Source organism: Lewinella sp., assembly GCF_050633125.1.
In the GTDB taxonomy this organism is placed as follows: Bacteria; Bacteroidota; Bacteroidia; order Chitinophagales; family Saprospiraceae; genus Lewinella.
On the sequence record NZ_JBOEFX010000001.1, the window covers coordinates 57,672 to 110,287 of the forward strand.

Sequence of the window (52,616 nt, forward strand, 5' to 3'; positions counted from 1 at the left end):
CGTAAAAGTGTTGGTGAAACCAAACGTAAAATCAGGATTTGGGTCTCCTATAATCTGTCGGTCATTGTCATTTATTACGCCATCAAGGTTACCCTCTTCATCTGCTACGTCAGCGAACAAAGGTTCTCCTGGTATCGGGTTTCCATTTCCATCAAGAGATGCATCTTGCACAGCTGTACCTGCGGGAAGAGCACCACCTTGATATACACCTTGGTAATCTAATCCCCAAAAAAGACCAAGCGCCTCACCTTCTCGTAAGATATATGTATTACCACCAGCGAAATAACCTGGAGCTCCACTACCTAAAATCTCGTTTCCTCCAGATAGCTCGATTATTTCATTCCTGTTCCTTGCAATGTTGAAATTCGATGTCCATCTAAAATCTTTTTTATTAATGTTGGTTGACGTCAAAGAAAACTCAACTCCACGATTATTAATAGAACCAACATTTCTGAGAACGTCTAAATCAGATGTTCCTAAGTAAAAATTTGAAGCTCTATCGACAGCTAAAAGGTCTTCTGTATCGATGTTGTAATAGTCTGCGCTAATCGTGATTCTGTTTTCAAATAAACCAATATCCACACCTACGTTTGTCTGATAGGAAGTTTCCCACTTCAAATCTGGGTTTGCTTCACGAGCTAGGTCTACACCAAAAGATCCACCAACCACTGTAGGTGGCTGAACACGATACGTAGAGAGTGATTCATAAGGGCCAATGGCTTGATTACCCGTTAGACCATAACTAGCTCTTAACTTGAGGAGAGATAGTGTTGGGTTGTCGAGTAAAAAGTTTTCTCTTGAAACCTTCCATCCAATTGCGACAGAAGGGAAAATTGCATATTTGTTATTTGCTGCAAAGTTGGATGCTCCATCTCTACGAACTGTAGTAGTCAGCAAATATTTGCCTGCCCATTCAAAATTGACACGCCCAAAAACGGACTCGATTTCCGATTCAGAGAAACGAGAGTCAACGGTGCGCTGATCTATAAGTCCAGCTTCTAGGTTATACCATGAAAATGCATCCGTCAATAATCCTCGGGCACCTGCTTCGAAGCCTTCGGTAGTGTTTTTTTGGTAGGAATGCCCAGCTGTTGCGGTTAAATTACCTTGCCCAATTGCTGAAGTATACGTTAGGTAGTTTTCATTAAGAAACCTTGTTCTTTTTACGGATTCTAAAAACGCTCCACCAGCAGACAGTACAAACGTTTGCGGTTTAAAATAACCTTCCGTACTATTTTGCGTTCTGTAGCCTAAAGTAGTTTTGAAACTCAGACCTTTCAATATCTCAAAGTCTGCATAAACGTTCGTTCTTGAATTATCCGTTTTGGTTTCATTTGTTATCTGTGTTGCCACGGCCCACGGATTTTCTATGTCATCTCCCACCGTATTTTGAGAGAAATTCCCTGCGTCATCAAACCTGCCAACATCGGGAGCAAACCTGAATGCCAAAGCGACTACATCATCTCCTCCTCCGTTTACAGAACCAATAGCATCACTTCCTGTCGATTGAGTTGAAACACCATTTTGCTCGCTTCGACTAGCAATACTGTTAATTCCAACTTTTAATCTACTCCCGACTTTTGCATCTACATTTGCTAGAAACTGAATTTTGTCGAAGTCAGAATTAACAATGATTCCTTGTTGATCAAAATAAGTACCAGAAAAATAATAGTTTACATTGTCACCACCTCCAGAAACTGACAGTTGGTGGTTTTGTGTATTTCCAGCTCTGTAAATTTCGTCTTGCCAGTCTGTTTTAGCTGTTCCTTGAGCATAAGGAGCATCTCCTGCATTGCTACGGATCATGTTTTGATATTGAGCAAATCCATTTGCATCCAGCAAGTCCAACCTATTGGTCGTCTCCTGGGAAGAATAAGTGGAATTAAGCTCTACGACCGCTTTTCCAGCTTTACCTTTCTTAGTAGTTACCAGGATAACCCCTCCTGATCCTCTTGATCCATAAATTGCAGTAGCAGAGGCATCTTTCAATATCTCGATGGATTCAATGTCATTTTGTTGCGGAAAAGCAGCACCGACAAAACCATCAACCACTACAAGTGGGTCACTGCTTGCATTGAGTGACGAACTACCTCGAACTCGAATAGAAATACCCGCACCAGGCTCACCACCATTCTGTGTTTGAACAGCTACTCCTGCCGCACGACCTTGAAGTGCTTGAGCTGCATTTAATACTGGGAAAGCTTGTATGTCTTCAGCCTTTACAGAAGATACACTACCAGTAACATCACTCTTTTTAACACTTCCATAGCCAATTACTACAACTTCGTCCAATAGCTCTGCATTTGTAGCTAAGGTTACATTGATGTTGGTTTGTCCATTAACAGGGATTGTTTTCGGTTCATATCCTGTGTATGAAATCACCAGTACAGCGTCAGAGGCAGCTTCTAAGCTAAATGTACCATCAAAATCAGTTATAGTACCGCCACTAGTTCCCTGCACAATAATAGTGGCTCCAATTAAAGCTTCACCACTGTCATCGGTGACCTTGCCGCTAATGGTCTCTTGAGCATTGGCACTCATGGAACAAAAGGAGATGAATAGAACAGAGAGCCACATCACTCTCTTGGGCTGTTCTATGAATTTTTGTAAAAAATGATTCATATGGAAATTAATTTAATAAGTTCGGATTTTAACTGCCTACATAATCGCCAAAACACCTGGGTAAATCGGGTATAGTTCTTCGAGACAATTAGATTCTTCCTTTGGTTAGATAGCTTTTACTTAATGAAGGCTAAAGTTACGAAACTGTTTAGGTAAAACACCAATTATTGGTCAACCAATTTTTGGTTAGCCAAATATTTTTTTGTTAATTTCCGTTTATTGGTATTTTGTACTTAAAGAACTTGGAATCCCTTGGGAAAATTTTGATATGTATTATGGAGAGAATTGAAGCCTTGGAACAAACAACTTATCAGCTACCGGATTTGGGTTACCCTTCATTTTACAACTATTCTTTACTGAATTAGCAACTTGCTTTTGAAGCGTATCTCTTCTATCTCTCTAATCTCAAGTATATAAATTCCATTAGCTATGTTTTTACAGATGTGCTGATGCTCCATTCCTTCAAACATGAAATGATCTACCTTCCGACCGTACAAATCAAAAATGCTGACGGTATAGGATCCCACCTCTTTCATTTCAATAGTTAGTTCCTTGTTTTGTGTTGGGTTGGGGTAAACTCGTATTTGTGAGTGCTCATTTTCTTCTTCCTCCTCATTAGGCGGTGGTGGATCTCCTCCTATGATAGCTATTCTGGTAAAATTTGTATTCCCGTCATTGTCCGTAACAATAGCTTGTAGGTAATGAACTTCATGAGAAAGGTCCTGAATCGTAGTAGTTAAATTAGTGAATATGTAGGGCGCTTCATTATCCGTCCCGACTGGTTCTCCATTGATTAGCAATTTCACATTTTGAATTGTTCCATCACTATCCGACGCATTAACTTCAATATCACCCCCCTCCCAAGTGGACACATCAATAGCACTCATTGGATTTATAAAACCCACATTGGGTAGCTCCCCATGAAATCCTCTATCAGAAAAATTTCCATATCCACCCCAAGTAGCTAGCAAATCATATATTTCTCCTGATTGCTGCTCAGGTATTAAAACATTATCAAGAGCACTCACGCCTAATCGGTCTTCTAATTGCTGGATATAAAGACTTCTGGGATGCACGTTAGTACCCCAACTTTCCCAATATCCGTCGCCTGTCTGATTTGTGCCAATACAGCCAATGCCCCAATTCATTGAGCCCTGTGGACTGTCTACGCGAAACTCTCCATTGTAGGAGTCCATATTCCAAAACATAGTTTGTGCACCTGACCATCCATGTCCACTACCCGAGCTACCCCGGTTCCAAACCCTGGTAGAACCTCCTCGAATGTTGTCAAAAAGGGTCCCAGTAGCCCATCTATGGTGAGGGCCAATGTCTGAGTTAGCGCTCTCTGCGAGCCCGTCCAAAAAAACATTGGGTCCGGTGACTCTGGATCCTGTCACAAAATCGTGTCGTCCATTAATTGAGTAGCATCGTTGAAATAGATTTCCTAATCCCTCTTGGATAGCAAAAGGATATCTTCTGCCTCCAGAAACTTGAGATTTTGGATCAATGTATGCGCAATCCTGAACCGTTGTAAAATGAGCACTTTCAATATTTACGGTACTATAAGCAAGATACTGACCGGTTACTTGTTTTACCCAACAGTTTTCTGAATCTTTTAGTCTAACCGCAGTCCAGGCATGAGATTCATCCAGATTACCATCGTAAAAAGATTGGATTCTCATGTTTTCAACACCGCAATGACTGATGCGCCTTGATGATTGGATTTTCGAAATCGACCCGCCTCCATACATCTCTTCCATAACATCAACGATGGGAATATTGATGGAAATAGTATTGCCAGATATGGCAGTGATCATTCGTTCATGATCAATAGTATAGTCATCAGGTGTCCAGCCATTACAATCACTGTTTCCAGCACAGAGTGTTTCCTGATCCATGCCTAATGCATCGATCCAGACTTGGTTTGGTGTTCTAGTAACCACAATTTTTTCTCCAACCTCAAAATCCGATGCATCCTCAACCTCAAAGGAATAGGCTCCCACCGGTACATAATCGGTTGTAATAGCTTGTTCCGATTGTTCATCTTTAATGATAATGGTACCACTTGGCCCCAGAATATTGATAACACTATGATCAACTCGCGGATTTGAATGGAGCACAGTTCCGTTTAATCCTTGCCCTTCCCCTCTTAAAACAACTCCAGACGCTCTGACTGCCAAAATGTTTTCTAAACTATAATGCCCTGCTTTAATTAATACGACACCTCGAAATCCATTTTGATCAGGTTCGAGTGCTGCGACTAGATCAATTGCAGCCTGAATTCTTCGAGCATCCTCTCCTTCTTCTGGAGTAACTGTAACCTTAATCTCAATATCAGTAGGAAGTGAAACACCTCCCCCCATGTATCCAGCGTAAGAAAAATCCGGAATGGTGTTGACTTCATTTGATTGCCCCGTCATAGAGAAAGGAACATAAGTTAATTCACCTTGATCTAAATAGACCAATTGAGAAGAGTTTTGCCCATGAGCTAAATAAGCCCCAATAAGGTTAAAAATCAGAAATAATAATCGTTGAGCATTCATAATCTAAATGGAAATATATCTGAGCAGAAGGTAAGTAGTAAAATTGATACATTGAGACATTTTTCTCCTTTAGAGCTTGATAATAAGGTGTCTAGTTGGATGAGATAAAAACTTAATATATTACCAAAACAAAAAGAGGAGCACCTGAATAGGCACTCCTCTTTTCTGATGAAGGAAACTCATGTTTCACTTCTACTAACATCTCATTGAGACATTAACAGTTTATTCATCTTCCCCTACAGTAGCGTCTGCACTGTTCACATGATAAGGAGAATCAAGGTTAATATCAGGGTTTAAATTATCGCCTGCTACTCTTCCTTGGAAGTTATCTTCGAAAGCCACTACTTCAGTTCCTGAATCTGAAGAATATATTACTATATCATCAACATGAAACATCCCATCAGAAATAGCTGAATTTCCAGCATATTTCCACTGGAAATTAGCAGCGCCATCTTTGACAGCAGCTAAATGCGGAGCTTCGTCATCAACACCACCGTTAGTAGTACTAACCGCATCAGTGATTACAGTCTGGCCATCAATTATAACGGTATACGTTGGATAATTGGTGCCATCAGCAGACCAACTTATCTCTACAGGAATCCAAACATCAGCCATTCCCTCTGGAAAATTAGCAGCTGCAATAGTCGCATCGGAAGCTCCTTCACGGAACTCATGCGGTGCATTGTCTTTCAACCTCACTTCGACCATTGCAAAATCACCAGTTGTGGAATTACCTGAAACGTTGATAAAGCCATCCTGAATATCCATATCTACAGGACCTTCAGCTACTCGGTACATAAAAGTAATTCTTCCGTTTCGAATAGAATCCATCGGTGCATATCTAAGCTCACCAGTATCGCTATCCGTCATGTCAGTAATAATAGCATACCTGTTCTTAGGTGCTGTAACTTCTACTGTTTCAGTTGTTGTAGCAACTACTCCATCGGAAGCGGTTACAGTCAATGTTACGGTATAAGTACCCTCACCAGAAAAGGTATGGGTAGGGTTCTCGTCAGTTGAAGTCCCGTCGCCACCAAAGTCCCATGATGAATCGAAACTAGTATCCGTGATTCCATTTACCACGGAGTTGTTTGTGAAATCATAGGTCAAAGAATTGTCGGCATCAACCTGTGCGGTGAAACTGGCAACAACGGTTGATAGATCTGGTACTATCATTTCGTCATCGTCTCCACAAGAGGTGATTAAAGTAAACGCCAAAAATAAGGACATCATTAGCATGATGTTTTTATTTATTTTAGCAAAGAAACTTTCCATTTCAGTTACGTTTTTTATTAAAAAAAAGTTTGATAAATTATTAAAGTTGTATTTTTTAGTACTGGTTACATTTTTTGAAACCTGTACTGTTCGTTTAGCATACTGTAGTAACGTGTCCACTGAAGCGCTCCTCAATCCACTGTTTCAGAATTTTCATTTCTGATGTGATGAAGCAGTACCTGGTGGTCTTACGATGCAAATGTTGCTTGACCTTTTTCTTTACTTTTCAATTAGATACCTGGATCCTAAACAGCAGAAAATTTGGCTAACCAACAATTGGTCGACCAATTTAGAGTGAAGATTTTGAACTACCAAATTTTTTAACGATTTTCTAATATTCATAAAGTGCTGGTCGCGGAGCAAATACATTCCAAACGAGCCTCTGTATCCAAACACACAAATAGGTAAGCACTCCCAATTACATGCAGGGTTGAATGTAATTGGGAGTGCTTAATTTCAGAAACAGTGAATATAATTTATCCTAGAATGTTCTTTGACTTGCTGAAATCTGTAACATCTTGAAGGTGGATTCGCATAGCTTCGGCGGCGGCCTCGCTATCTTTATTGATGATGTGTTCCAGAATCTGCTCGTGTTGGTGGTAGGCCTTCAATTCTGATTGATCATCGCATACCTTATATTGGATAAAGTTATTGACGATATCGGGGGTAATGATCAGCATTAGTGATTTTAAAACCGCATTTTTACTGGCTTCTGCAATTTTTAAATGAAAGAGTAAGTCCTCTTCTACCGCTAGTGCACCAGAACGAATGGTCTCCTCGTAGGCTACCAATGCTTTCTTCAGGTCAGTGATATCTTTGGGGGTTCTGCGCTCCGCTGCAATTTTCGCAGCGCTTACCTCCAGAATAACCCTGGTTTCAACCAAGGATGCGAAATCACTTTTTTCTAGTTTCAGAACATCTGTGATAAGCCCTTCTAGTGCTGTAATTCCCATGCCAGCTACTACAGTACCACTTTGGGGTAGCGTTTTGAGAATACCGTAGAACTCAAGTTTTTGGATGGCATCGCGAACGTTTGATCGACTTACACCTAGTTTCTCTGCAAGCTTTCGCTCTGCGGGTAAACGATCCCCAGAGGCAAGTTGTCCTGATGTGATTAATGCACGAATTTGCTTGATAATCTTATCAACAGGGGTTTCAACACGAATTTCACTGAAATTTTCAAGCATAAGAGATTGTAGTTTCTAAACCGGGAAGATTGGTTAACCAATAAGCCGGTTAACCAAAATTACAATAATATTCCTTGCCCGGAAATATTTTTTGGTAAAAAACGGTAAAAATAGATATAAATATGGGTATAAGGTCAAGAGGATGGGGTAAAATACGGTTCTCAGAAACGGTAATACTCTTTTGTGTTCGCGTTGTTCACAGTGGGTGCTCACTTCGTTCGGACTCACGGTTGTGAGATATTAACGATAGGTGTAAAAAAATGCGAACGTAGCGAGCACACTCCGTGATTCTGATTTATCGGAAGAGCCACTATTACAGAGAGTGAAACGAGCCTCCCGTGAACGTATCGAACACTACCATGAGATAAAGCCGAGTACCTAGTACTTCGCTGCTTCTCCCTTTGGCATACTGTCCAAGATAAAAGTCCGAAGGTGTTCATTTGCTGCTTGCAAATCCTCTAGGCGGAGATACATCATGTGACCACTGCGATACCCCTGGAAGCTTAAACGATCTTGTAATTTGCCGCTGGGGTCTAATTGCCACATCATGTATTTTGCTTTGAAATAGGTAGTGGCCCCATCGTAGTACCCCGATTGAAACATGACGTTGAGGTAAGGATTCTCGGCCATTGCTTTGCGCAAATCATCGCGCACATTATTTTTCTGGAAATCCCAGGGACGTACAGGGCCAAACATATTGTACTTCAAATCGGTCTTGAAACCCAACTCTTCACGTAGGTAGTAATTAATGGCCGGGGTGAAAGAGTGTAACCACGAGGTTAGTTCTGCACTATAATCAGGTCTTTCTCCTGCTTCCCTGCGATCTAAGCCCAGGTAGCGTGAATCCAGGCGACCGATAGTGTGACCACTGTCGTCACGTAATAGTTCTTTCCAGAAGTATTGGGTGGGAACGTCCAGGTTGTGTTGCAAAATTACTTTGGCAGAAATGCCTGAATATTCCGCCATTTTGGTGGCAATAACTTCCTTTTCCTCCTGGGGTAAAAAACCACCTCTTGCGAGTGCTGGCATCAGGGTGTTGATGGCAAAATCTTCTGAAGCAGGGAGGATGTCCAATAGGTCTTGCTGTTGCAACTGAGGAGACAATTGTTTGTGGTACCAAGCTGCTGCTGTGAAGTAAGGAAAATTAACGGCCGATGATACCGGGCTGTCCGAAGCTGACGCTTGGTAATCTGCGGGGGAAACCATTATTACACCATTAAGGTACATCCACTGTTTTTCCTGAAGGGCTAAGGCCAAGCCAGCTACCCGGGTGCCACCATAGCTTTCTCCAATAATGTACTTAGGTGAGCGCCAACGTTCTTTACGCGTCACAAAAGTGGTTAGCCATTCTGACAAGTAGTTGATGTCTGCGTTTACACCGAAAAATTGCTCGCGCTTAATTTCTTTACCACTCATGGGGATAGTCCGAGAGTAGCCCGTATTGACGGGGTTTACATAAACAATATCTGCTATATCCAATACAGAATATGGGTTCTCGTGGGTGCCGTAGGGTTGTACCGGGTAACCTTCTTCGTCTATATTCAAGACCTGTGGGCCGGTATAAGCAACATGCATCCACACCGATCCTGACCCGGGGCCACCGTTGAAAGAGATAAGTAGGGGGCGTTGTCCACGGTCTGTTACACCATTTCGCGTATAATAAGTATAATGCAAAGTGGCAATGGGGTCTCCCATTTCATCCCAAACGGGTTGCATGCCGATGGTCGCCGTGTAGTCAACTTTTTGGCCCCGAATAGTTGTGCTATGTTGAGTGACAACCATGGTGTCGATAGAAAGGTGGCGATGTTGTCCAAAAGCAACACCTTCAACTAGGAATAATCCTAGAACGAGTAAAAATGCATTTTTCATAACTAGTTTTGTATTGTGGTTAATTTACAATAGCATATTAGCTTGACTTTAGATAGCTATCATTAATAGATGGAAGATAATGAGAGGAATTTGGAATAAGCAGTTTAAGGAAAAGGAAAATAATGAATGAGGTATTTAATGATTTAGGATTACTAACGTAAAGCGCTTATTTTGGACTATAAATACGAAATAATAATATGAAATTAGATCATGCCTATTTTATGAGGCAAGCAATCCAGCTGGCTGAGAGGGGAATGAATAGCAATGCAGGTGGACCATTTGGAGCTGTTGTTGTCAAAAATAATGAGATCATTGCGCAAGGGCATAACAAAGTTACGTCTACCAATGACCCCACTGCGCATGCAGAAATGGTTGCCATCAGAGAAGCTTGTAAAAAGCTCAATACCTTTCAGCTAGCTGATTGTGATATTTATACTTCTTGCGAACCTTGCCCAATGTGCTTAGGTGCTATTTACTGGGCTAGGCCACGAGCCGTTTATTATGCCTGCACAAAAGAAGATGCCGCCCGCATTGAGTTTGATGACCAATTTATTTATGATGAATTGGACCTGAAGATCGAAGACAGAAAAATAAAATTTATTCCGCTTTTGAATGAAGAAGGCGTAAAGGTTTTTGAACAATGGGACAGCAAAACAGATAAAACTGAATATTAGCTGGACTTTCGGCAAAAGATTCCGCCTAATCTTTCTCCACAGGCCCATGCTGCTGCAAAAAGGCTAAAACATCGGTAGGCTCATCGGTAAGATGCAGTAAGTCGTAGTACGTTTTACCATAAGCAAGTTGCCGCAGGAGGGGGTAAATCATCGTGTCAATTTCATATCGTTCTCTGCCCAGGAAAACCATTGGACTGTAGTAATTGAAGGTCGCATAATGGTTTTGTGCAGCATCCATGAATATTTCCTGGGTAGTGCCAGCACTGCCAGGGGCGTAAACAATACCGTAGAGCGCTACTGCCAGCAGGGTGTCCTCCCTAATGCTGTTAGAAAAGTATTTGGCAATATGACTTGCAAAGAGGTTACTGGGTTCATGGCCATAAAACCAAGTGGGTATGGCGAGGTTTTCTTGTCCATTTGGATAAGCTTCTAACACGGCCACTGCGGTTTCGTGATACCCTTCATCGGAATAAAGCGGAGCTTCCTTGAGTAAATCAACGGCCTTGTCAATTGCATTGGCAGGTTGCCCAGCAAGATAAGCGCCAAGGTTAGCAGCTTCCATAATGCCAGGCCCTCCTCCGGAAGCGATAAAGTAGCCGTGTTCGCCAAGTAACTTTGCAGTAGCTACTGTTTTACGATAGTAGGGGGCTGTACGAGGTACGCCATGGCCTCCCATAAAAGCGACACACCGCCGATTGGTCATGCCCTGTTTGTCAAACTCCAACAGCTGCCGCAGTGAATTATCCATCGCATGGTCGTGGATTCTCTGCCAGAGGGCTTCATTAATGGTAGGATTATAACGACGAGTACTGAAGTGATTGTAAACCTCCAAGTCGTGACTTTGCCCATTGGTGGTCTTACAAAGTTCTTTCCAGGTGTACAGTTGAGTACGGAAAGGGTCGTAAGGCAAATCTTCGGGGGCATGGTAGATGTTGGCACCCTTTCGGCGGAGTTGCATTTCCTCCTCCAAACTCATCTGACAGCCTAAAAAGAGGGTGTTGTCGATTTTGAAATTTTCCCAATCCAGCTTTAGTGCCCTAAAATCAAGGGCTTGCACGGTACAGTTGACTAAAGAATGACCATTTTTCAGGAGTTCCTTGAAGGTACTGATCTGGTTAATGATCTGTTCTTGTGGGGCAATAAACTTAGGGCGATCAGCACTCATTCCTTGGACTTGCTTAGTTGTTGATGAATTTGATATACTTGTCGAATCAGCGAATGCCGACCATCATTGTGGATGACGAAGTCAGCGAGGCCTACTTTCTTCTCTTCTGGCCATTGTTTATCGATGCGAGCCTTCACTTGCTCGGCGCTGAGGCCATCACGTTCGATCACACGTTGGATGCGTAAATTCTCAGGAGCGGTTACGGTGATGACCTGGTCGAGGAGTTGGTCTATCCCACTTTCATAAAGAAGAGCTGCCTCTCGGAGGGTGTATGGGGTAGCTTGATGCTGTTCATCCCATCGGATACCATCTTCTCTCACGGCAGGATGAACGAGGCCATTGAGGATATTTAATTGTTCCTTGTTGTTGAAAACAATCTCAGCGAGGTAGGAGCGATTCAGTAATCCTTGGTCATCATAGGTATTTTCGCCAAAAGCATCTTTGAGAGCTGCTACGAGTTTTGGGTCGTTCTGCATCAGCCATTTGGCGCGGTCATCAGCATAGTAAACAGGAATACCTAAGGCTGCAAAAATGCGGCAAGCTGTTGTTTTTCCACTTCCAATTCCTCCGGTAATACCAATCCGTTTTGTCATACAAGACGCTTCTTTGGTTGCAATTTACCACATATTAGCCCGTAACCAGGTTATTTTGTAACGCAAAAACCAATAATTCTGAAGAAGAGCGCAAGTTGAGTTTTTTGAGAATATTTTTCCGGTGGGTATAGACGGTATGTGTACTCAGATGTAGTTCTGCGGCAATCTCTTTGGCTACCAATCCTTTTGCAATTAAGCTGACGATCTCTATTTCTCGGGGACTCAGAATAGTAATGTCTGGACTAGCTTGTGAGGCAGATCTTTCAAGGAGGTAATCAAGTACTTTTGCACAGAAGAATTTTTCTTTACGAACCGCTGCTAGTATGGCATCTTCTACTTCTTCTTCGTTGCAGGCCTTGGTGATGAAAGTTTTTACACCACTTTCCAGAAGCCGTAAAATCTGATGCCTACGATCATCATCAGTGATGATCAAAAGCTGAATATCTGGATAGTTCTTAATAACGGTGTGTACTGTATTTGCACTGAAATGAGGCGAATGGTCGTAATCAATTACGAGAATATTGGGTTGTTGCACTTTCAGTTGACTAAACAGTTCTTCTTCACGGGTAGATTCAAACAATAGCACTAAGCCTTCGTTCTGGCTGAGAAGGTGCTTGATACCAGCCCTGGAGAGGAGCTGCGGATCGGCGATGGCTATAGTTGTATTTGCTTCCATAGAATGAGGCTGCTGCGCGAAGATAAGCGGGGAGCATTGCTTAGCAAAATTTATTTAGACTTAATTCAAATAAGGAAGTGGTAAACTTCTTTTCTCCTGTTATTACCTTCGGTGATTTTAGTAATGTTGTCTAAAACCAAAGGAGTATTAGTTACAACTATCTAATGTTTCTTTAGTTCAATAAAAAGCTCATTCCCTAGGCGGGGAGCGATAGAGTAGGGGGTGATTTCCAACGACATTATCTCGAAAGACGGGGCGAATAATTTTCGATAATCCTCGGCAACGCCACCGAAGGGAGGGCCAGGAAAAGAAAACTCCTTGGCAAATAAAACACCGGCCAATCGGCCCTGATCACCAAGCAGGTTAGCAGCTTGTGTTACATACTGTGGTCGTAGAGCAGGATCTATCGCGCAGAAGAAGGTTTGTTCAAGGAGAAGATCAAAAGGAACTTCGGTTTCGAGTTCAAAAAAATTGCCAACCAGAAGATGTTCTTCAGGGAAATCAGGGGCTATCTGCCGGAGGTGATCAAAGGCGCTTGGGGCCCAATCACAGACAAATACATTCTGATATCCTTGTTGGTGAAGATAGATGGCCTCATAGGCTCGGCCAGCTCCGGGAATTAAAATGCGGGATTGCTGATAATTGTTCTCGTTGAGATAGTGTGTCAGCGGGGGAGAAGCCTGGCCTATATCCCAACCTGTTTGTTGGTCTATCCATCGCTTCTCCCAATATTCCGCGTCCAATTCTTTCATGTGAGTTGAGCTAAAAATAGTGCTTTCCAGAGCTTACCATTTGTAGGTAATTCCCAGACTAGGCAGGATAGGCAATTGATTTACCCGTCTGTTAGTAAGTCTGTCAACATAAAATACATTGGCGCGATCATATGCGTTGGTTACACTCAGGATGGCTTCTAGCCCGCCGTAGCGACCAAATTTCCAGTTGCGTTTCAAAGAAAAGTCTAAGCGATGGAAATAAGAAAGCCGTCCGCCGTTAAGGTCTTCATCCAGTAAAATGTCAAGGTTGTAATTCCCTGTTAGGAAGTTGACAAGCACCGGATTCTGAGAGGTAGCATTTTCGTAAAAACCTTGTGTTTCTGTGAAAGGGAAGCCAGAACCAAGGTTCCAACGTACGCCGAATTCCCAGTTTCTTTTTTCGCCCAAAAGATAGCTGGCTAAGAAGTTGGCATTATGACGGCGGTCGAAATTGGTAGGGTATTCCTGGAGTCCATCATCACGTCGTACGTGACCATAGCTATAGGTACTCCATAAGTACAGACGATCTCTTTCATACTTCAGCGATAAGTCTATTCCGTAGGCATAACCTGTTTCTGTAGTGAAATCGGGGTCTGTAGCACGGAGTTTGTTACGATTAATCGTAATAAGCTGGGTGAAGCCCTTGTAATATCCTTCGATATTGGTAGTAATATAATCACCGAAGTCTAGCTCAAATCCTGCTACACCATGAAAGGCTGTTTGCAAGCGATTATCGGTAGGTGTCTGAGAATTGGGTTTGTATATGGTTTCTTCTGGTCCGGCAAGGAACCCTACAAAGAAATTGACAATATCCAGATCGTTGACGGTACTGATTAGGTTTTGAGAATACAAGCCGGCAGCTCCTTTGAAACGTAAGAAATCCGTAGCGTTCCACTTTAAGCCCAGGCGTGGTTCAGGAGAGGCCGTATTCTGAGAGGCATAGTACTGAATCCGGAAACCAGGTTCCAAAATCAAATTGCCTATTTTCTGCTTGTACTTCATGTAAGCGGACAACTCGGTGGTGAAATCGAGTTGTTTAAAGCGCACGCCGATGAGGTTGGTAAACTCAAAATTGGTGTTAAAACCATTGAATTCAATACCATAATTCAATTGGCTGTTGCGGCCGAAATACGCAAAATTCAAGAGTGCATTGTAGGTGGTAATACCACTACTACGTGGTGCCCCGTCTGATTCTTGAAGGCCAATATTGTAATCAGAATAGCTCAAGGTACCATTCATGATGATGTTACTATTGAGCGGAATCAAGATGAAGTTGGCGCCGCCACCACTGTTGTCCCAGTTGAGGTCAGCTACATTGGGAACCTTGAAGCCATCGGTGAAATTGAAGCCAAAAAGATCCAGTTTACTACCATTGCCTCCATTGATAGAGAGCTTGCCATAAACATCGGTGTAATTAAAAGGTAAGCCGATGTCTTCCGGACGTAAATTCAGGGTGTCACCAGCATAAGCATAGTAATTCGTATCTACAGCGTATGCATACAATTGCTTAGAGGTCTGGTCGAGGTAAGAGTGTTTTGCCGTCAGCATGAAGCTGATGCTATTACCTGTTTCAGGGTCAAGTTTTTTGATGGGCCCCTCAATCAGTGCTTTCGCCTGAAAAGGACTGGCGGAAACCAAACCACTCAAGTTGCGCTGATTGCCTGTTCGTGTCTTAATATCTACGACGGCAGATACACGGCCACCATATTCCGCATTAAAGCCTCCAGTGAGAACGTCTACACTACGTACTGTTTCTGTTTCAAAAACAGAGAAAAATCCAATTGAGTGAAAAGGATTGTAGATGGTTACCCCATCTAGCAAGATCTTGTTTTGCACCGGAGAACCACCACGAATATATACTTGTCCGCCTTGGTCACCAGAAGAAACAATACCGGGAATAACCGTAAGGTACTGCGCAATATCTGCCTCGCCACCTGTGGAAGGTAAAGCCCTGATGTCGTTTGCGGAAACGGTAATTTTAGATACCTGAGTGTCCGAACGTGCTTGCTCCCGGTCAGCAGAAACATTGACGGTAGAAAGGTTGACAGCTTCAGTCGAGAGGTAAATTCTTACATATTCAATACCGCTTTTAACTTCTACCTCTACCTCTTTGGTACCAAAGCCGGTATAAGAAACCAGCAACTTGTAGGTGCCAGGCTCCAGGTTAGAAAAGGTAAAGAAACCATCAAGGTCGGTGGTTGTTCCACGGTCGGTGCCATCCATCATTACGGTGCCGTAAATGATAGTTTCACCACTTTCTTCATCAAAAACATTGCCACGGATAATACCAGTTTGGGCAAAAGCCAGAAAGGAGAAAGCACAAAATAACAGGAGGGTAAATAACTTCTTCAAGATGTCGTCTATTTCAATAAGTCAATCGGGGCAGTTTTCCATTTCAATAAGGATCACTGATTCAACGGCGCAAAGATAAAATGATTTCCCGCAATATGGTTGCTTGCTTCGTCGGGTGTCGGTCATTTTGTAAAATGCTTTTGGGGTTTGCAATAGATCACCTTGGATTTGCAATGAAATAAATGAACAGCGTATTATTTATAACTCTCCAAATACCCAATCCCTTCTCTTCCCAGGCTGCCAAAAAACAAATGGCCGTTCCATTCCTGGACACTGCTGATCTGGGAAAACTTGCCATCGGGGTCTTGTATGTTATAGACCACTTCGCCTTGGCTATTGATGCCTAATACACCAGCATGAGTAGCAGGAGCTGGTTGTAGCCAATCAGGTAAACGTGCGATGACCTTACGTAAGAAAGGCCACTCCGATAAATCATCAATGAGCGGATTACGGGGGCTGATCATAGCCAGCCAGAAAATGCCATCGCTCCCACGGCTAATTCCATCGGGAAAGGCAGGCAGTGCTTGTATGAAAGTATCTACTGTTCCTGTTTTTTCTCCCTTTAAATAATAACGCAAGGTGCGGTAACTGCTAGTTTCATTGACGAGCACAAAGGAAGTGTCTGCCGCCAGTGCTATGCCATTTGCAAAATAGAGCTTATCCAGTAGCAGGTCTACTTCTTTGGTGGCGGGATCGTATACGTATAGTTTCCCCACAGGAAGGTGTTCAAGTATATCTAATTTGTAAGACTCAATGGCCCAACGATCAGAGGCATCTGAAAAATATACTTTTCCATCAGGGCCTACTTCCAAGTCATCGGTAAAACCAAATGGTTTTCCATCATAACTGTTGACTAACTCCTCGAGTTGCCCGTCTGTTGAATAACGAAGCAGCCCCTTACGGGCATCAGCAATATAGAGGTTGCCAGCTTGGTCAAAGTCTAAGCCCAGTGGCCGGCCACCAGTATTAACCAACTCCACCGGGTCGGCTTTGGGGCTATCGTACATCAATAGCCTGCCATCGACTGCTGCACCGTATACCCTGCCGCTGGAATCAATAGCGATGTCTTCACATTCCGGGCAACTCAAGTGGCGCACTTCTACCGCTTGGAGTAATGTATTAGCGGCAAAGTCTCCAGTGTAACCCGGGTTGGGTGGAGTTGTCCATATTTCTGGTTCAAGAGATGTAGGCCAGAAAAGGAGATAAAGGAACAACGCTATAGAGATACTTGAGATGGTTTTTCTTAATAGTCTCATTATTAAAATGTTGTGTTTTGTCCGCTGGTGGGTTTTTTGTAAGGTAGAATGATAGGGATTAAGATACAACCAATAAGTTAACCACTCATCGAGGAAGAAAGATAGATTCCTTTATCTTTATGGCTTCCTTAAATTTCACTCCTTTATGCAGTATCTTAAATGGTTCTTGATAGTTGTTGTCATCCTTTTAGTAGGTGGATATTGGTATGCTCACCCTTTACTAAAGGTAGGCGCGGGTTATGCGGCTAAGATGGCCTGTTCTTGTCATTACATACAAGGCCGAGATTTGGAAAACATCAAGGCTGAAGATCTGAATTATTCTGCATTACCGTTGGTGAAATTGTCTCATAATCAAGAAAAGAAAACCATTAAGGCTTCTTTCTTTGGCTTGATTTCTCAGCGAGCACAGTTTATTGAAGGAAGAGGGTGTGTATTGATCGTTGACGAAAATCAGCCGATGCCAACGGAGGTCTCTGCTTCTCCAATGGCTGCTATCGTGACGCCTTTGCCTACTTACGATACACTGCCCAAAGGACTAAATAAGGAAGCCTTGGAACAAGCCGTACAGAATGCTTTTCTGTCCCTACCTGGTGGAGGTACTCGTGGCCTGGTCATACTACACGATGGACATCTGATTCACGAAAAGTACGCTCCGGGTTTTACCAAAGATACACGCCTGTTGGGTTGGTCCATGACGAAAAGTATTACCAATGCACTGGTGGGGGTGTTAGTGAAAAATGGACAGTTGAGTTTGCAGCAGGATCACCTTTTTCCTGAATGGGAAGAAGATGAGCGTGCCAACATTACCTTGGCAGATTTATTACATATGAACAGTGGTTTGGAATGGAATGAAGCTTACGGCGGTGTATCTGATGCTACAAAAATGTTGTATACTCAGCCTGATATGGCTGCATATAGCCGTGCCAAGCCAGCCGCATTTACACCAAATACCAACTGGGTATATTCGTCTGGTACGACCAACTTGCTGAGTGATCTTATTCGTCAAACATTGGGAAATGATCAAGCCTATCACAATTTGGTGCAGGACAGCCTTTTTAATACGATAGGCATGCATTCTGCGCAAATGGAAAGCGACCAATCTGGTACTTTCGTTGGCTCTAGCTATGGCTGGGCTACGGCTCGTGATTGGGCACGTTTTGGGCAACTGTATTTACAAGACGGCCAATGGGATGGCTATCCTGTACTGCCAGCGGGTTGGGTAGACTTTTCACGAGAAGTCGCTGCTGGTTCTGAGGGCGTTTATGGCGCTCAAATATGGTTGCCAGATCCCGAAGAGCTGAGTGATGTGCCCAGCGATCTTTTTATGTTTCGAGGATACCAGGATCAACGGATTGTTATCATTCCTTCCCGCAAGGTTGTAATGGTACGTTTGGGAATGAACGAGGACAAAACTTTTCCCTTAGGTAAGTTTATTGACGAGGTTTTGGCAGCGCTGCCTCCTAACTAAAAGGCTGGAATTTTCACACCTTCTACTTCGGTCAACGCCCGGAAATGAGCGGATATTTTTTCCAGTAGCTGTTCTCCTGAACGGTTAATGATGTTCCGGCCATCAATACTTTCTACGCGGGTTAATTCCCCCATTGTACCGGTGGTGAACACTTCGTCGGCGGTATAAAACTCAGTAAGGGAAAGCCGTTTTTCAGCATGTGGAATATTATTCTCTTTGCAGAGCCTAAGGATGGTTCTTCGAGTAATACCAGGAAGACAATAGTCTGCATGAGGGGTATAGACTACTCCGCGGTGTATGCAAAAAACATTCACACCATTGGCTTCAGCTATGTAGCCATCAGTATCCAGCATTAGGCCAGCATCAGCGCCGGCATAGTTGGCCTCTATTTTGGCCAGAATGTTATTCAATAGGTTATTGTGGTGAATTTTACTGTCGAGATGCATGGGAGAATTCCGCCGCGTCGAGCTAGTCGCCAACTTAATAGATGGAGGATATACAGGTGGCTTAAATTCTGCCAGAACAATCAGAGTGCAACCATATTGATTGAGACGAGGGTCCATCCCAGAGGTGATCTTCCGGCCTCGGGTGAGCGTAAGCCGGATATGCACGCCATCACGCATCTGATTGGCCTTTAGGGTCTGGAAAATTGCATCCGTAATAAAATCATTATCGGGAATAGCCTTGAAGTCCAAGGCATGAGCCGAAAGTTGTAGTCGCTCAAGATGCTGCTCTAAGTGGAAAATTCTGCCATCATAAACCCTTATGCCTTCCCATACGGCATCACCTCCCTGAACAACACTATCGAAAACACTTACTTTGGCATCATCACGGTGTACCAAAGTTCCGTCTACATAGACGATAAGATTTTCGTTCTTTGGATTGAGTTGTTGAAGCATTTTTTATTACTTGTTACAGTGGATTCTTAAAATTAATGGATATGGTAACTATCCCCGCATTTAAAGCTGGAAGTGGGAGTGTTTTCGCACCCCGCACAAAAAAACGCACCCCGCACCCTCCCTAAAACCTCCCTTCCTGATTGTACAATTCTTCTTCTAGAAGGAGCGCTTCTTCGCCGATGTTTTTCCAGTCAATATAACGCTCTAATTCGTAGTTGTCTAGCCGGTTGTGGTAGAAGTAGAGAACCTTAAAACTGGCACTAACGATACGTTCTTTCTTGTCGTAATAAAGAGGGTTGGAAACATGGAAATTTCCCAAGTGTTTGATACCATCCTGCAAAATGAAATCTACTGCTTCGTGAATATCTGGCGAAAGTTTCACTTCTTCGAGTCGTTCCATTACCAGTAAACGGTTGCGTAACTGATTAATGACATCTCCGAGAGCTGCTTTGGGGAATACAAACTCTTCCGCAGGTAAGCGCAGTATGCCGTAAAGGTCTAGTTGCGGGTTTTGGTGCTCTAGCAATCGGAAGGCAGCAAAAGCAACGAGATGGCTGGTCAATACGATATTATCCTTGTGATAACGGTCAACAATGCGATCACCTAGCAAACTAGTATACTCTGCTTCACGTTGTAAGTCTTCATTGACTTCTCCCTTGGCATTCAGGAAATATTCTGAGACATCCACTTTGCGACCGTGCTGGTCATAGCTATTGCCTTGTTCATCAACTGGGTTGCCCAAAACATCCATCGGCTGCCCAAAAGACAAGGTAATATTGTTTCCTTTGGAGAATACTTTCCAGGCAAACTGGAGTACCCGAAACGGGCTGTAAGAGTTGTCTTTGGTTTTGAGGTATTGTTCTTTACCAATCTGGCGGAGGTGTTGCTCGATAAGGAACTCTGCCTCCAGGACAAAATGGTAACCCAAAACCAATGGGACAATAAAGACTTTTTCATCTCGGCCTTCCTGGAAAATAGCCCTTTGCGCTTCCACAGTAGTCCCCAGTAGCCCTAGTTTTAGTTTGTCTTCCAGTTTGCCTGATCGGGAACGAGTGCCACCAGGGAAGAACAAACTATTGATTCCTCGTTTGATTGATAGCATACTCATCGCCTTGAGGGTCTCCAGGTAGATGCCATTTTTTTTGCGGCGATCTACCCGGTAAGCACCGAGGCGATTCATGAAATAAGCTGTATAACCAGTATTGTATAGATTGAGACCAGCGCCGTAACTGAACGAAGGCAAACCCATGTAGGTGTCCATGGCATACCCGATCAGAATGGAGTCGAGGTTACTAAAGTGGGTAGGTACAACAACAACAGTACCTTGCTTAAAAAGCTTGCGTACTTTTTCTACTTCACCCTCTACGGCGAGTTTTTCGGTGAGCCGGTGTTTCCGACCCCACAATCCCCGCACAGAACGCAATGCTGCGGTATTGAGCAGACGCGTAAAAAAGAAGGTTAAAAAGCGGCGGGCAAAAAGGAACGTTTTAATCCTGAAAGTTCCCACAATTTCTTCGGCATAGCGAAGAATAATCTGATGCAGGTGTTCACGATTGATTTGATCAACTTCCTCAGGTTTGTGGTCCATTGCCAAGCGGACATGCCGGTGACTTAGCCGCCGCCAAAATTGCTTTTCTTTTGGAGGGTCAACTTTCCACGGCTCTTCTTTGATCCGGATGCGCTCCGTATAAATAGTTTTTGAGATGAGGTCCCTGGTCTTGGAAGGGGATTGGCCCATTAGCCTTTCAAGGGTATATTTCTCAATTTCTTGAACAAAGGCACGGCGATCTTCACTGAGTCGGTAGATCGGCCAGTCTTCAATGTCATCGATGACGGGAGGTAGGATGGTGTTACTACGCTTTCTCATGGCTCAATGCGATCTAGCGTTTCTTCAATGATTTTTAGAATTTCTTCCCGACCTACTCGTGTATTAGCACTTGAAGGAATCCCCGGAGGGAGCTCTTCCCAGAATTCTAACAAGGCAGCAGTGATAGCCTCGATATTCGCCTCCAGTTCGTGGGGCTTGGTACGGTCAGTTTTGGTATAAACAATGATAAAAGGTACGCCAATTTCCCCAAGCCAGTTGATGAAGTCAATGTCTACTTTTTGGGGCCCAATATTACCATCCAATAAGACAAAAACACATTGTACGCTCAACCTTTTCTTAAAATAAAAATCCATCATTAGGCGCCACTGCTTACGCAGCTTCTTGGACACCCTGGCGTAGCCGTAACCGGGTAAGTCCACCAGGTACCAACTATCATTGATGAGGTAATAATTCAGATGCTGTGTTTTTCCGGGGACATTGGAAATTCGCGCCAAATCTTTACGCTCAGTAAGCATATTGATAAGTGATGATTTTCCTACGTTTGACCGTCCTATGAAAGCAAACTCAGGCTTCCCATCTTGTGGTGCTTGGCGTTGCTCCGGAAAACTTCCCTTAAATTCTATTTCGTGAATGACCATTTTTTCTTTTATGCTAAAGACAAACATAAGCAATTTCCCCGCAAGTGTAAAGCGTCGATTAAAGGCACATAGGAATTCCATGTTATAAACAAAAAAACAATAACACTGTTGGTTGACAAATGAGATAAGGCGAAACGCTTAACTTTAGCAGATTTTTCAAATACATATAAATACAGAAATAGGATGAAACCATTTTTACCAAATTTTGCGTGGTCGATTTTTAGCCCACAATCGATCAGGTTTTTATTTATACCACTACTCGTTTTGGGTGCAATAAGCTTTGCCAATGCCCAAGCTTACCCTGGTTGTGATGATATTCGCTATCGCACAGATGTCTTTACCGAAGTACAATCCACCTTAGGCTTGTCGTACGGTTCTGGTACGACCATTGCAGGGAATACCCAGGAGCTTTTTCTGGATGTTTACGAGCCTGTTGGTGACGAGCAGGCGATTCGCCCGGTAATTATCCTTGCCTTTGGCGGGAGCTTTATCTCCGGCGAGCGAGAAGACTTGGCCGGACTTTGTGAGTCTTATGCCCGACGGGGCTTTGTAGCCGTGAGTATTGATTACCGTTTGTACGATCTTCCATTGATTCCATTCCCTACTTCTGATGAAATGCGGGATGTAGTGGTACGATCAATCTCTGATTTCAAAGCTGCGATCCGCTATATGCGGGAAGATGCCGCTACGAGCAACACCTTTCGGGTTGATCCTGATATGGTATTTATAGGTGGTGTGTCTGCTGGTGGTATTGCTGCGGCACATACTGCTGTATTGGACGAAACAGACGATATTGATGCAGATCTACTGGCACTTATCGAAGCCAATGGTGGATTCACAGGGAACTCTAGTGATAATACAGAGTACTCGAATGAAGTGCAGGGCTATATCAGCTTATCTGGTGCATTGAACGACGCTTCCTGGATGGATGAAAATGATCCTCCTTTTGCGAGCGTTCATGACGATATGGATATCGTTGTTCCTTACAACACTGGTTTTGCGAGTTTGTTAGGAGTGCAAATCGTGTATTTAGAGGGAAGCCTTCAACTTCAGCTAAAGGGAGATAGCCTTGATATCCCCAACCGTCTATTGACCATCGAGAATAGCTTTGATCACGTTAGCTATTTTGGTACTCCTGAAGAATACACGGCTACGATAGATTTTACAACAGAATTTTTGCAGGACATTATGTGTGAGCAACTTGTTGGTACCAATGACCAGCCGGAAGTATTAGGTGGTATCCGTAATTTCCCAAATCCTGCTACTGATCGTATCCAGGTGACTAACCCAGAAGGACTGCTACTCAATTTGAGCCTTTTCAATAGCATGGGCCAAAGGGTGACACAACGCCAGAATACCACCGAATTAATGGTGGGGCAGTTACCCGCTGGTATCTATTGGCTTCATGTAGAGGACTATGCTACCCGAGCCAGTACGATACAGAAGGTGATCATTAAGTAGCGCGACCAAATGTGTAAATGCATAAATGTATTTATACAAACGATGTCCTTTACCCGCAGCGGCCTTGGCAAAGCAAGGCCACTGCGGGTATCAATTGGACGGTAGATCAACAGCCACATCTAGCCCTTGTTTGGAGTCGACAATTTTAGTTTTTTTTTAAAAAAAACTATGTGTCTATATGGTGAGAATTCCATGTTTGACAGAGAACTACCAAACCCCCTCCAAAGGATAAACGTCCAACCGCTGCACCGCTACGCCTTCGTCAGTGAAAAAACGAATGGTCGTGAAATCTTCCGTCGGAAAAAAGATATCCGTGATAGCCGTCAGCCCATCATCGGCAATGAGCTCGGCCGAACTTACGTCTAAAACGAGGTGCATCGTAATCAAGACACCCTCCAGTTGCTTAGGCGCGTAGTGTATTTCTTGGGCAAATTTTTCTGAAAAATCATGATTACCTGCTTTGGTACGATCACTGAAATAGGCTTGCATATCAGCGTTGTAACCTATTCGATAAACTTCCCCTTTGGTGTTGAGTAACTCAAATCCAAAACTACCAGTAGCGTCGGTAGCTACCTCAAGGATAATTTCCAGTTTCTGTGGATCAACTCCTAGATCGTGTGTTGTTCCGGGACTTGTATTGATCGTGATTTCCTTTTTTTCTCCTCGAATGCTTTGTAGCTCCTGTGGGAAAAATTGTGCTAAACGCGGCCCCATCGCTGTCGCTTTAACTTGAAATTGGCGAGGCAAGGTCATTGCACTTCGCCATAGCTGTGTGGGCACTACTTGTGCGTAGTCCCAATTACTCATCCAACCCATGAATATCCGACGGCCATCTTCTTGTGGAATATCTGACCATGTTACTCCAGCATAGTTGTCGCGACCGTAATCTACCCAACAAGCGGCAACACGACTGGTGTCTTTTCGAGCCTGGCGCGCCATTTCAGCACCAAACTCTTGATCTAAACGGAAACGTTGCCCATCAAATTCACCAATGAAATATTGAGTAGCAGATCCACCATTGGGCCCACCAGGGTTGATACTAACGAGTAAAACCCATTTCCTACCCCCCGTTTCACTAATGGTAACGGGGAACAAATCTGGGCATTCCCACACGCCACCATGAGCACCACGGTTTTTACCGAATTGACTGAGGTAGTTCCACTTTTTTAAATCTTTTGAAGCATAAAACATGACTTGATCCTGTGCAGCGAGTACCATTATCCATTGGCGATTATCTGCATCCCAGATGACCTTGGGGTCACGAAAATCCCGAATCCCAGGGTTAGGAACCACGGGGTTGTTTTCGTACTTCGTCCAGGTGCGCCCTCGGTCGTTGCTGTAGGCAATGGCCTGACTCTGGAAGTCGATAGCACCACTCTTCTCTCCCTCGGGGTCATGATAGGTGAAAATGGCTACGAGTGGTGGTTCTCCATCGTCACTAAAACCACTGGTATTGTCCCAATCGACAACCGCACTGCCCGAGAAAATGTAGCCTTTCTCGTCAGGGGCTATTCCTATAGGCAAATGTTCCCAGTGAGCAAGGTCTTTACTTACGGCATGCCCCCAATGCATGGGCCCCCATACTGTACTGTCTGGATAATATTGATAGAACAAATGGTACTCATTGTCAAAAAAGACCATTCCGTTTGGGTCATTCATCCAATGAGTAGGAGGGGAGAAGTGGAGTTGTGGCCGGTGTTGTTCCAGGTAAGTTGGGCCAGTTTTAGCATCTTCTATTTTCTCCCTTTTACAGGTTGTAAAAAACGTAACGGCGATGAGTAAGATTAATAGTTTTTTGGCGTACATAGTAATTAGCGATTGTTGTTTTTGTTTTCTCTTTTGTGCTCGCTGCGCTTGCGGTTGGTGTTTATTCCGATTTTCGGGTAAGCACCAACCGCGAATGCGAGTGAGCACTACCGTGAGCACCAGCGAACACCCCGCACTTCGCACAAAGCACCTCCGCACCATTAATCCTTGTGATCCGTCAGCTGCTTCTGCAATTCTTCCAGCGACACCCCTTTCGTTTCCGGCATCATGAAATGGACAAAAAGAAGTTGTAATACCATACAAAAGGCAAAGAAGCCAAATACGGTAGCTGCCGAAAAGGCATTTAGAACCGGTAGTGTAATCATCGTAATAGTTGCGGCAAATACCCAGTGGGTACCTGAGCCCCAAGCCATGCCGAAATCGCGTACCTGGTTGGGGAATATCTCAGAAATAAACACCCAGATCACTGCTCCTTGCCCTACGGCATGGGCTGCTATGAAACCACAGACCATTACAACTACCCAGCCTCCTGTGGCACCCGTAGCAAAGGCATAAGCGACCAGTGAGAGGAAAACGATATAGCCAATAGAGCCTATATACATCAGTGATTTACGCCCCATACGGTCGATGAGGTAAAGCCCTACGAAGGTAAAGAGGAAGTTGATAAGCCCTAGCCAAATGCCAGAGGCGCGAGCAGTTTCAGCTGTCATGCCTGCTTCTTGCATTATGCGGGTAGCATAATAAAACACAAAATTGATACCCGAAAGCTGATTGAACATAGCGAGTAAAAACGCTAAAAATATCGGCCAGCGATGCCGAGCAGAAAAGAAAGATACACCAGCAGCTTTACGCTCCGCAGTCTCTCGTGAGTCTTCGATGATTTGTAATTGTTCTTCTACTTCTTTTTCTGAAGAGAAAATGTTAGCAAGCACCGCCTTTGCACCTTGTCGGTCGCCTTTAGTCAGTAATAGCCAACGAGGACTTTCTGCAATGGTCAATACGACTAAACTGTAGAGCAGTGCCGGTAAGGCTTCTACCCCCAGCATCCATCGCCAGGAAACAGCCGGAATCATGTATTTCCCAATGAGCCAATTCGATAGAAAAGCAATCATAATACCCAACACGATATTAAATTGGTAAAGGGCTACCAGTTTGCCTCTGTTTTCGCGCGGAGCAATTTCAGAAATGTAAATAGGAGCTGCTACCGAAGAAGCACCTACGCCCAAGCCACCAAGAAAACGGAAGAAGGAAAATAGATAAGGGTCTGTTGCCATCGATGAACCTAAGGCAGAAACGAGATAGAAGATACCAATCCAAAATAGGGTTTTCTTGCGGCCAAAGCGTTTGGTCGGAAACCCGCCAAACAGCGCTCCAATCACAGTGCCCCACAGCGCCATCGACATGATAAAGGTACTGTGAAACCAGTCACTAGTTTGCCATAAATCCTGAATAGGCTTGTCTGCACCATTGATAACGATGGTATCAAAACCAAATAAAAATCCTGCCAGGGCCACGGTGATGGACCACAAAATAACTTTGTTGTTCTTCATTATGTTTTGTTAGTAGACGGGGGAAATAGATCAATTCATTTCCGTCAAATACTTGTAGCTTGCTTCTTTGGGGACAGGAGCTCTTTTTACGATAAATCGTGACCAGAACTTGGAATAATTTTAACTAAGATACAACCGTTTCAAGAATGTGCAAGTCTTTAGCCCATAACCACGATGAGTTTTACACCCGGGTGTTTTTTTTCTCTAAATATACTCGCTCATGACTACGGCCGCCATGACGGAATCAGAACTGATAGACGCTTGCCTTGATAATGATCGCCTGGCTCAGAAAGAGCTATATGATCGTTATTCGCGAGCAATGTATACTGCTGCTTACCGAATTACTTCCGACTTTGAACTCGCTAACGATGTGTTGCAGGAAGCTTTTGTGAAGATTTTCCGCCACTTGGCAGGGTTTCGCAGAGAGTCAACCCTTGGAGCATGGATCAAAACCATTGTTGTTCGAACAGCCCTTTCCCGGATGCGACGGGAAATCAGGATGGAAACACTGGAAGATTATCACCATAAAGACCAAGTTGTAGACTGGGGGCATCATCTCGATGCGGACTATCTGGAAAAAGCTATTCAGGCTTTGCCAGCAGGCTACCGCTCTGTATTTGTGATGATTGAAGTAGAGGGGTATGCGCACAAAGAAGTTGCAGAAATGCTAGGGATTTCGGTAGGAACGTCGAAGTCGCAGCTTTTTTACGCCAAGAAAAAATTACGTAAATCGCTGGAGAAATACCGGTAGAGATAAGAGCAAGTCCCAAACGAGCTCTAAGAATCAGGTCTTTGTATTTTTATACCAATTATTTTGAACCATGTCTGAATTCGAAAAGAATAGAGATAGCCTCAAAAAAGCACTGGATCAAATGCCTTCCTTCGATCCCCCCGCAGGACTGTGGGATCAAATCCAGTCGGAGTTAGCCACACCTCATGCGCCTGTGGAAGAGGCGCTCCATGATGCGGTACAGCATTTGCCCGCTTATGCTCCCCCGGTTACCGTGTGGAACAAATTGGCTCGCCAATTGGATACCGATCATCAAACCCGGCAATTGCGTGTAGTGCGCCGCCGGCAAGTATTGCAGTGGGCAGCAGCGGTGGCACTGCTGTTAATGGCGGGCTACGGCATCATGCGAGAACCCGGCCCGAAAGTAAAGCTGCAATACGCACAAGAAACGGTTCAGCAATTCCAGGTAGAGCTTGATTGGAATTCCGATGAAAATGTTTTTGCACAACTGGAGCAAGAACTCGTGCAGGTCAATGATCCTGCTATCAACAAGTTGCGTTTTGAATACGAAGAACTAAGTTCGGCACACGAAGATGTAACTGCGATGCTAAAGTCCTATGGTCGCGATCCTCAACTGATCCGGCAAATGGCCGATATTGAACGCGAAAGAAGCGATATTTACCGTCAAATCATTGAAGCAATTTAATTGATGCAAAGATTATTCCTGTTTTCCCTGGCGAGCTTATTAACCATCTCTGTTGCCGCGCAAGAAGTCGTGCAAGTGGTTACTAAAGTTATTGAGAAAACCTTCAACTACCAGGATGGCTACGAAGTCAATGTCGAAGGTCAGAAAGCTGAGATCTTCGTCGAAACTTGGGATAAACGTCAAGTAGGCCTCCGCCTCGAAATTTCAGCGAAGCATCCAGAGAAAGCCACCGCCGAAGCCGATCTGGAAACCGTCAATTTTGTTGCAGAACGCATCAAAAACAAAATCTATCTGCGCAATTATCGCTACGGTGGTGCTGAGCAGACCGAATCCGTACTTTCCGTCACCTATTATATTACGCTCCCGGAAGACTGCCCAGTGTACGTCAAGAACTACTTTGGGGCGGCCAATATTTCCAACCTTACCAACCGGTTACGGATCTTCGGAGAATACAGCCAGATTGATATCGACAACGTTAAAGGCCTCCTCGATATTCGTACCCGTTTCGGTGATATCGTCGGCGAAAAGATAGACGGAAATGTGACCATCAATGCCCGCCGTTCTGATGTAACGCTCTATGAGATAGCAGGTAATTACCAGATCAATGCCCAATATGGCATCCTGAAATTGCAACCCGGAGCAGGCCTCTTGGGGCTAGATATTAGCGCCGAAAAATCCGAAGTCTACCTCTACGGCGACCAGCCCGAGTTGTATGGTTACACCCTCACGGCTACCCACGGCAAGGTCCTTACCCCCGAAAATCTCCGCCTACTGGCCCTGGAAAACACCCCCGAAGTTCAGAAAGTACAATTCAAGCCTACCCGCAAGGAAACTTATCCTGTCATTACGGTCAGCGTCACCTTTGGCGATGTCCATTTAGAGAAGATTCCAGCAGAAGGCTTGCGATATTAATAATTGGGCAGCTGGCATCGCCTGACGGCTTGCCACCGCGCTATCCGCTCTTTCCACACCCGCTTTTGCGGGAATGCGGAACCGCTACTATCGCTGCTGCTGCTCCTCCGTGCGCCGTGCTTCGCTGTTCGCTACGCACCTTCTTAGTCTACAGAAATAAGCAGGGATTTATGCGACCTCATCCGAGGTCGAAATAGACCAATAAAGCGGTTGAGACTACCAATCTGGCACCTCTCCGAGGAACACAACGTATCCCGAAAACAAACTCTTTACACTAGCAATATCTTGTCCTCCTCTCGGGGAGGTGTCACGAAGTGACGGAGGGGGAGGGCCTTGTTTTGCGCATCCGCATTGTGGCGTGAGCTTCAGCCCGCACGCATCATAAGTTCATAGTAAAGTCGATATTGGTTTTCAGCTGTAGCAAATACCAAACAAGCTCTCGAAAAGTCCTAATTCCCACCAAAACGTCCGCAATTTCATTTCGGGACGACTACCCTGTTTTTCTCCTCCATCTTTGCATTGTCAATTCGACAAAAACAAATTTACAGAAAAGGAAAGGTTCACAATGCCGTTGAGGAATTCATGGAGAACAACAGATTTTTTTAAATCAAATTTTCAAACTTAACACTCAAAGAAATGAAAAACTTATTAATTCTCGTACTAACTTTTTGTACACTCAGAGCATGTTTGGGACGATAAAACACATACGCAGCACATAGAACTTTACGTTAAACGTAACTTAGATAATAAGAACATCATTGGGGTAAAGTTCTAAGCAATGAACGCCGTTAGGGGGGAGTTTTTATGATCGGATTGAGATTTATAGTCTGCCAAGCCAGGATTTGTGAACCCAGCCTTGGCCAATTATTAATTGGCATTTAAAAAAAACGAATATGATAAACATTTCTTTTGCCGGAAAGGCCCTGCTGCTGATTTTAGGCTTGCTATTTATTTTTCACCTGCTTGTATTGTTTGGTGTTATTCCTTACGACATCGTATGGGCGGGAAAAATCACAAACAGAAAGCAGTTATTGATAATGGAAGCTTTATCACTTTTGATATTGGTGATGGCTGCAATGATCGTCTCCTTAAAAATGGGGTATTTGAATATCTTACAAAATTCTGCCATCGCAAATATTGGTATGTGGGTGTTGTTTGCCCTTTTCGCGTTGAACACGATTGGCAATTTGACAGCTAAAGCACCTATAGAGAAGTATGGTTTTGGCTTGCTGACTGCTGTGATGGCTTTATTGGCGTTGAGGTTAGCCATTGCCCCTAAAATTGATTTGAAAAACAACTCTCGGTGATAAGCCTGAAAAATGGGTTTTGTTTTCTCCTTTGAGTGGAAAGAAGAGCTGTTATGCGATAGTAGACTGGAGGCTTTGTCATATACCCGTTACTAAGTGGTCTGGGACATTCTCACCTGTCCTCTTCTATACTGGCTGCGTTAAAAAGCCTCGCCGAAGCTTAGGCTTCGACTACGTTTTTTGCCTTGTCAGTATAGAAGATGACGTTGCGATAATATTCCCAAACCACTTAGTGCCGGGTATAGATTATTCTGTGCATTGCAGGACTTATCGTTATGCTCCATAAAAAATGTAAATAAATGAAATCGTACCTAAATCCATTAATCTGGCTGGTGTTAATTACAGTCAGTTTTACGAACTGTTCAACACAAGTAGCTCCTCTACCAGACAATGTAATTCAGAATATCCAGAAAAGAATCGAATACGGACTTAATGGTGCGATTGCCATCGGAATTATTGATCAGGACGGTATTCGCTATTATAATTTCGGATCACGAGATTCCTTTGGCGCTGAGGTTAATGAACATTCGATATTTGAGATTGGATCGATTTCCAAGACGTTTACTGCTACCCTTTTAGCAGACCAGGCTTTAAATGGAGGTCTAAGATTAGATGATCCTATTAATAAGCTACTTCCAGACCATGTCGAGATTCCGGTTTTGGGAAAGCAACAAATAACGCTTGGGCATCTTTCAGATCATACCTCAGGGCTTCCAAATATGCCTGGAAATTTTAAACCAGCTGATCCAAAAAATCCTTTTGCGGACTATACCCCATCACAGATGTATGAGTTTATTTCCAATTATACACCAACGAGCGAGGTTGGTGCTGACTTTGAATACTCAAACCTAGCTTTTGGATTATTAGGTCATGCCTTGTCTCTGCATGTTGGGAAAACTTATGAGAATTTAGTAAACGAAGTCATTACAGACCCACTTGAGATGAATGAAACGAAAATCACTTTTGATGAGCAAATGATAAATAATCTTGCAGTAGGTAAAAATGAATTTGGGCAAAGTACCGAAAACTGGAATTTCTCTACACTTGCAGGCGCAGGTGCTATTAGAAGTTCGACTGCAGATATGATTAAGTACCTCTCCGCCCAATTAGGATTTACACAGACTTCATTGATGCAGGCGTTTGAACTGACACACCATCAACGTCATGAAATGTACGGTGTGAGGAGTGGGGGTAATCCTCTTGGCATGGGGTTAGGCTGGATAATCTTTACAAATTCTGATGGTAACAATTATTGGCATGGTGGAAGTACAGGTGGGTATACCAGCTATATTGGTTTCAATAAAACAAAGCAAAAGGGCGTGGTAGTACTTGCTACCGGTCATGACCCAAGTGACATTGGTGCCTATTTAATGTATTCTGATTCCTTGAAAGAAATTAAAAGATCGTTGTCAACTGAACTCGCACGAAAAATTGATTTATTCGGTCCTGAAAAAGCCAAAACGTTTTTTGAGGATTCAGTGATCAATAACCTGGAAAAATTCAGCTATGGCTCCTTTCCACTCAACCGATTGGGCCGTATATACCTTGGAGAAAATATTGATGCCTCAATTGCCATTTTCGAAATCAACATAAGGCTATTTCCCAATGATTGGAATACCTATAATAATTATGGTGAAGCACTACGAAAAAAAGGCAGATTCAAAGAGAGCTTAGAAAGTTACCAGAAGTCAGTTCAACTTAATCCAGAAAACCAGACTGGTTTGAATTTAATTAGAGAACTCGAGGAAGAAATTGGAATTGGTCAATAATGACAGTTATAAGGAGTATAACAATGACTTGCAGGGTTTCGTTTTTTCTGAACGTAAATTTCGAACCCTCACCGGTAATTGGCGACTGTTGCTAACCGACTCATCACCTTGTGATTACATATCTATAAAAAAGAAAAGCAGCGCCGGAGCGCTGCTTTTTGTGGATGCGGAGGAAGAGGGATTCGAACCCCCGGTACCTTTCAGTACGTCGGTTTTCAAGACCGGTGCATTAAACCGCTCTGCCATTCCTCCTTAGCTTAGATTTTGAGTTAAAACTAGACTTTCTAGCCACACTCACTTCCTAAGCGGCTGCAAATATACAGATCACTTTCATTATCCAAAACGAAATTGAATAAATTTTAGTTCCAAATCGTAAATTAATGGAATAAACCATGTAATTCGGCCTGTACCTGGTTCAAAACGGTACCTAAATCCTCCGGATTCTTCTTGAAATCGATACTGTCGGCATCAATGATGAGCAAATTGCCTTCCGTGTAGGTGCTGATCCACTCGTCGTAGCGTTCATTGAGGCGCTTGAGATAATCAAGGCTCATACTACCTTCGTAATCGCGTCCTCGCGATTGGATGTGATTGACGAGGGTAGGGATACCAGCTCTCAGGTAGATAAGTAAGTCTGGTGGTTGAATCTGAGAAGTCATTGTTTTAAATAAAGACATATAATTCTCAAAGTCACGCTTGGTCATTAAGCCCATATCGTGCAAGTTGGGCGCAAAGATGTGAGCATCTTCGTAAATAGTGCGATCCTGAACAACGGTACGGTCTCCTTGATGGATATTTAAGATCTGAGCGTAGCGGTTGTGCAGGAAATAAATCTGGAGGTTGAAGGACCACCGCTGCATATCGAGATAAAAATCACTAAGATAGGGGTTGTTGTCCGTCGATTCGTAGTGAACATCCCAGTCGAAATGCTTGCCCAGCTGTGTGCAGAGGGTGGTTTTTCCAGCGCCGATATTTCCGGCAATTGCTACGTGTTTTATGTTAGCGGGTGGTTGATGATCAGCCATTAAAATTATTTTGTGTGCAGTTGTATTCGCGAAAATAAACTTTCTCTTAGAAATAATGGGATTACTTACCTTTGGTATTCGTTTTTTTAACGATGAATACCCATTACTCATCTAAAAACTTATGATGAAGATAGATGATCAACTAATTTCCCGATTGGAAAATCTAGCTCGACTACAACTTTCTGCTACAGAAAAAGAAGGTTTGAAAACAGACCTTACTAATATCCTGGGTATGGTAGAAAAATTACAAGAGCTGGATGTAGAAGACGTTGAACCGCTGGTTTACCTCAATGAAGCTGTCAATCGGCAACGTGAGGATCTAATAAGCAACCAAGTAGATCGGGAAGCTGCTTTACGCAATGCGCCAGATCAGGACGGTACTTTCTTCCGTGTTCCAAAAGTAATTGATTTGTAGTTAAGAATTTTTTAAAAATCACCTTGCATGGCTGTTGTTATATCTACGAAAGATTTACGGAAGACTTACGACATGGGAACGACCAAAGTACACGCGCTGCGTGGGGTTGATGTCGAAATATCTGTCAACGATTATGTTGCGTTGATGGGGCCTTCTGGTTCTGGGAAATCCACGCTGATGAATCTCCTAGGCTGCCTGGATACACCTAGCGAGGGCGATTATTTTCTGGATGATATCAATGTCAGCACCATGACGGATGGAGAGTTGGCTGAAGTAAGAAACCGCAAGATTGGTTTCGTCTTTCAGACTTTTAACCTGCTTCCACGCCTCTCTGCACTAGATAACGTGGCTTTGCCATTGGTGTATTCTGGCTGGTCAAAAGCAGATAGGGAGGCTCGCGCACAAGAGGTACTTACAGAGGTAGGCCTCGGTGATCGCGTAGATCACAAACCCAATGAATTGTCAGGCGGGCAGCGCCAGCGGGTGGCTATTGCCAGAGCTTTGGTCAATAACCCCAGCATCATTCTGGCCGATGAGCCAACAGGTAACCTGGACACCAAGACCTCCATTGAGATCATGAAGATTTTTGAAAACATCCATAGCAAAGGCAATACGGTCATTCTCGTAACCCACGAACCAGATATTGCAGAGCATGCTCATCGTATTATTCGTTTACGTGATGGTGAAGTAGAGTCTGACATCAAAAACGAAAATATCGTAAGTGTCGATGATCCCACCCACCGTTATTTACGGGATCAGTAAATTTAGGGTGGTTGATGGTTGATAGTTAGATGGTTAACCTTGGCAGGCCCATCTTTTACACCCTTACACCCTTACACTTTTACAATATTGATTGTCCAAACTTAGCTTATGAAGATTTATACTAAAACGGGTGACCAAGGTGAGACTGGTCTTTTTGGGGGGCAGCGCGTCAAAAAATCACATGACCGGATTGAAGCTTATGGAACATTGGATGAACTCAATGCTTTTATTGGTTTGTTGAGAGACCATATATCGCTAGAAGCAGAAAAGGCTGTTCTTTCCACTATTCAAAATCGATTGTTTAGCCTGGGGGCTTATTTGGCAACCCCTCCTAAAGAAGACAAGGAGGTCGCATTGGATATTCTTGAAGAAGATGTGGAGTTGTTGGAAAAAGAAATGGATCGCATGGACGCGACCTTGCAGCCCTTGCGTAATTTTATCTTACCAGGTGGCCATCCCCAAGTATCTTACGCACATCTGGCGCGAACTATTTGCCGCCGAGCCGAACGTCAATGTGTGCGCATGCATATAGAGACACCAATCAATGCTCGGGCACTTCATTACCTAAATCGCTTGTCTGATTATTTTTTCGTGTTAGCTCGCTACTTGTCTCATGAGCTAGGAGTAGAGGAAATAGCCTGGAAAGGAAGAAATTAGTGCTTATTGCCAAATCATGTTTCTACCTTTTTTGATATACCGCTTAATGTTGAGCCAAAAAGCAGCAAAAAGATAAATAATGATTGGCGAACCAAGCGTAAGCAAGGTGATATAGATAAAGTAAAGCCTCACCCGGCTGCTAGCCAAGCCAATTTTTTCTCCCAGATAGCTGCAAACCCCGAAGGCCGAGCGTTCCATCATTTGTCTAAAGTATTCCATAGGCATATTACTTGTGCTATAAGGTACAACTTTTAGAGCTTGTTTGGAAATTCTACATTGAAATGGATGTTGAATTTTAGCATGACTTCTATCTAGTCATTCGAATAATTGTGATTTTATTTGGGAAGATGTATTTGATAAACATCTTCGGTTGTTTCTGTAGCCATTACCATTGCTGGTTCTTCCTGCCGAGGCGAGGCCAATCCGGGAGACACGTCTTCTCCTTTCATAATAGTGCGAGCTCCGTACAAGCCTGCAAGCAATAAAAAAATCAAGAGTAGCGCTTCTAGCGATAGTGTAAAATTTTTCATGATGTAATTTGTTTGGGCATGAGCTTCCCAGGCCACCCTGTGAAAGGTAGCAAAGGTTTAAGTAATAGTGTTCCACGCTTACAACAGGTCAAACCGTTGTAAGTAACGTTAACGGGTAGGAGGTACCAGCAAGCGCTGGGTCTTCTTGGTTAAATAGCCTTGATAAAGCGGAAGTGTAGATTAAATGATTCGTACGAGAAGTACAATCATTCCCTTAATGGTACAAAAGGGTGAAACCTAACATTGGTAAGAATGGTCGTAAAATTTTTCATAGTGTTACATGTGAAGGGGGCCGTTTTTGTTATGCAGAGAAATTTAAAAAAAACATTTTCTGCAACCTCATTCGACACCGGTTATCAAAAGTAGTAGTTCATTGTGTTAGGCAAATATGGTGAAAAAATATAATATTAAATAATTTCACCATGTGATGCATTGCATCTTGCCTTCGTATAGTAATAAATCAAAATGTGTGCCAAACTCTTCAGGAGGCCTCTTTTTATGATAAAAAAGTATAATTTATTTAATTTAATAATATGTAGATGAGGGAACGGTAGCTTATGTAAAGAAAGCGGTATGCTCTTTTTTGTGTAATCAATAGGTTGTTAGTGATTAATGCATGATAAAAAAATATAATTTATTTTACTCCTGTAAGCGATCAACCATGGTTTTTGCACATCTAACGGCTGCTCCACCATCACCAAGTTTTGTTTTTAGGTGTTGGTAGCCTTTGGCAATCCGTTCTTTTTCGCCTGTTTTTAAAAGATTGGTGAGTGCTTGTGTTGTCTGTTTTACATTAAACTCATCCTGAATAAGTTCCAAAACGAGTTCCTCGTCCATGATGAGGTTAACCAGAGAAATGTACTTTACATTAATCAATCGCTTAGCTATAGCATAAGAAATACTGCTTCCACGGTAGCAGACTATCTGTGGACATTCTAGCAGGGCTGTTTCCAGGGTAGCGGTGCCAGAAGTGACCAATGCAGCTTCTGCGTTTTGCAAAAGCGTGTAGGTCTGTCCTTCTACTAGGTGTACCTTGTTCTTCCGCCCCAATTTTGCAAAAAGGGATAAGTAGTAGTCTTTATCCTGAGAAGGAGCTCCAGCGACGACAAACTGGTAACCAGGGAAATGATCAGCAGTCGCAAGTAATACTGAGAGCATTCTACTGATTTCTTGTTTTCGGCTGCCGGGCAGAAGCGCAATAATAGGCTGGTCAGAGAGTTGGTTTTTTCGCCGAAAATCAGGGTCGGCTTTGTGGTCATGAACGACATCTAATAATGGGTGACCAACGAAATTGACCTCCATTCCGTATTTGGCATAAAAATCTTGCTCAAAAGGGAGGATCACAAACATCTCGTCCACATTAGCCTTGATCTGATGAACGCGACTACTGTGCCATGCCCAGATTTGGGGCGAAATATAATAAAAGACTTTTATGCTCTGCTGCTTGGCCCATTTGGCCATACGTAGATTAAAGCCAGGGTAATCCACCAGTATTAGCACGTCAGGCTGATACGCTAATACATCCGTTTTACAGGCCTTGAAGTTGCCCAATATCGTTCTGATGTTGAGCAGTACTTCTACAAAGCCCATAAAGGCGAGGTCACGATAATGCTTCTGTAAATTGGCACCGGCAGCTTGCATTAGGTCACCTCCCCAGCACCGGAAATCAGCTGCTGGGTCAGCCTTAGTCAAGGCTTTTATTAAATAGGAACCGTGTAGGTCACCGGAGGCTTCTCCGGCAATGAGGTAATACTTCATGAGCCAAGTAACTGTCTGCCAAAGTAAAACATCCAAACCATTCCATAAGCCAGCGTAGCGAGAACAAGACCACGAAGCGCTTTATTGGCATAGGCCCGCATGAAAATCCGCATCGGGATCAAATTAATCGCCAATGCCAGCAAGGTAAGTGTACGTTCCTTGAAGTCAAAGTTTAGACGGTTATCTGCCAGTGTTTCACTGGCGCCTAGTTGTTCAAGAATCATCATCAAAACGGCATAACCCACAAATGGGACAACCACTCCAATCAAGAGTCCAAACCATAATTGATCACGCATATTCGATAAGTATTTTTGTGCTGTCTATAATTTTAAGGTGTAAAAGTGTAAGGGTTTTTCAAAGTCGGAAGTCGGAAGTCGGAAGGATTTAGTAAACAGTCGGGAATTTCTCCATCTATATCTATGCGTACTTCGTTATTTCCGACTTCCGCTTTCCCACTTCCGACTTCACTAATCCTCCAACTCCTTCAAGCTGCTATGCTTAAGTGCCTCATAATTGGTCAGGTCATGATGAGAAGGTACGATGGAAATGTAGCCCTCTTCCAGCGCCTGTACATCAGTATCTGTTCCGGGGTCATCGTTGACGAAAGAGCCGGTTAGCCAATAATACTTCTGACCTCGGGGGTCGGTGGCTTCAGCGAATGTTTCTTGCCAGCGAGCATCGGCTTGGCGGCAGATTTTTATGCCTTTGATCTCTTCTGTTGGCAATTTAGGGATATTGACGTTGAGGAGGCTGCCTTTGCTAAGGCCATTCTTCAGCACGTGCTCCATAATCATCTTGATGTGGCCACGGGCGGCGGCAAAATCTGCCTCGTAGCGGTAATCCAGCAAAGAAAACCCAATGGAAGGGATTCCCTCTAGCGAAGCTTCCATTGCTGCGGACATGGTGCCGCTATAGATGATGTTAATTGCAGCATTACTTCCGTGATTGATCCCGGATACACAGAGATCAACCTTGCGGTCTTTCGTGACAACATGCCTGGCCAATTTTACGCAATCTACCGGTGTACCGGAACATTCGTAGGCTTGCAAATCAGGGAAGGCTCGTGTCTTGTGAATACGTAGCGGAGTGTTAAGGGTAATGGCGTGCCCCATGCCTGATTGGGGGCTATCCGGAGCCACAACTACAACTTCGCCTAATTCCTCGGCGATTTCAACCAACATTTTAATACCAGGAGCAGTGACACCATCATCATTGGTGACCAGGATGAGCGGTTTAGACATAAATAGAAATTATTTGGGGTTATGAGCTTCAGCTAAAAATGCAAAGCTAATCATTTTCCTTTTCTGATATTATTGACAATGATTTTACCATTTACATAAACCCCTTGCCGGACAATATGTTGTATCCTTGCATTTACAATAAAAAACAGTTAAGAAATTTATGGCACAGCTTGGCAAGAAAGGCGTTTTGTTGGTTAATCTCGGTACACCTGACGCACCTACTCGTGGAGCTGTCTACCGTTATCTTAAAGAATTTCTTTTGGATCGCCGGGTGATTGATTACTCCTGGATTCCTAGAAACTTGCTGGTGCGCGGCTTAATTGCTCCTCTTCGGTCGGGTAAGTCTGCTAAACTATACCAGCAGCTTTGGACAGAGAATGGCTCTCCACTAAAATACTATGGCGAATTATTGGCAGCTGGCGTACAGGAAGGTCTAAATAAAGAGGAATATGTGGTAGAGCTAGCGATGCGATACCAAAACCCTTCGATAGAGAGTGCCTTGGATAGATTGCTGAAACAGCAAGTAAGTGAAATTATTGTGTTTCCACTCTTTCCTCAGTATGCAGGTGCTACTACGGGGTCTATCCATGAAGAGGTGATGAGGTTGTTAGCGAAAAAGGAGACCATCCCCAACGTCAAGATGGTCAATTCGTATTTCGATGAGCCGGCGATGATCGATATTTTTGCAGACAATGCTCGTCAGTTTGATCTGTCAAGCTATGACCATATCATGTTTAGTTTTCATGGCTTGCCTCAGCGCCAATTGCGGAAAGCAGATGACTGTAACCATTGTTTGGTGACGGAGAATTGCTGTGGGAGTATTAGCTTGGTCAATCAATTTTGTTACTCTGCGCAATGCCATGCGACTACCCGAGCTATTGCTACCCAACTAGGACTGACAGAGGATAAGTATACGACCACCTTCCAGAGTCGTCTTGGGCCAGAGGCCTGGGTGCAGCCTTATACGAGCGCAGTATTGGAAGAACAAGCCCGAAAAGGTGCGAAACGAATACTGGTTTTTAGCCCTGCTTTTGTAGCGGACTGTCTGGAAACGATCATTGAAATAAGTGATGAATACCAGGAGGAATTTGAAGAGATGGGGGGCGAAAAAGTCGATCTTGTTCCTAGCCTCAACGACGATCCTCGCTGGATAGCGGCGGTGACAGAGATGGTGAAGCGGGCCTAGTTTTACCCCAGTATTTAGCGCGTAGGCCAATAGGCCGAAGCTCGGGGCCAGGATGGACCAAGGACAAGGGACAGCAGTGGTACCGAAGGTAAGAACGGATGGCCCGGTGCCGATCCCGTCCTGACTAGAAAAGTCGGGACGGGAGAAGGCATGGCCCATAGTAGGCAGCGACCAAAATTACTCCCAATCGTCATCCAGTAAATTGCTAGCACTATTTTTTTTCTTGGCTGCAGATGCAAGTACACGCTTACTTAGGCCACGGAAAATAAGGTTGCTGGTAGCTTGAGCTGAAAATAAACACCCCAAAAGAAACAGTGAGCGCCAAGGGTAATAAGAGGTGTAAATAAATAGTGCTAAGGTGATAAATACAATAGCGCTGATGGCTATTAGGTATTTTCCTTTGGTGAAAAACAGGACCAACCATTGGACGGAAGTCGCAATAAAAAAGGCGTAAATAGCTAGTAAAAAGGTAAGCCCCCAGTCAAATTTATTGGAAGGATGATAGTAGTGCTCGATGATGGACCAGCCGGTAGAATAGATAAATAAAAACAAAATCACCTGCATGAAAGCGCAAAAAAGGAAAATCCAGAATGGCTTTCTAGGGTGATCGGTATTCATTTTTCTAAAAGGTTAGTGTAGTAGGAGGGGGGTAATTGTATGATCGCAATTATACGATTACCCCCCTTGTATGTCTTGGCTCCCAAATCGGAATAGTGGCTGCTTGAATAAGCGCTAAGGCTTAAAACTTAGGGCACAATACCGTTTCGTCTTCATATTCCCCTAGATAGGCTACACTGATTTCAAAAGCATTGCGATTACGGTTGTTGAGGTTTAGCTGACCAGGGCTGATGTCGTAGCTGAAGCCCATTAGGAAATTTTGGTGTTCGATGCCCAACATGGCTACAATTGCATCCAGGTTCCAGGCGTCGTCTTCGTTGTTGACGGGGCGTGCCCAGGCGCCAATATGGATAGCAGTACCTGCAATTTCATTTACAAGGAAACGGAAATTACTGCCTGCATTGAAGGTCAGGTGTGGACCTTGGCTGTAGAACAAGGCCCGAGGGGAAATCTGCGTGCGCTCGCCTACAGGTATCTGTAACCCGAGGTGTGCGGAATATTTGCGATATAAAGTATTACTCAGGCGCTCATCTTTGTCATCATCGGGCAGCTGGCGGTAGTAGAAGCTCATTTCTGGTTCCAGAACGTGATGCATAGCTGCGCCGGCGAAAATCCCTGTTTCTCCTCTAGGGGCATAGCTGTAATGTAGCCCTACCTGGAAGTCTGAAAAGGCAAAGTTGTTTTCTGGAAATAATTCGCCAGTAGGGTCATTGAATAGATCTGTGCCGTTGAATTGGTCATCAAATGTTAGCTGGTCGTAATTGATGTTACGCTGTACCATGCCAACTTGAAAACCGAGGCTTAGGAATTGATCACTTTGTGGGTTAAGGGCTTTATGATAAGCGCCGGAAATCATTATTTGATTGGTGGAGAAATTGATGGTGTTGACCTTGTCGTTGTAAAAAACAACACCAATACCTACTGCATCGCGGTAGCGTTTCTTGTATTGCTTGACTTTGTATCGGAAGTCTGCCGCCGCAGAAAAAGTTTGATAAGGGTTGTCCAGCGACGAACGCCACTGGTCGCGATAGATCATAGATACACGGTACTTACCTTCCAAGGCACCTGTTAGTGCAGGGTTGAGGGTAAGGGGGGAGGCGTAAAATTGGGAAAAATGTTGGTCTTGCGCCGAGAGTTGGCTGCCTATCAATACCACAAAAAATAGTAGAATATAATATCTCATGCGCTTAATTTCGGTTCTTTGAGCAATACTAAGGAATGACAAATGTAAGGATGTTTAATTCCTCAGCGGAATAACGGTGCATTTCCTTTCCTTATTTTGAATAAAAAACTATTTTTACGAAGTGTACCAATAACTAGCGAATGTCCGTCTACGCCATTTGTCCTTTTACTGTGGTTCCTGTGCGAACCAGTGCTGCCCATCGCTCCGAAATGGGATCTCAACTACTCTTTGGAGAAATGGTAGAGGTTATGGAGACAAAAGGTCGCCAGTGGACCAAAGTCCGCTGTCTTAACGATGACTACATTGGCTGGACACCAAGCAATCAGTTGAGGGACCTTAGTCCTGCTGAAACCCAAGATTTTCGTCGGAATTTTGCTTATTCGTTGGATCTTTTCCACAACCTTATGGGAACGGATGAGGCTTTGCCTATTACGCTTGGCTCTCGGTTGCCTTTCTTTGACGGGATGCGTTTTTCGCTAGGTACGCATGATTTCACCTTCAGCGGGCAGGCTGTTTTCCCGGAAGACATTCGGCAGAGTTCGGCGATGGTGATCAAGATTGCCCGCAAATTGCTCAATGCACCTTTCCTGTGGGGAGGGCGTACGGTTTTCGGGATTGATAGCCCAGCATTGGTGCAACTCGCTTTTCAGATTGCAGGTTATCAACTGCCTCGTACTGCTGAAATTCAGGTTAATCGTGGTGAAACTGTTGATTTTGTAGAACAGGCCATGCCGGGTGACATTGCCTTTTTTGAAAATACACAAGGACGAATTACCCATTCTGGTATTTTACTTCCAGACAGCAAAATTATTCATGTCAATGAAAAAGTAAGAATTGATGCTGTCGATCACTATGGTATATTCAATTACCAGGAAGGTAAGTACACCCATCGGCTACGCGTCGTAAAGCGAATTTTTGCACCAGATAAGAACCTACCACCAGTAGTGCTACCGAAAAAGGAAGAACAGCCCATGAACCAGCAGGCGCTGTTCTGAAAATGTTCAAAATAGATGGAAATCTTATTCGTCTTACCTGTTGTGCTCTTAGTTTTAATTGGTCTCTCGGTCGCCCTAGATTTCATGTATTACTGCATCAATGGCAAGCGCTTGTTTCGGCCTGTATTGTCGCGTACACTGGAAGTGCTTGTCGTTTTGGGCTTTCCGCTGTTGTATCTTGGTATTTTCGATTTTCAACAAGACAATGATTGCTGTAATGACAGTGCGGTCTTCTCTCCGGAACACCGCCTGACGGTCTATGTATGGATCGCGTTGAGCATGGCTGCTTTTTTCTACAGCGCCTTTCGTGAAAAACTCGCCCCACCTTTACTGGAGGTCGGTGTCAATTGTTTGCTTTTGCTGGGGATCGTTCTTAATGTTTTTATTGCTTTTCAAGGGGTTCTGTTTCCTGTTACGCTGGGGCATGTACCCATTGTTTTACTTTTTCTCCTACTGCTTAGCGAAAATCAGAAAGCTGTTTTACAGCAAACGCAGGAGGATTTGTTCTCGGACGAGCATCCATTGACTGCTTGGGCCAACCACGTGCTGCGGCTGCCCGTTTGGGCAAAATACCCGGTGTTGATCATCATTTGTTTACCGGTTATACTGGTGGTTACGGCGATTTTGTTACTATTTGGGCAACAGCCAGATTCTAGTATACGGGCCTTCACCGAGACCTACAAACATGGCTTTTCGCAATGGGATTATATGTGCGATAATGTTCAGTGTGGCGGGCATTTTCTATGCTCTGTAGCTGCGCAAGGGCATCCAAATATTGTTCGACCAAAACGGCTTGGCGTGCGGCATGGGAAATTCATTATATGCAATCGCCAATTATTGATCGCCAATGCTTTTGAAGATATAATCATGGAGCAATTTCCGTACCTACATCGTCTGATTCGCCGGAATTATAATCGTATTGGGGACTTAATTCACCGTTACTATTATTGGTTTGAAAACAAGTATGTCTCCGATACGATTTACTATCTGATGAAGCCCTTAGAGTGGTGTTTCTGGATATACCTCTACCTCACTGACCGGCAGCCAGAGAATCGTATTGCGCGGCAGTATTTATAATCTACCAAGGCAGTATTTACAAACGCTTAAATTTCACCTGCCATTGCTAAGATGATTTGAAACGCATCTGCTGGAATTGGCATCACTGACAAGCGCGGATTGCGTACAAGTCCAAGCTCTTGAAGCTCTTTTCTGGCCTTGATATCTTTCAAGCTGACACCTTTGGGTAATCGCCGAACGGGTGTTAAATCTATCGCCGACCAATCGCCCTTTTCGGCAGTAGGGTCGGGATATGCTTCTGTAGTCACCTTTGCAATCCCAACAACTTCCAAACCTTGCCGACTATGGTAAAACAATACCTGGTCATCTACCGCCATCGCGCGGAGGTTGTTTCTCGCCTGGTAATTGCGTACGCCTTCCCACATGCCTGTTCCTTCTTTTTCAAGATCAGTAAAACTGTATTCCTCAGGCTCTGATTTTACCAACCAATAGTTCATTTTCTTGATTTTTAAGTGGAATAATTGATAAACCTGTCAACGTTATTCAGGGAGCTCAACCAACAACCATCAACAAACAACCGAACGATCCAACCACCTAACCATTTCAAACCTTCCCCATCTTCCGTAAAACCTCCCAAACGGTAATTCCTAGAGAAACAGATACATTAAGGGAGTGTTTGGTGCCAAATTGAGGAATCTCGAGCGCGCCATTGGCGGCATCCATCACTGACTGGCTGACGCCATTTACTTCATTACCGAACACCAATGCTATAGGTGTATTACCCGTTGGTTGATAATCTTGAAGCCAAGTCCGTTCAGCAGCTTGTTCTACTGCCCATATTTGATAGCCGGCTGCTTTTAGGCGACTAATAGCTTCTTCGACGGTTTCTGTATAGGTCCAATCTACCGCTTCGGTAGCTCCCAATGCCGTTTTTAGGATTTCACGATGCGGAGGCTGGGCGGTAATTCCACACAAGTAGACATGAGCCAAAGCAAAAGCATCAGCTGTTCGGAAAGCAGAGCCTACATTTAAAGCAGAGCGAACATTGTCTAATACCAAAGCAACAGGCTGCTTATCCTTATTCTGAAACTCAGCAATGCTGATCCGTTCTAGCTCTTCTAATTTTAATTTCCGCATAGTTTTACTTACGATGGTAAATTTCTAAATGGACCCCCCGTTTCCGAAAGGTGAAAACAGGTGTCCAACTGGTTTGCAAAGTTAACAGCTCTTCATCAGAAAGGTCGTTCATGATATTTGTGTACCAGATGTATTGCAGTTGGTCAAGATCATAGGAAACAAGGCCTTCTTTCATATTATTGAGCATCCGCAAATGCTGTTCACCAACTTCAGGAAACGCTGTGCCTACTGCTGATAAAGGGATTTTTTCTTGTTGCAAATACGCTAACCCTGCTTTTTTTGCTTCAAAATAGGGTTTATGTGCCAGTGAAGCATCCCAACCTTGAGCCATCTGATCGGGGTAAACCCAGAAATGACCACTTACTTGTCCTAGGAGTACAACAATGACCATTGCCGTTGCCCAGGTTTTATTTTGTACCTCTTTTATTACCAATAAAAACAGGTAAGCAACCATAAGGTATACAGGCAGTAAATAACGATGCTGCGATAGGCCCGGACTCACGAGCACAGGCAAGGCCAATGTAATACCCATGATGAGTAAAAGAATCGCCGCTCTTCTTATTGACTTGTTCCATACCCATCCAGTTTGCCACCAACTCAGCATTAAAGCAATCACAACGAAAATGCGACCAAAGTCTAGGATTCGCCAAGCTACAATAGCCGCTTGCTTAATGATACTAAGCCCTCCCTGGCTTGCAAAACTTGCCGCCCACGGTGAATCCGGGTGGGTACCTACCCAGCCTTTGATTTGGTAGTGATATATAAGGTAGGCAAGTGCTACCAGCCCACCCGGTAAATAGGGGAGTAGTAGCTTGAAAGTAGCGAGTGGATGGTCTTTCTTGCTCCCATCTAGGTATAACAAGGAAAGTTGCCAAAGGAAGAGCCCGAAAGCAACCATCATACCTCTAAGACTGGTCAGTCCCAACAGTAAAATGGCTATGCCTAACCAAATAGGTGTCTTCTTTAGGATACTATTGATTCCTAAAAAGAATGCACCTATCAATACAATGTCAGGACTGACCAAGCTGAGTTGCGCAACCAAAGTAGCGTCTAGTAGCAATACGCCTAGCGCTAAGGCTAAAGTGGCAAATCTAAACCCTATATCAAGTTTATTAACCAAACGGTATCCTTGCCACAGCACTAACCATATAAATGGAAACATGGCTAGGTGACTGACCAATAAGGTTTGCCCAAATAGCCTCCAGCAAGTAGCCAGGTAATACCCAAAAGCAGGGATGTGGCCACTGTCCATTTCATCCGGAAGTAATAGTGTGCTCAGCGGTTGATTATAAAACCAATCGGCATGACGAGCACCCAATTGAATCGTATCCCAGAAGAAAGGTTCTCCAGCGACCAATAGGCTTATCCCTAGTGACAAAAACCCTGTTAACCAAAAATAGGTACGCACTATTTTATTTTACGATATTCCTGTGCTGCTCGCACAAAACTTGCAAAAAGAGGGTGGGGGTTCTCTACCGTACTTTTGAGTTCGGGGTGAAATTGAACACCTACAAAATAGGGGTGTCCTTTCAGTTCTACGATCTCTACCAAGTCGGTAGCAGGGTTGATTCCTGTTGGTACCAATCCACCTTTCTCATATTGGGCTCGATATTGGTTGTTAAACTCATATCGATGACGATGACGTTCTGTAATGGAGAGGCTGCCATAGGCTTTACTTGATTTGGAATTACGCCTCAAGTTGCAATCATAAGACCCCAGACGCATAGTGCCGCCCATTTGGGTAACATCTTTCTGATCAGACATTAAGTGAATAACGGGATTGGGAGTATTAGGGCTAACTTCCGTAGAAGAGGCTTGTTCCAACTGAAGGACGTTACGACCAAATTCAACTACGCAACACTGCATTCCCAAGCAAATTCCAAAGAAGGGGATGTTGTTCTCACGCACATGGCGAATTGCCCGGATTTTTCCTTCAATACCTCTTTCTCCAAAGCCAGGAGCTACCAAAATACCATCGAGGTCTCTAAGCGCTTTGGCTACACTTTTCATATCGCCTTCCAGTTGCTCAGAATGAATGGGAATAACACTAACCTTACATTCGTTAATAGCACCGGCATGTACAAAAGCCTCGTGGATAGATTTGTAGGCATCTTGTAATTCATTGTATTTGCCTACCAATCCTATTCTTGCTTCAGAAGAAGGGTTTTTTAGTTTGCCCAGGAACTCTTTCCACCGAGAAAGGTCAGGTTCTTTGCGATCTTGAAGCCTCAGTTTACGAATAACAGTCGTATCCAACTGTTCTTTAAGCATAAGTAATGGAACATCGTAAATGGTTTCCGCATCACGCGCTTCAATAACAGAGCCTACTTCGACATTACAAAACAGGGCCAACTTCCGTCGGATTTCCATCGTAATGGGATACTCTGTACGGCATACCAAAATATCCGGTTGGATACCTGATTGGAGCAGTTGTTTTACCGAGTGTTGGGTAGGTTTAGTTTTTAACTCCTTAGCAGCACTTAAATAAGGAATCAAGGTCAGGTGAACCACCAGGCAATTATCAGTACCTAGTTCCCACCTCATTTGGCGTAAAGCTTCTATATAAGGTAGTGACTCAATATCACCTACCGTTCCGCCAAGTTCCGTGATGACGATGTCATATTCTTGGGTGCTTCCCAAAAGTTGTACACGGCGCTTAATCTCATCTGTAATGTGGGGAATCACCTGAACGGTTTTTCCTAAATAATCCCCTGCTCGCTCTTTGTTGATTACCGTTTGGTAAATCCTACCAGTGGTAACATTATTAGCTTGAGAAGTAGGAACATTTAAAAAACGTTCGTAATGCCCGAGATCCAGATCTGTTTCGGCACCATCATCTGTAACGAAGCATTCGCCATGCTCATAAGGATTAAGCGTGCCCGGGTCTACATTGAGATAAGGGTCAAACTTTTGGATGGTGACAGAGAAGCCTCTGGCTTGCAGGAGTTTGGCTAGCGAAGCGGCAATAATGCCTTTGCCTAGGGAAGAAGTAACCCCGCCCGTAACGAAAATATACTTGGTCATGAATTATATTGAAGACGCTGAAAAACGATTACGGGACACAAAGTTAGATAAAATGCTACAGACTGTCGGCCCCAAGAAGAAACTACTTTTCTATTCTTCCTATATATTTATCAAAGTACATTAATTTCACGGGCCGTGAACCAAAAGTAATATCCGGATATTACGTTACGAGAGTGCACAGCATCTGTAAACCTTCAATTTCTAACTATTTACTACTTGTACTGTATGTTAAAAAACGCAACAATTCTAGGGCTGGCAATACTACTAAGCTGCCAAATGCTTATGGCCCAAGTTGATCGACCACTAGAAGTGGCAGACCAACACCTACAAACAAATTATGACAACTTGGGCCTTACGGCCAGAGATGTTGCCAATTACCAAGTAAGTAGCAAGGTTGTCACCAAGCACAATAAGCTGACCCATGTTTATTTGCAACAGTTACATTTGGACATTCCTGTTCATAATGCTATTCTGAATCTAAACATTTTAGCTGATGGCAGAATGCTTAGTTTAGGGAATCGCTTCGTGCCGGACCTGTCTAATAAGGTGAATGCTAGTGAAGCAGGGATTACACCAGCACAAGCCGTAACCGCAGTGCAAACTTATTTTGGCCTACCAATAGATGGTGGTCTGAAGTTAGTTGAGCAAACTAACCCACGTGAATTTGTTTTTGACCATGATGGCTTGGCTTTAGAACCGATCAAAGTCAGCTTAATGTATCAGCCATTGAACGAGCAAGTTCGCTTGGTTTGGAATGTAGATTATTACGAAACAACGGCTAATCACTGGTGGATGGCTCGGGTAGATGCCCTTACTGGCGAAATGCTGGATTATCATGATCAAGTAGTTCACTGTGAGTTTGACCATCCTGCGCACGAAGAGTGCCCGGAGGATAAGGTAAGTGTACCTGCTGTATTCTCCTTTTTAACAGGCCCAGGTGATGAAGGAAGTTACCGTGCGTTTCCACTTTATACAGAAAGTCCCAATCATGGCCCACGGGAGCTATTGGTTGACCCTGCCGATGAGGTAGCTTCTCCTTTTGGTTGGCATGATGTCGATGGCGAAGAAGGCCATGAGTATACCATCACACGAGGTAACAATGTACATGCCTACCACGATATTTATAGCCAGAATGAGTCCATTGGAGGTGAACCTGATGGAGGTGATTCTCTGTGTTTTGATTTTCCATTAGACCTTAGTCTTAGCCGCCCTTATTCGCAGCTGGATGCGGCTACAACCAACCTGTTTTATTGGAATAACCTCATTCATGATGTTATGTATCAATATGGGTTTGATGAAGAATCGGGCAATTTTCAGATGAATAACTATGATCGTGGCGGTGATGATGGCGACTACGTACGAGCAGAGGCGCTTGATGGTAATGGAACAGGAAATGCTAACTTCGCCACCCCTAATGATGGAGGACGCCCTCGGATGCAAATGTATCTTTGGGGAGGTAGTCTACCTAATCTTCCTCTGCCATTCCTGCAAGTAACAGCACCTGAATCAGTTCAAGGGAGTTACGAATTTGTACAGGGCGACTTTGGTAGTGACCTGCCTAATGGTTCCTTAGAGTTAGAAGTCGTTCTTGTAAGTGACACCATCGGTGTAAGTAGTGATGCTTGCGAACCTATCATAAATGGTGACGAGCTAATTGGTAAAATTGCTATGATTGACCGTGGAGATTGTGGGTTTGGTGGAAAAGCATTGGCTGCTCAGGAAGCAGGAGCAGTAGCAGTGATGATCTGTAACAATATCGGCGAACCCATCTTTGAGATGAATGGTGGTGTCGCTGGTGATCAGGTGGATATTCCAACCTTTATGGTCAGCCTTCAGGATTGTAATGTGTTAAAAATGGCATTACCTGGTGTAATGCTCCAATTAACAGCAATGTTTGTGGATGTCCCACAGCCTGGCCCTTCTGGCTTAGATAGTGATTTTGACAATGGGGTAATTGTTCACGAATATGGACACGGTATCTCTAATCGCCTTACGGCTGGCCCTAATCAGGGTGGATGTCTATCTACGAATCAACAGCCAGAACAAGCTGGTGAAGGATGGAGTGACTTTTTTGCTTTAACGATGACTACCACCTCTGCTGATTTTGCGGAAGATGCTCGTGGTATTGGCACTTATGTTAGTGGTGAGCCAATTACCGGCGGTGGTATCCGGCCCTTCCCTTATTCTCGGGATATGACCATTGATCCTCATACTTATGCTGATGTTGCTACTGCTACTGTACCTCACGGCGTTGGCTCAGTATGGTGCGTGATGATATGGGATATGTACTGGAACCTGGTTGATGAATACGGTTTTGATGATGACCTATACAATGGAACCGGTGGCAATAATATTGCTGTTCAGTTGGTGATGGATGGCTTGAAATTACAGCCTTGTAATCCCGGCTTCATCGAAGCTAGGGATGCTATCCTGGAAGCAGACGAAGCCAATAACGGTGGTGTTAACCGTTGTTTGATCTGGGAAACCTTTGCTCGTCGTGGCCTGGGAGTTAGTGCAACGGTAGGAGTGGAAGCTTTCGACAAGCCTGATACCTGTCCGCCAGCTTATCGTGTGACTAAAACCGCCGTTGCTGAAGCTTTTGCTGGTGATGTTATCACTTACCAGCTTGATATCGTGAATGGTCGTACTAATGGCATCACTGATGCTGTTGTAATTGATCAACTTCCTGAAGGAACGACACTGGTAGATGGTAGCTCTGATTGTGACCTTACGGTAGAAGATGGGGTCTTGATGATCAGTTTAGGGGATGCGGCTAGTGGACAAGCTTTCACATGTACTTACCAATTGCAAACAGACGATGCTGAAGGTACTTATCCTGTCTTTGAAGATATGATTTCAGGCGCCAGTAACTGGGATTTTACCAGCCCTATTTCTAGTACTACTTGGCAACTACGTCTCAATAACACCAATACTGGATTAGTGTCTTTCTTTGCACGTAGTGTAGAAGAAGTGAGTGATCAACTTCTGGTCCTAGAGGAACCCGTATTTCTTGATGGCTTGAATCCTGGATTGGTCTTTTATCACCAGTACAGTACTGAAGTAGATGTTGATGGCGGGGTTGTAGAAATTTCCATCAACGGTGGAGCGGATTGGGAAGATGTCGGTGCCGATAACTTTATCGAAAATGGCTATGATAGTGAGTTAGAGTCGGGGTCTGGTAATCCATTGAGTGGTCGCCCTGCTTTTAATGGTACAAATGGTAGTGAGTTTATTCGTTCTGTCGTAGATCTTACGGCTTATGCCGGAGAAACGGTACTGATTCGCTTCCGTTTTGGATCAAATGACAGCAATGCTCGCGAAGGTTGGTACGTAGATGATATTTCTCTGATGGGCAATCTGGTCACAGTTGCCAATACTGCTTGTACAGATAATGGCGGTGAAGAGTTATGTAGCTCTGTAATTACGATCCTTAATGGGATCATTGAGTCAACAGAGAACTTGGTGCAAGATCTACCATTAAGCTTGTTCCCAAACCCTACTGCCGGTCAGTTTGTACTCAGTTTGCCTCAGCCAATGACCAAGCGGGTAGATGTGCAAATTCGTAGTATAGAAGGTCGCTTACTAGAAAGCTTCCAGTATGACAACTTCTACCGCGAAACTTTAGATATGGGTTATCTATCTGCTGGAGTTTATATCCTTCAATTCCGAACGGAGGAAGGCTTGACTACTCGCCGTTTGATAATGGAGTAAGCAGAAAGGAAAACTAATTGTGAAAGCAATTAGTAAAAAAAATAAGGTGTTTGATAGGTGTATTTACTTATCGAACACCTTTTTTTATTCGACATGGAAGCTAAATTTTAGACGATCTTATTGAGTTAAACTCCTGTATTTATTGATGCTTTGGTCAGAATTTTATTCTGATTTTCAGTCGATGTTAGAAATTGTTAGGTGTTTGGTGATAATGGAATAGTGAAAAATTTGGCACGGGTTTATGTTTGTGGCTAGTTCACGTAAACCAATTACTATTCATGAAGCCGAGTATACGATTTATCCTGTTTTTGTTTTGTGCTATTCTTTTTTATTCATGCCAGGATGGAGACCTGATTGAAAGTAGTACCAATGTCACTGCGTGGGATATTTGTAGAGAGATAGAGAAAACCATCCAGGTACCTGTTTTTAATGATACTCAGTTTAATGTATTAGACTACAAGGCAGCACAAGGCACGGATTCTGATGCCTTTAAATTAGCTATTGAAGCTTGTAATCAATCTGGCGGTGGTATGGTCGTCGTACCTGAAGGTATTTACCATACGGGGCCTATCCATTTATTAGATAATGTCCGACTCCATTTAGAAAAGGGAGCTGAAATAAAATTCAGTACAATTCCTAGTGATTACCTACCTGTTGTTCATACTTCCTTTGAAGGGACGGAATTAATGAATTATTCTCCTCTGATTTATGCTTTTGGTAAAAAAAATATCGCAGTAACAGGAGAAGGCTTGCTTAATGGGCAGGCAAACAATGCCAATTGGTGGCAATGGAAAGGCAGTAAAGAATACGGTTGGAAAGAAGGGCAGCCGTGCCAAAAAGACCCTTCAAGCCGTGATAGACTTATCGAGCTTTCAGAAGGAGGAATGCCTGTTGGCGAACGGATTTTCGGAGAAGGTTACTACCTGCGTCCGAGCTTCATAGAGTTTTTTGAATGTGAAAACATTTTGATCCAAGGTGTGAGAATAGTTGATGCTCCGTTCTGGGTCATCCACCCAATAAAGTCCAATAACATTACCGTCGATGGTGTGACGGTAGAAAGTCATGGTCCAAACAATGATGGCTGTGATCCCGAATATTCAAAAAATATACTCATCCAAAACTGCACCTTTAATACAGGTGATGATTGTATTGCTATCAAATCGGGCAGAAATGAAGATGGCCGCCGCGTCGGCATCAAGAGTGAGCGGATTATCATAAGAGGTTGCAAAATGATAGACGGCCACGGAGGAGTTGTCATGGGGAGTGAAATCTCCGCAGGCGTAAGTGATGTGTATGTAGAAGACTGTATTATGGATAGCCCCAATCTGGATAGAGCTATCCGCATCAAATCCAACTCG

The 52,616-nt window shown here is 43.8% G+C and carries 44 protein-coding genes and 1 tRNA gene (1 of these 45 only partly in view); 16 read left to right on the forward strand and 29 right to left on the reverse strand.

Features of this window, described 5'->3' with window-relative positions; translation table 11 throughout:
* The 5 genes from ACRBG0_RS00220 to ACRBG0_RS00240 all read right to left on the reverse strand — a co-directional run.
* Window positions 1-2,622 carry the 5' portion of a SusC/RagA family TonB-linked outer membrane protein gene (locus tag ACRBG0_RS00220; RefSeq protein ID WP_431484922.1) on the reverse strand. It extends 468 nt beyond the left edge of the window, so the window shows 2,622 of its 3,090 coding nt (coding positions 1-2,622); the start codon lies at window positions 2,620-2,622; its stop codon lies off the left edge, out of view.
* A 353-nt stretch (window positions 2,623-2,975) separates the two neighbouring features.
* Window positions 2,976-5,165 carry a T9SS type A sorting domain-containing protein gene (locus tag ACRBG0_RS00225; RefSeq protein ID WP_431484923.1) on the reverse strand — a complete coding sequence of 730 codons (2,190 nt, stop codon included), beginning with the start codon at window positions 5,163-5,165 and terminating at the stop codon, window positions 2,976-2,978.
* Window positions 5,166-5,387: 222 nt separating this feature from the next.
* Window positions 5,388-6,440 (reverse strand): PKD domain-containing protein, encoded by a 1,053-nt coding sequence (locus ACRBG0_RS00230; RefSeq protein WP_431484924.1) that lies wholly within the window; start codon window positions 6,438-6,440, stop codon window positions 5,388-5,390.
* A gap of 476 nt (window positions 6,441-6,916) precedes the next feature.
* Window positions 6,917-7,627 carry a FadR/GntR family transcriptional regulator gene (locus tag ACRBG0_RS00235; protein WP_431484925.1) on the reverse strand — a complete coding sequence of 237 codons (711 nt, stop codon included), beginning with the start codon at window positions 7,625-7,627 and terminating at the stop codon, window positions 6,917-6,919.
* Window positions 7,628-8,005: 378 nt separating this feature from the next.
* Complete coding sequence (locus tag ACRBG0_RS00240; RefSeq protein ID WP_431484926.1) at window positions 8,006-9,496, reverse strand: S10 family peptidase; 1,491 nt, start codon at window positions 9,494-9,496, stop codon at window positions 8,006-8,008.
* A gap of 197 nt (window positions 9,497-9,693) precedes the next feature.
* On the opposite strand from ACRBG0_RS00240, the gene ACRBG0_RS00245 reads away from it, so the two are divergent.
* Window positions 9,694-10,170, forward strand: coding sequence for a nucleoside deaminase (locus tag ACRBG0_RS00245; protein ID WP_431484927.1), 477 nt, complete (start codon window positions 9,694-9,696; stop codon window positions 10,168-10,170).
* 25 nt (window positions 10,171-10,195) lie between these two features.
* Here the strand turns inward: ACRBG0_RS00245 and ACRBG0_RS00250 are convergent, their stop codons facing one another.
* The 6 genes from ACRBG0_RS00250 to ACRBG0_RS00275 all read right to left on the reverse strand — a co-directional run bounded on the left by ACRBG0_RS00250 (window position 10,196) and on the right by ACRBG0_RS00275 (window position 16,964).
* The gene (locus ACRBG0_RS00250; RefSeq protein WP_431484928.1) at window positions 10,196-11,335 is read right to left on the reverse strand and encodes an LOG family protein; all 1,140 of its coding nucleotides are present in this window, start codon (window positions 11,333-11,335) and stop codon (window positions 10,196-10,198) included.
* Window positions 11,332-11,928, reverse strand: a complete 597-nt coding sequence (gene coaE / locus ACRBG0_RS00255) for a dephospho-CoA kinase (protein WP_431484929.1) — start codon at window positions 11,926-11,928, stop codon at window positions 11,332-11,334. Before coaE ends, ACRBG0_RS00250 begins: the two co-directional genes overlap by 4 nt.
* A 34-nt stretch (window positions 11,929-11,962) precedes the next feature.
* Window positions 11,963-12,604 (reverse strand): LuxR C-terminal-related transcriptional regulator, encoded by a 642-nt coding sequence (locus tag ACRBG0_RS00260; RefSeq protein WP_431484930.1) that lies wholly within the window; start codon window positions 12,602-12,604, stop codon window positions 11,963-11,965.
* Window positions 12,605-12,765: 161 nt separating this feature from the next.
* On the reverse strand, window positions 12,766-13,356 hold the full coding sequence (locus tag ACRBG0_RS00265; protein WP_431484931.1) for an SAM-dependent methyltransferase: 591 nt from the start codon (window positions 13,354-13,356) through the stop codon (window positions 12,766-12,768).
* Window positions 13,357-13,389: 33 nt separating this feature from the next.
* Complete coding sequence (locus ACRBG0_RS00270; protein ID WP_431484932.1) at window positions 13,390-15,708, reverse strand: TonB-dependent receptor; 2,319 nt, start codon at window positions 15,706-15,708, stop codon at window positions 13,390-13,392.
* A gap of 194 nt (window positions 15,709-15,902) precedes the next feature.
* Window positions 15,903-16,964, reverse strand: coding sequence for an SMP-30/gluconolactonase/LRE family protein (locus tag ACRBG0_RS00275; protein ID WP_431484933.1), 1,062 nt, complete (start codon window positions 16,962-16,964; stop codon window positions 15,903-15,905).
* Window positions 16,965-17,109: 145 nt separating this feature from the next.
* Between ACRBG0_RS00275 and ACRBG0_RS00280 the strand changes: the two genes are divergently transcribed.
* On the forward strand, window positions 17,110-18,432 hold the full coding sequence (locus ACRBG0_RS00280) for a serine hydrolase domain-containing protein (RefSeq protein WP_431484934.1): 1,323 nt from the start codon (window positions 17,110-17,112) through the stop codon (window positions 18,430-18,432).
* On the opposite strand, the gene ACRBG0_RS00285 is transcribed toward ACRBG0_RS00280, so the two are convergent.
* The 3 genes from ACRBG0_RS00285 to yihA form a co-directional block, all read right to left on the reverse strand.
* The gene (locus ACRBG0_RS00285) at window positions 18,429-19,331 is read right to left on the reverse strand and encodes an aminotransferase class IV (protein ID WP_431484935.1); all 903 of its coding nucleotides are present in this window, start codon (window positions 19,329-19,331) and stop codon (window positions 18,429-18,431) included. The two genes, ACRBG0_RS00280 and ACRBG0_RS00285, sit on opposite strands and share 4 nt — an antisense overlap.
* 121 nt (window positions 19,332-19,452) lie before the next feature.
* Complete coding sequence (locus ACRBG0_RS00290) at window positions 19,453-21,198, reverse strand: 1-acyl-sn-glycerol-3-phosphate acyltransferase (RefSeq protein WP_431484936.1); 1,746 nt, start codon at window positions 21,196-21,198, stop codon at window positions 19,453-19,455.
* A complete protein-coding gene (yihA, locus tag ACRBG0_RS00295; protein WP_431484937.1) occupies window positions 21,195-21,878 on the reverse strand; it encodes a ribosome biogenesis GTP-binding protein YihA/YsxC in 684 nt (227 codons plus the stop codon). Before yihA ends, ACRBG0_RS00290 begins: the two co-directional genes overlap by 4 nt.
* 102 nt (window positions 21,879-21,980) lie before the next feature.
* Between yihA and ACRBG0_RS00300 the strand changes: the two genes are divergently transcribed.
* Window positions 21,981-23,258, forward strand: coding sequence for a T9SS type A sorting domain-containing protein (locus ACRBG0_RS00300; protein ID WP_431484938.1), 1,278 nt, complete (start codon window positions 21,981-21,983; stop codon window positions 23,256-23,258).
* Between the two features lie 207 nt (window positions 23,259-23,465).
* Here ACRBG0_RS00300 and ACRBG0_RS00305 read toward each other — a convergent pair whose 3' ends face one another.
* The gene (locus ACRBG0_RS00305; RefSeq protein ID WP_431484939.1) at window positions 23,466-25,064 is read right to left on the reverse strand and encodes a glycoside hydrolase family 32 protein; all 1,599 of its coding nucleotides are present in this window, start codon (window positions 25,062-25,064) and stop codon (window positions 23,466-23,468) included.
* A 161-nt stretch (window positions 25,065-25,225) separates the two neighbouring features.
* On the reverse strand, window positions 25,226-26,575 hold the full coding sequence (locus ACRBG0_RS00310; protein WP_431484940.1) for a sugar porter family MFS transporter: 1,350 nt from the start codon (window positions 26,573-26,575) through the stop codon (window positions 25,226-25,228).
* 220 nt (window positions 26,576-26,795) lie between these two features.
* Here ACRBG0_RS00310 and ACRBG0_RS00315 point away from each other — a divergent pair, with 220 nt between their 5' ends.
* From ACRBG0_RS00315 to ACRBG0_RS00335, 5 genes are all read left to right on the forward strand, one after another.
* On the forward strand, window positions 26,796-27,326 hold the full coding sequence (locus ACRBG0_RS00315; RefSeq protein WP_431484941.1) for an RNA polymerase sigma factor: 531 nt from the start codon (window positions 26,796-26,798) through the stop codon (window positions 27,324-27,326).
* Window positions 27,327-27,396: 70 nt separating this feature from the next.
* Window positions 27,397-28,011: a hypothetical protein gene (locus ACRBG0_RS00320; RefSeq protein WP_431484942.1), complete on the forward strand. Its 615-nt coding sequence runs from the start codon at window positions 27,397-27,399 to the stop codon at window positions 28,009-28,011.
* 3 nt (window positions 28,012-28,014) lie between these two features.
* The gene (locus ACRBG0_RS00325; protein WP_431484943.1) at window positions 28,015-28,923 is read left to right on the forward strand and encodes a hypothetical protein; all 909 of its coding nucleotides are present in this window, start codon (window positions 28,015-28,017) and stop codon (window positions 28,921-28,923) included.
* A gap of 893 nt (window positions 28,924-29,816) precedes the next feature.
* A complete protein-coding gene (locus tag ACRBG0_RS00330) occupies window positions 29,817-30,230 on the forward strand; it encodes a hypothetical protein (protein WP_431484944.1) in 414 nt (137 codons plus the stop codon).
* Between the two features lie 299 nt (window positions 30,231-30,529).
* A complete protein-coding gene (locus ACRBG0_RS00335) occupies window positions 30,530-31,999 on the forward strand; it encodes a serine hydrolase (protein WP_431484945.1) in 1,470 nt (489 codons plus the stop codon).
* Window positions 32,000-32,166: 167 nt separating this feature from the next.
* Here the strand turns inward: ACRBG0_RS00335 and ACRBG0_RS00340 are convergent.
* Both ACRBG0_RS00340 and ACRBG0_RS00345 read right to left on the reverse strand, forming a co-directional pair.
* Window positions 32,167-32,251, reverse strand: a tRNA-Ser gene (locus tag ACRBG0_RS00340).
* A 125-nt stretch (window positions 32,252-32,376) separates the two neighbouring features.
* Window positions 32,377-33,024 (reverse strand): deoxynucleoside kinase, encoded by a 648-nt coding sequence (locus tag ACRBG0_RS00345; RefSeq protein ID WP_020534314.1) that lies wholly within the window; start codon window positions 33,022-33,024, stop codon window positions 32,377-32,379.
* A gap of 121 nt (window positions 33,025-33,145) precedes the next feature.
* On the opposite strand from ACRBG0_RS00345, the gene gatC reads away from it, so the two are divergent.
* The 3 genes from gatC to ACRBG0_RS00360 all read left to right on the forward strand — a co-directional run bounded on the left by gatC (window position 33,146) and on the right by ACRBG0_RS00360 (window position 34,858).
* A complete protein-coding gene (gatC, locus tag ACRBG0_RS00350; RefSeq protein WP_431484946.1) occupies window positions 33,146-33,439 on the forward strand; it encodes an Asp-tRNA(Asn)/Glu-tRNA(Gln) amidotransferase subunit GatC in 294 nt (97 codons plus the stop codon).
* Between the two features lie 27 nt (window positions 33,440-33,466).
* Window positions 33,467-34,201 (forward strand): ABC transporter ATP-binding protein, encoded by a 735-nt coding sequence (locus ACRBG0_RS00355; RefSeq protein WP_431484947.1) that lies wholly within the window; start codon window positions 33,467-33,469, stop codon window positions 34,199-34,201.
* A 108-nt stretch (window positions 34,202-34,309) separates the two neighbouring features.
* Window positions 34,310-34,858, forward strand: a complete 549-nt coding sequence (locus ACRBG0_RS00360) for a cob(I)yrinic acid a,c-diamide adenosyltransferase (protein WP_431484948.1) — start codon at window positions 34,310-34,312, stop codon at window positions 34,856-34,858.
* A gap of 3 nt (window positions 34,859-34,861) precedes the next feature.
* Here the strand turns inward: ACRBG0_RS00360 and ACRBG0_RS00365 are convergent, their stop codons facing one another.
* The 5 genes from ACRBG0_RS00365 to surE form a co-directional block, all read right to left on the reverse strand.
* The gene (locus ACRBG0_RS00365; protein WP_026211166.1) at window positions 34,862-35,077 is read right to left on the reverse strand and encodes a PspC domain-containing protein; all 216 of its coding nucleotides are present in this window, start codon (window positions 35,075-35,077) and stop codon (window positions 34,862-34,864) included.
* 116 nt (window positions 35,078-35,193) lie between these two features.
* Window positions 35,194-35,388: a hypothetical protein gene (locus ACRBG0_RS00370; protein WP_020534309.1), complete on the reverse strand. Its 195-nt coding sequence runs from the start codon at window positions 35,386-35,388 to the stop codon at window positions 35,194-35,196.
* A gap of 639 nt (window positions 35,389-36,027) precedes the next feature.
* On the reverse strand, window positions 36,028-37,146 hold the full coding sequence (lpxB, locus tag ACRBG0_RS00375) for a lipid-A-disaccharide synthase (RefSeq protein WP_431484949.1): 1,119 nt from the start codon (window positions 37,144-37,146) through the stop codon (window positions 36,028-36,030).
* Window positions 37,143-37,442 carry a hypothetical protein gene (locus ACRBG0_RS00380; protein ID WP_020534307.1) on the reverse strand — a complete coding sequence of 100 codons (300 nt, stop codon included), beginning with the start codon at window positions 37,440-37,442 and terminating at the stop codon, window positions 37,143-37,145. Before ACRBG0_RS00380 ends, lpxB begins: the two co-directional genes overlap by 4 nt.
* Before the next feature lie 171 nt (window positions 37,443-37,613).
* Window positions 37,614-38,387, reverse strand: coding sequence for a 5'/3'-nucleotidase SurE (gene surE / locus ACRBG0_RS00385; RefSeq protein ID WP_431484950.1), 774 nt, complete (start codon window positions 38,385-38,387; stop codon window positions 37,614-37,616).
* A gap of 160 nt (window positions 38,388-38,547) precedes the next feature.
* On the opposite strand from surE, the gene hemH reads away from it, so the two are divergent.
* Window positions 38,548-39,573: a ferrochelatase gene (hemH, locus tag ACRBG0_RS00390; RefSeq protein ID WP_431484951.1), complete on the forward strand. Its 1,026-nt coding sequence runs from the start codon at window positions 38,548-38,550 to the stop codon at window positions 39,571-39,573.
* A gap of 177 nt (window positions 39,574-39,750) precedes the next feature.
* On the opposite strand, the gene ACRBG0_RS00395 is transcribed toward hemH, so the two are convergent.
* Window positions 39,751-40,191, reverse strand: coding sequence for a hypothetical protein (locus ACRBG0_RS00395; RefSeq protein ID WP_431484952.1), 441 nt, complete (start codon window positions 40,189-40,191; stop codon window positions 39,751-39,753).
* Window positions 40,192-40,312: 121 nt separating this feature from the next.
* Entirely contained in the window at window positions 40,313-41,374 is a 1,062-nt protein-coding gene (locus tag ACRBG0_RS00400; RefSeq protein ID WP_431484953.1) for a PorP/SprF family type IX secretion system membrane protein, read from the reverse strand.
* A 140-nt stretch (window positions 41,375-41,514) separates the two neighbouring features.
* On the opposite strand from ACRBG0_RS00400, the gene ACRBG0_RS00405 reads away from it, so the two are divergent.
* The gene (locus ACRBG0_RS00405) at window positions 41,515-42,369 is read left to right on the forward strand and encodes an NlpC/P60 family protein (RefSeq protein WP_431484954.1); all 855 of its coding nucleotides are present in this window, start codon (window positions 41,515-41,517) and stop codon (window positions 42,367-42,369) included.
* A 15-nt stretch (window positions 42,370-42,384) separates the two neighbouring features.
* On the forward strand, window positions 42,385-43,446 hold the full coding sequence (locus ACRBG0_RS00410; protein WP_431484955.1) for a DUF6688 domain-containing protein: 1,062 nt from the start codon (window positions 42,385-42,387) through the stop codon (window positions 43,444-43,446).
* A gap of 26 nt (window positions 43,447-43,472) precedes the next feature.
* On the opposite strand, the gene ACRBG0_RS00415 is transcribed toward ACRBG0_RS00410, so the two are convergent.
* The 4 genes from ACRBG0_RS00415 to ACRBG0_RS00430 form a co-directional block, all read right to left on the reverse strand.
* Window positions 43,473-43,883, reverse strand: coding sequence for an EVE domain-containing protein (locus ACRBG0_RS00415; RefSeq protein ID WP_431484956.1), 411 nt, complete (start codon window positions 43,881-43,883; stop codon window positions 43,473-43,475).
* Between the two features lie 106 nt (window positions 43,884-43,989).
* A complete protein-coding gene (locus tag ACRBG0_RS00420) occupies window positions 43,990-44,523 on the reverse strand; it encodes an RNA methyltransferase (protein WP_431484957.1) in 534 nt (177 codons plus the stop codon).
* Window positions 44,524-44,527: 4 nt separating this feature from the next.
* Window positions 44,528-45,931 carry a hypothetical protein gene (locus ACRBG0_RS00425; protein WP_431484958.1) on the reverse strand — a complete coding sequence of 468 codons (1,404 nt, stop codon included), beginning with the start codon at window positions 45,929-45,931 and terminating at the stop codon, window positions 44,528-44,530.
* The gene (locus tag ACRBG0_RS00430) at window positions 45,931-47,547 is read right to left on the reverse strand and encodes a CTP synthase (protein ID WP_431484959.1); all 1,617 of its coding nucleotides are present in this window, start codon (window positions 47,545-47,547) and stop codon (window positions 45,931-45,933) included. The genes ACRBG0_RS00425 and ACRBG0_RS00430 overlap by 1 nt, the downstream gene beginning before the upstream one ends.
* A 225-nt stretch (window positions 47,548-47,772) precedes the next feature.
* Between ACRBG0_RS00430 and ACRBG0_RS00435 the strand changes: the two genes are divergently transcribed.
* Complete coding sequence (locus ACRBG0_RS00435; protein ID WP_431484960.1) at window positions 47,773-51,258, forward strand: M36 family metallopeptidase; 3,486 nt, start codon at window positions 47,773-47,775, stop codon at window positions 51,256-51,258.
* Window positions 51,259-51,536: 278 nt separating this feature from the next.
* Window positions 51,537-52,616 (forward strand): glycoside hydrolase family 28 protein (locus ACRBG0_RS00440; RefSeq protein ID WP_431484961.1); only part of this gene is annotated, 1,080 nt, incomplete at its 3' end.

Excerpts from the sequence above, each read along its gene's own strand:
- ACRBG0_RS00330 (WP_431484944.1), top strand. The coding sequence starts at position 29,817 with ATGATAAACATTTCTTTTGCCGGAAAGGCCCTGCTGCTGATTTTAGGC.
- ACRBG0_RS00395 (WP_431484952.1), bottom strand. The coding sequence starts at position 40,191 with ATGAATACCGATCACCCTAGAAAGCCATTCTGGATTTTCCTTTTTTGC.
- ACRBG0_RS00325 (WP_431484943.1), top strand. The coding sequence starts at position 28,015 with ATGCAAAGATTATTCCTGTTTTCCCTGGCGAGCTTATTAACCATCTCT.
- coaE (WP_431484929.1), bottom strand. The coding sequence starts at position 11,928 with ATGACAAAACGGATTGGTATTACCGGAGGAATTGGAAGTGGAAAAACA.
- ACRBG0_RS00280 (WP_431484934.1), top strand. The coding sequence starts at position 17,110 with ATGCAGTATCTTAAATGGTTCTTGATAGTTGTTGTCATCCTTTTAGTA.
- ACRBG0_RS00235 (WP_431484925.1), bottom strand. The coding sequence starts at position 7,627 with ATGCTTGAAAATTTCAGTGAAATTCGTGTTGAAACCCCTGTTGATAAG.
- ACRBG0_RS00265 (WP_431484931.1), bottom strand. The coding sequence starts at position 13,356 with ATGAAAGAATTGGACGCGGAATATTGGGAGAAGCGATGGATAGACCAA.
- lpxB (WP_431484949.1), bottom strand. The coding sequence starts at position 37,146 with ATGAAGTATTACCTCATTGCCGGAGAAGCCTCCGGTGACCTACACGGT.
- hemH (WP_431484951.1), top strand. The coding sequence starts at position 38,548 with ATGGCACAGCTTGGCAAGAAAGGCGTTTTGTTGGTTAATCTCGGTACA.
- ACRBG0_RS00420 (WP_431484957.1), bottom strand. The coding sequence starts at position 44,523 with ATGCGGAAATTAAAATTAGAAGAGCTAGAACGGATCAGCATTGCTGAG.
- ACRBG0_RS00245 (WP_431484927.1), top strand. The coding sequence starts at position 9,694 with ATGAAATTAGATCATGCCTATTTTATGAGGCAAGCAATCCAGCTGGCT.
- ACRBG0_RS00415 (WP_431484956.1), bottom strand. The coding sequence starts at position 43,883 with ATGAACTATTGGTTGGTAAAATCAGAGCCTGAGGAATACAGTTTTACT.
- ACRBG0_RS00335 (WP_431484945.1), top strand. The coding sequence starts at position 30,530 with ATGAAATCGTACCTAAATCCATTAATCTGGCTGGTGTTAATTACAGTC.
- ACRBG0_RS00400 (WP_431484953.1), bottom strand. The coding sequence starts at position 41,374 with ATGAGATATTATATTCTACTATTTTTTGTGGTATTGATAGGCAGCCAA.
- ACRBG0_RS00345 (WP_020534314.1), bottom strand. The coding sequence starts at position 33,024 with ATGGCTGATCATCAACCACCCGCTAACATAAAACACGTAGCAATTGCC.
- ACRBG0_RS00360 (WP_431484948.1), top strand. The coding sequence starts at position 34,310 with ATGAAGATTTATACTAAAACGGGTGACCAAGGTGAGACTGGTCTTTTT.
- ACRBG0_RS00365 (WP_026211166.1), bottom strand. The coding sequence starts at position 35,077 with ATGGAATACTTTAGACAAATGATGGAACGCTCGGCCTTCGGGGTTTGC.
- ACRBG0_RS00240 (WP_431484926.1), bottom strand. The coding sequence starts at position 9,496 with ATGAAAAATGCATTTTTACTCGTTCTAGGATTATTCCTAGTTGAAGGT.
- ACRBG0_RS00370 (WP_020534309.1), bottom strand. The coding sequence starts at position 35,388 with ATGAAAAATTTTACACTATCGCTAGAAGCGCTACTCTTGATTTTTTTA.
- gatC (WP_431484946.1), top strand. The coding sequence starts at position 33,146 with ATGATGAAGATAGATGATCAACTAATTTCCCGATTGGAAAATCTAGCT.
- ACRBG0_RS00315 (WP_431484941.1), top strand. The coding sequence starts at position 26,796 with ATGACTACGGCCGCCATGACGGAATCAGAACTGATAGACGCTTGCCTT.
- ACRBG0_RS00250 (WP_431484928.1), bottom strand. The coding sequence starts at position 11,335 with ATGAGTGCTGATCGCCCTAAGTTTATTGCCCCACAAGAACAGATCATT.
- ACRBG0_RS00310 (WP_431484940.1), bottom strand. The coding sequence starts at position 26,575 with ATGAAGAACAACAAAGTTATTTTGTGGTCCATCACCGTGGCCCTGGCA.
- ACRBG0_RS00410 (WP_431484955.1), top strand. The coding sequence starts at position 42,385 with ATGGAAATCTTATTCGTCTTACCTGTTGTGCTCTTAGTTTTAATTGGT.
- ACRBG0_RS00225 (WP_431484923.1), bottom strand. The coding sequence starts at position 5,165 with ATGAATGCTCAACGATTATTATTTCTGATTTTTAACCTTATTGGGGCT.
- surE (WP_431484950.1), bottom strand. The coding sequence starts at position 38,387 with ATGTCTAAACCGCTCATCCTGGTCACCAATGATGATGGTGTCACTGCT.
- ACRBG0_RS00430 (WP_431484959.1), bottom strand. The coding sequence starts at position 47,547 with ATGACCAAGTATATTTTCGTTACGGGCGGGGTTACTTCTTCCCTAGGC.
- ACRBG0_RS00290 (WP_431484936.1), bottom strand. The coding sequence starts at position 21,198 with ATGAGAAAGCGTAGTAACACCATCCTACCTCCCGTCATCGATGACATT.
- ACRBG0_RS00275 (WP_431484933.1), bottom strand. The coding sequence starts at position 16,964 with ATGAGACTATTAAGAAAAACCATCTCAAGTATCTCTATAGCGTTGTTC.
- ACRBG0_RS00380 (WP_020534307.1), bottom strand. The coding sequence starts at position 37,442 with ATGCGTGATCAATTATGGTTTGGACTCTTGATTGGAGTGGTTGTCCCA.
- ACRBG0_RS00305 (WP_431484939.1), bottom strand. The coding sequence starts at position 25,064 with ATGTACGCCAAAAAACTATTAATCTTACTCATCGCCGTTACGTTTTTT.
- ACRBG0_RS00300 (WP_431484938.1), top strand. The coding sequence starts at position 21,981 with ATGAAACCATTTTTACCAAATTTTGCGTGGTCGATTTTTAGCCCACAA.
- ACRBG0_RS00405 (WP_431484954.1), top strand. The coding sequence starts at position 41,515 with ATGTCCGTCTACGCCATTTGTCCTTTTACTGTGGTTCCTGTGCGAACC.
- ACRBG0_RS00320 (WP_431484942.1), top strand. The coding sequence starts at position 27,397 with ATGTCTGAATTCGAAAAGAATAGAGATAGCCTCAAAAAAGCACTGGAT.
- ACRBG0_RS00355 (WP_431484947.1), top strand. The coding sequence starts at position 33,467 with ATGGCTGTTGTTATATCTACGAAAGATTTACGGAAGACTTACGACATG.
- ACRBG0_RS00230 (WP_431484924.1), bottom strand. The coding sequence starts at position 6,440 with ATGGAAAGTTTCTTTGCTAAAATAAATAAAAACATCATGCTAATGATG.
- yihA (WP_431484937.1), bottom strand. The coding sequence starts at position 21,878 with ATGGAATTCCTATGTGCCTTTAATCGACGCTTTACACTTGCGGGGAAA.
- ACRBG0_RS00260 (WP_431484930.1), bottom strand. The coding sequence starts at position 12,604 with ATGGAAGCAAATACAACTATAGCCATCGCCGATCCGCAGCTCCTCTCC.
- ACRBG0_RS00285 (WP_431484935.1), bottom strand. The coding sequence starts at position 19,331 with ATGCTTCAACAACTCAATCCAAAGAACGAAAATCTTATCGTCTATGTA.
- ACRBG0_RS00435 (WP_431484960.1), top strand. The coding sequence starts at position 47,773 with ATGTTAAAAAACGCAACAATTCTAGGGCTGGCAATACTACTAAGCTGC.